The following is a 57,671-nucleotide window of genomic DNA, read 5'->3' on the forward strand; positions in this document are numbered from 1 at the left end:
CCCGCTCCCACAGTTTGATTGCGGGGTGTCAGGTAGATTGGCATCGGCTGGCAGGCCGTCATCGCAGGCAAGCCAGCTCCCACATTTGGATCGCGGTGCGTCAGCTAGATCAGCGTCGGCTGTCAGGTCGTCATCGCAGGCAAGCCAGCTCCCACATTTGGATCGCGGTGCGTCAGCTAGATCAGCGTCGGCTGTCAGGCCGTCACGGGAGCAAGCTCCCTCGCCACAGATTTAGCCTCGTGCCGAAGTTGTGTAGATACCTATGCTTTTAAGGCTCACACCTGAGACTGAGCCCCTTCGAACCATTTGAGCTTCTCGCGCAGTACCACCACCTCACCCACGATCACCAGCGTCGGCGCATGCACTTCATGCTCCGCCACCATACGTGGCAGGTCAGCCAGGGTGCCGGTGAATACGCGCTGGTTGGAAGTGGTGCCCTGCTGGATCAAAGCGGCCGGCGTGTCCGCCGAGCGCCCGTGCTTGATCAACTGCTCGCAAATGATTGGCAAGCCAATCAAGCCCATATAGAACACCAGGGTCTGCGACGGCCCCACCAGGTCCTGCCAGGGCAGATCCGACGTACCGTTCTTAAGGTGTCCCGTGATAAAACGCACCGACTGTGCATAGTCGCGGTGCGTCAGCGGAATCCCGGCATACGCCGCACAACCACTGGCCGCCGTGATCCCCGGCACCACCTGGAACGGAATGCCATGGGCCGCCAGCTCCTCGATCTCTTCACCACCCCGGCCAAAGATGAACGGATCGCCACCTTTGAGGCGCAGCACGCGCTTGCCTTGCTTGGCCAGGTCCACCAGTTGCTGGTTGATCTGGGCTTGCGGTACGGCGTGGTCAGCGCGGCGCTTGCCGACGTACACACGTTCGGCGTCGCGACGGCACAGCTCGAGAATCGCCGGCGCCACCAGACGGTCGTAGAGCACCACATCGGCTTGCTGCATCAGGCGCAGGGCGCGGAACGTCAGCAGGTCCGGATCGCCCGGGCCAGCGCCCACCAGGTAAACCTCACCGGGCGCATGCGGCGGTGCGCCGTTGACCTTGTCGATCAACAGGCGCTCGGCCTCGTCGCCCTGCCCGGCCAATTGACGGTCGGCAATCGGCCCCTGGAATACCTCTTCCCAGAACGCCCGGCGTTGCTGCACATCCGGGTACAAACCTTTGACCTGGGCTCGAAAACGCGCCGCCAACCCGGCCAACTGACCGTAGGTCGAGGGAATCCAGGTTTCCAGCTTGGCCCGGATCAAGCGCGCCAGTACCGGCGCATCGCCGCCACTGGAGACCGCAATCACCAAGGGCGAACGGTCGACAATCGCCGGGAAGATCACGCTGCACAAGGCCGGCGCATCCACCACGTTGACCGGTACGCAGCGACGCTTGGCGTCACTGGACACCTGCGCGTTCAGTGGTTCATCGTCGGTCGCCGCGATGATCAGGGTGCAACCGTCAAGGTCGGCCTCCTGATAACCGCGCAAAATCAGTTCCCCGCCACTGCCCAGCACCAGCTCGCGCAGCTGGTCTTCGATCTGGGGAGCAACCACCCGCAGCAATGCACCGGCGTCAGCCAGCAGCCGGGATTTGCGCAAGGCAATCTCCCCGCCACCGACGACCAGCACACGACTGCCGCGCAGGTTATGAAACAGCGGCAGAAATTCCATTTAGCCGATGACCTCAACGCCGCCCATGTACGGCTTGAGCACCTCAGGTACACGGATCGAGCCGTCAGCCTGCTGGTAGTTTTCCAGCACGGCCACCAGGGTACGGCCTACGGCCAGGCCCGAACCGTTAAGGGTGTGCACCAGCTCCGGCTTGCCGGTTTCCGGGTTACGGAAACGCGCCTGCATGCGACGGGCCTGGAAATCACCGCAGTTGGAGCACGACGAGATTTCGCGGTACTTGTCCTGGCTCGGCACCCACACTTCGAGGTCGTAGGTCTTCACGGCGCTGAAGCCCATGTCGCCGGTGCACAGGGCCAGGACGCGGTATGGCAGCTCCAGCAGTTGCAGCACGCGTTCGGCATTGGCGGTCAGGCCTTCCAGGGCTTCCATGGAAGTCGACGGCTCGACCACCTGCACCATCTCGACCTTGTCGAACTGGTGCTGGCGAATCATGCCGCGCGTATCGCGACCCGACGCGCCGGCTTCACTGCGAAAGCATGGGCTGTGGGCAACCAGCTTCAATGGCAATTGCTTGGCATCGAGGATCTCGCCGGCGACGATGTTAGTCAGCGACACTTCGGCAGTCGGGATCAAGTACAGGTCAGCTTCACCGTCGCGAGTGATCTTGAACAGGTCTTCCTCGAATTTCGGCAACTGACTGGTGCCCATCAGCGCCGGCGCCTGGACCAGATACGGGGTGTAGGCCTCTTCGTAACCGTGCTCGCCGGTGTGCAGGTTGATCATGAACTGCGCCAGGGCACGGTGCATGCGCGCAATCGGGCCGCGCAGCAGGGCAAAGCGTGCGCCGGACATTTTTGCCGCGGTCTCGAAATCCAGGCCACCGGTCAATTCGCCCAGGGCGACATGGTCCTTGATCTCGAAATCGAAGGCTTTGGGCGTGCCCCAGCGACGTACTTCTACGTTGCCGTCTTCGTCTTCGCCCACCGGCACGGATTCGTGGGGCAGGTTCGGAATGCCCAGCAGGATCGAATCCAGCTCGGTCTGAATGCCTTCCAGCTCGATCTTGCCCTCGGACAGCTCAGTGCCCATGCGCTCGACATCTGCCATCAACGGCGCGATGTCTTCGCCGCGCTGCTTGGCCTGGCCGATGAATTTGGAACGCGCATTACGCTCAGCCTGCAGTGCTTCGGTGCGGGTCTGGACGGTCTTGCGCTGTTCTTCCAGCGCTTCGATGCGCGCAACATCCAGGGCAAAGCCACGGGATGCCAGGCGGTCCGCTACGTCCTGAAGGTTGCTACGTAACAGTTTGGAATCGAGCATGTCGGTCTCTCGTTATCAAAGTTTGGTCAAGGACAGGCCGGCCCAGGTGGCGAGCAGCCCGCCGAATACGCTGATGCCCAGGTACCCGAAGGCGACCAGGGCCTGCCCGCTTTCCAGCAAGCGCAGCGTATCCAGTGAAAAGGATGAAAAGGTCGTCAGACCGCCTACAAAGCCGACAATCAAGCCGGCGCGAATTTCAATCGGCACTTCCGGGCGCAACAGGAACCAGCCGTACAACAGCCCGATAATCAAACAGCCCACCAGGTTGACCGCCAAGGTCGCCGCATAAAAATGCTTTGGCCACTGGGCGCTGACCCAGGTGCTGGTGGCGAAACGCAATAATGTACCAGCGATGCCGGCTATGGACACGGCAAGAATCGTCTTGAGCACTACTTTCTCCGCTGACGGGGGCTGAGACGGTCGAGTTGGGCCAGATGGTTGAGTTTTTCACCGATCTTCAGCTCCAGGCCACGGGGCACCGGCTGGTAGAACGGCTGCGGCGCCAGCTCATCCGGGAAGTAGTCTTCGCCGGCCGCGTAGGCGTCCGGCTCATCATGGGCATACCGGTACTCATCGCCATAGCCCAGCTGCTTCATCAGCTTGGTCGGCGCATTGCGCAGGTGCAGCGGTACCTCGAGGGAGCCATGTTCGGCCGCCGCACGCAGGGCCGATTTGAAGCCCATGTACACCGCGTTGCTTTTCGGCGCGCAGGCCAGGTAAGTGATGGCCTGAGCCACCGCCAATTCGCCTTCCGGGCTGCCAAGACGCTCCTGCACCTCCCAAGCGGCCAGGCACAGGCTCAGGGCGCGCGGGTCGGCATTGCCGATGTCTTCGCTGGCCATGCGCACTACGCGGCGTGCCAGGTACAGTGGGTCGCAACCGCCGTCGATCATGCGCGCAAACCAGTACAGCGCGCCGTCCGGGTTGGAGCCGCGTACGGATTTGTGCAGCGCGGAAATCTGGTCGTAGAAGGCCTCACCGCCTTTGTCGAAGCGCCGGCGCGTATCGCCGAGCAGACTTTGCAGCAGGTCGACGCCAATCTCACCACCGTCTTCGGCCAGGTCGGAGGCGTTCTCCAGCAGGTTGAGAAAGCGCCGGCCATCGCCATCGGCAGCGCTCAGTAAAATCTTGAAGCCTTCATCGCTGAGGCTCAGCTGACGCTGGCCCAGCCCCTTGTCTTCGCTCAAAGCGCGCTGCAGCAACTTTCGCATCGCGGTTTCGTCGAGACTCTTGAGCACATAGACCCGTGCCCGTGACAACAGCGCGTTATTCAATTCAAACGAAGGGTTTTCGGTCGTGGCGCCGATAAAGATCAGCGTGCCGTCCTCGACATAAGGCAGGAACGCATCCTGCTGCGACTTGTTGAAGCGATGCACTTCGTCGACGAACAGGATGGTGCGCTTGCCGTATTGCCCAGCCTGCTGCTTGGCGACTTCCACCGCCTGGCGGATCTCCTTGACCCCGGCCAGCACCGCCGAGACTGTTTCAAAGTGTGCGTCCGAGACTTTCGCCAGCAGCCGCGCCAGGGTGGTCTTGCCCACGCCTGGCGGGCCCCAGAAAATCATCGAGTGCAGCGCGCCCTGCTCCAGGGCTTCGCGCAAAGGCTTGCCGCGAGCGAGCAGGTGTTCCTGACCGACGTACTCATCCAGGTTGGTCGAACGCAAGCGCGCGGCCAACGGCTGGGCAATCGGGTCACTTCGAAACAGATCCATGGGCAGCGTTTGAAACCTCTGGGCAGTTTATTCCTGGATCACGTCGGCACCCTTTGGGATGTCGAACTTGAACTTGGACGCGGGCACCGGCTGGTTGGCCTTGACCCCGGAAAACAGGATATCGGTGCGCTGGCCGACGCTGTCGACCAGGCGCATGTTGTTGATCACGCCGTTGCCGAACGACAGGGACAGCGTGTCAAACAGCGTGTCCTTGGATTTGGGCTTGAGGGTGAACTCGATGACGTTGCTGGTCTGCTTGGAAGTGATGTCGAAACTGTCGTTGATTTTCGACACGTCACCCGAGAGCAGCAGCGCCGGGGTCTGATTCAGGCGCGGGTCGAGCTTCTTGATGGTCGCCTGTTGCAGGTCCGGGTCCCACAGGGTGACTTTCTGGCCATCGGAAACGATGGTCTGCTCGGCCTTGCCTTCGGTATGCCAGTAGAACAAACCAGGACGCTGCACCGCCATTTCACCGGCAGTTTCCTGCAGTTGGGTGCCACCGGCATCCAGGGTCAGCTGCGAGAAACGCGCGGTCAGGGTCTGGGATTTGTCCAACAGGTTCTTCAGGCTGGCGACGGAAGCCGGGTCAGCATGGGCCGAGACAGCGGTCAGGGCCAGGGCCGGCAACAACAGCATGCGAATAACGCGCATGGGAGTCCTCATTGAATGGTCAGGGCGTGGCGCGTGTTGCCACGCGCCACGGGGTCAGTCGCGCATCTGCCCGGGGGCGATGATTTCACGCGAGCCGTTGGTGTTCATGGCCGTCACGACGCCGGCGTGTTCCATGGCTTCGATCATGCGGGCGGCGCGGTTGTAGCCGATCTTCAGCTTGCGTTGTACAGCAGAGATCGAGGCACGACGGCTTTCCAGCACGAAGGCCACCGCTTCGTCGTACAGCGCGTCGGTTTCGGCATCATCGTCGCCACCGCCACTGCCACCGTCGAAGCCGCTGCCGGCCTCTTCGACGCCAGCGAGGATGTCATCGTTGTATTCCGGCGCACCGCGCAGTTTCCAGGCTTCGACCACGCGGTGGACCTCGTCATCGGACACGAAGGCCCCGTGCACGCGGATCGGCAGGCTGGTGCCGGGCGGCATGTAGAGCATGTCACCGTGGCCCAGCAGTTGCTCGGCGCCACCCTGGTCGATGATGGTGCGCGAGTCGATCTTGCTGGACACCTGGAACGCCATGCGCGTCGGAATGTTGGCCTTGATCAGGCCGGTGATCACATCCACCGACGGGCGCTGGGTCGCGAGGATCAAGTGAATCCCGGCGGCACGGGCTTTCTGGGCGATACGGGCGATCAGTTCTTCAACCTTCTTGCCGACGATCATCATCATATCGGCGAATTCATCGACCACCACCACGATGGTCGGCAGCTTGGTCAGCAGCGGCGCTTCATCATGGATGCTCTCGCGCTTGTACAGCGGGTCGGTCAGCGGCGTGCCGGCATCCTGGGCTTCCTTGACCTTGGCGTTGAAGCCCGACAGGTTACGTACGCCCATCTTCGCCATCAGCTTGTAGCGGCGCTCCATCTCGGCCACGCTCCAGCGCAGGGCGTTGGCGGCGTCCTTCATGTCGGTGACTACCGGGCACAGCAGGTGCGGAATGCCTTCGTAGATCGACAGTTCCAACATTTTCGGGTCGATCATGATCAGCTTGGCGTCATCCGGCCCGGACTTGAACAGGATCGACAGAATCATTGCGTTCACACCCACCGACTTACCGGAACCGGTGGTACCGGCCACCAGCAGGTGCGGCATCTTCGCCAGGTCGGTGATCACCGGCTTACCGCCGATGTCATGGCCGAGGGCCAGGGTAACCGGTGACTTGAAGTTGTCGTATTCCGGAGTCGACAGCACCTCGGAAAAACGCACGATCTGGCGGTCTTCGTTGGGAATCTCGATACCCACGGTGGTCTTGCCCGGGATCACTTCCACCACCCGCACGCTGGTCACGGCCAGGGAGCGCGCCAAGTCTTTGGCCAGGTTGGAAATACGGCTGACCTTCACCCCCGCGGCCGGCTGGATTTCGTAACGGGTAATCACCGGGCCTGGGTGGATCGAATCCACCGAGACTTCGACACCGAACTCCTTGAGTTTGATTTCCAGCAGGTGGCCGACGGCCGCCAGGGATTCCGGTGAATAGTTGAGTTGTTTCTTTTCTGCCGGGTCGAGAATCGAGATCGGCGGCAAGGTGCCTTCCACGGCGCTGTCGATGAACAACGGCGCCTGTTTCTCTTTCTGCACGCGATGGCTGGGTTCCGGCGCCTTGGGCGGTGCCGGCGCGATCACCGGCGGCACCTGCTTCTCGCGGTCCGACATGTGCTTGCTCAGGGCTTGCTCACGCTCGATCAGGCGCTCCTTGACCTTGGCCTGCTCGCGCCGGTCCGGGGTGCTTGGAGCCACTATTTCGTTGACACGGGTGTCCACCTCGCGAAGCTGCGCAACCATCTGCTTGCGCTCCACACGGGCGGCCCACCAGCGATTGGCGGCCCCTTGGAACAATTCGAACAGATCAAGGGTGATCTTGCCGGTCACGTCCATCACCTTGAACCATGACAGGTCGGTGAAGACCGTGAGGCCGAACAGGAACAGCGCGATGAACATCAGCGTGCTGCCCTGGATGTTAAGGGTTCTGCGGGCCAGGTCGCCAAGGCTTTCGCCCAGGGCCCCGCCCGCGCCCGCGGGCAGGCCGGTCGGCGCATGGAAGTGAATATGCGCCAGCGCCGCACCCGACAGCACCAGGAACACCAGGCCGATCAGGCGCCAGGAGAACAGCCAACCACTCCACTGCCACGGTTCATGGCGCTGGCGGAAGATCTGCCAGGTCTTGATCGCCAGCAGCAGCGGGAAAATGTAGGCGAAGTAACCCAGGATCATGAACAGGATATCGGCACTGTAGGAACCCACGGGGCCACCGAAATTCTGCACATCATCGATCTTGCTGTTATGACTCCAGCCCGGGTCGTCCTTGCCGTAGGTGAGCAAGGCCATCATCAGGAACAGGCACAGGGCACCGATGGCAATCAGTGCGCCTTCCTTGAGTCGATAATGCAGGTGCTGGCGCCAGGCCGGTACGACTGCTGCTTTAGGTGCTGCGGCGGATTTCTTCAAAACGGGTCTTTTCCTGCGCCTTTAGCGCGTCCATCTGTTGAATGACTGCACATGACTGCTCTATCCCGAGCAGCTGAAAAATGAACGAATGTTGCTGAATCTACTTTTAACACCGGGTGATGGATAGGTGAAATGGCGATAACGCCACAATGGCCGCATTGTACGGGTTTGCGTGCGCGATGCCACACACTTGCCCTTCACCCGGCCGACTGGACAATTGCCGTGTCACAGCCTGTTCAATTTGAGCATGCATTGTCTTTGCTGACAAAGGCTTATGAGCTGTATTTAGCAATCCAGGCAAGCTTGGCAGATGGCCGGCATGCCTCAGCCCCGATTACGACCACGCCTGATGCACGGAGTTGCAGAAACACCCGCTCATGCTAATCCTGGCCGATACCCTATTCGGGCTGGCCCCCTGGCGCCGGGTCGACAATAATCAACACTTGCGGGGCAGGCGTTGCCTGCCACTCCCCTCCCCTGCCATAAGCCTGGATGCCATGCTGACCTGGTTACAACGCGACACCCTGACTTTCCCACCCTTGGCCAAGGCCATGCGCGAACCCAATGGCCTGCTCGCCGCCGGTGGTGACCTGTCGGCCGAACGTCTGATCCAAGCCTATCGCCATGGCTGCTTTCCGTGGTTCTCCGAAGGCCAGCCGATCCTCTGGTGGTCACCCGACCCGCGTACGGTGATCTTCCCCGACGAACTGCATGTATCACGAAGCCTGGCCAAACTCTTGCGCCAGCAGCGCTATACGGTGACGTTCGATCAGGACTTCGCAGCAGTCATCCAGGCCTGCGCCGCGCCCCGCGCCTACGCGGACGGCACCTGGATCACCGAGGGAATCCAGAGCGCCTATCTGGAGCTGCACAAGCGTGGCTACGCCCATTCCGTCGAGGTGTGGGACCAGGGCGAACTGGTGGGTGGCCTGTATGGCCTGGCGATGGGCCAACTGTTCTTTGGCGAGTCCATGTTCAGCCGCGCCGACAACGCGTCAAAATTTGGTTTCGCCACGCTCACCCGCCAATTGCAGGCCTGGGGCTTTGTGCTCATCGACTGCCAGATGCCCAACGATCATCTGCATAGCCTGGGTGCCCGCGCCATACCGCGCAGCGACTTTGCAGACTTCCTGCGTAAACATTTGGACCAGCCCAGCGCTGGACCGTGGGTTTCCTAGGCGACATTCGCCCACCTGGCTTACACTTATTTCAAAGCTTTAACCCGAGGGTTGATCATGACCGAGCTGGCGCGCTTGAAGTTTTATGCCACTCAAGCCCACTCTTGCAGCTACCTGCCCGACGAGCAGGCCACCACGCTGTTCCTCGACCCCAGCCAGCCGATGGACGTGCATGTGTACGCCGACCTGTCCGAGATGGGGTTTCGGCGCAGCGGCGATCACCTGTACCGACCTCATTGCCAGAATTGCAATGCCTGCGTGCCGGCGCGCATCCCTGTCACGCAATTTCTGCCGGATCGAAACCAGAAACGCATCCTCAAGCGCAACGCCGACCTGACGGTAACGGCCACCAAGGCGCAGTACAGTGAAGAATATTTCGATCTTTACCAGCGCTACATCGAACAACGCCACGCCGATGGCGATATGTTCCCGCCCAGCCGCGATCAATTTTCTACCTTCCTGGTACGCGACCTGCCGTTCTCGCGGTTCTACGAGTTCCGCCTCGATGGCCGCCTGCTGGCGGTAGCGGTGACCGACCTGCTGCCCAACGGCCTGTCGGCGGTGTACACCTTCTACGAACCGGCCGAAGAGCGCCGCAGCCTCGGGCGCTTCGCCATCCTCTGGCAAATAGGCGAAGCACTGCGCCAGGAATTGGACGCGGTATACCTCGGATACTGGATCAAGAACTGCAAAAAGATGAATTACAAGACCCAATATCGGCCCATTGAGCTGCTGATTAATCAAAGATGGGTCACGCTTAACTAGAACCCCTTGGCTTGAACACCCTTTTTCGGGCACAATGCACGCCGCTTTTGCCTGGCGCAGTTGCACCGGGCCATTCACTGGATACCGAGGGCTTTACTGCATGTCGAAAGAAGACAGCTTCGAAATGGAAGGCACTGTCGTCGACACCCTGCCCAACACCATGTTTCGTGTGGAGTTGGAAAATGGGCACGTCGTAACCGCGCATATCTCCGGCAAGATGCGCAAGAACTACATTCGTATTCTTACCGGTGACAAAGTGCGCGTCGAGCTGACGCCCTATGACTTGAGCAAAGGGCGCATCACTTACCGCGCTCGTTAAGCAAGTCAATACAAGACGCCCGGTTATGCCGGGCGTTTTTGTGTGCACAGGATTTAACAGTCACTACTTGCCCCTGTGGGAGCTGGCTTGCCTGCGATAGCGGTGGCTCAGGAAAGAATCCCTTGCCTGACACACCGCTATCGCAGGCAAGCTAGCTCCCACATGTTGATCTTCATTGTCTTAGCGATTGCATTTCAAGTCAGCAAAAAGGCGCCTTTCGGCGCCTTTTGCTTTGTTGCAGTCAACGATCAGGCCATTTCCGCCGTGGTCTCGAACTCGAAGGTCAGCTCGCCGTCCTTCAGGTCGATATGCACCACGCCGCCATGGTCGGAGAGTTCGCCGAACAGGATCTCTTCGGCCAATGGCCGCTTGATCTTGTCCTGGATCAGACGCGCCATTGGGCGAGCACCCATTGCCGCATCGTAGCCACCCTCTGCGATCCAGCTGCGCGCCGCTTCCGTCACATCCAGCTGCACGCGCTTGTCTTCCAGCTGCGCTTGAAGCTCGGTGAGGAACTTGTCCACCACACTTTTGATGACCTCATGGCTGAGGCGACCAAACTGGATAATGGTGTCCAGACGGTTGCGGAACTCCGGCGTGAAGCTCTTCTTGATCACTTCCATCGCATCGGAGGAGTGATCCTGATGCGTGAAGCCAATAGAGGCCCGCGCAGCAGTTTCAGCACCGGCGTTGGTGGTCATGATCACGATTACGTTGCGAAAGTCCGCCTTGCGCCCGTTGTTGTCGGTCAGGGTCCCGTGATCCATGACCTGCAGCAACAGGTTGAAGACTTCCGGGTGAGCCTTTTCGATTTCATCGAGCAGCAATACGCAATGCGGCTGCTTGGTGATCGCCTCGGTCAACAGGCCGCCCTGGTCGAAGCCGACATAGCCCGGAGGCGCACCGATCAGGCGCGACACGGTGTGGCGCTCCATGTACTCGGACATGTCGAAACGTACCAGCTCGATTCCCATGGCCTTGGCCAATTGCCGCGCCGCTTCGGTTTTGCCGACGCCGGTAGGGCCTGCGAACAGGAACGACCCGACCGGCTTGTCCGGCGACTTGAGGCCCGCACGGGACAACTTGATCGCGGTGGACAGCGAATCGATCGCCGCGTCCTGACCAAATACGGTGAGCTTGAGGTCGCGCTCCAGGTTACGCAGCAGCTCCTTGTCGGAACTGGTGACGTGTTTTGGTGGAATCCGCGCGATCTTCGCCACGATGTCCTCGACCTGCGGCACATCGATACGCTTCACACGCTTCTCGACCGGCTGCAGACGCTGATAGGCGCCCGCCTCGTCAATCACGTCGATGGCCTTGTCCGGCATGTGCCGGTCATTGATGTAGCGCGACGCCAGCTCAGCCGCCGCACGCAGGGCCTCATCGGTGTATTCGATGCCATGGTGCGCCTCAAAGCGCCCCTTGAGCCCGCGCAGGATGCCGATGGTGTCTTCAACCGAAGGCTCGGACACGTCGACTTTCTGGAAGCGGCGCGCCAGGGCACGGTCTTTCTCGAAGATGCCACGGAATTCCTGGAACGTGGTCGAACCGATGCAGCGGATATCGCCCGACGACAGCAACGGCTTGAGCAGGTTGGAGGCGTCCATCACCCCACCGGATGCTGCACCGGCCCCGATAATGGTGTGGATCTCGTCGATAAACAGGATCGCCTGCGGGCGCTTTTTCAGCTCGCCGAGCAGCGCCTTGAAGCGCTTCTCGAAATCGCCCCGGTACTTGGTCCCGGCGAGCAAGGCGCCCAGATCAAGGGAGTAGACGACGCTGTTGGCCAACAGGTCTGGGACCTGATTGTCGACAATGCGCTTGGCCAGGCCCTCGGCGATCGCGGTTTTACCCACGCCCGCCTCCCCAACCAGCAACGGATTGTTCTTGCGCCGACGAGCAAGGATCTGCGCTACACGCTCAACCTCAAGCTCACGCCCCACCAGCGGATCGATCCGCCCCTGACGCGCCAATTCGTTGAGATTGCTGGCATAGGCATCCAGCGGATTGCCCGAAGAAGAAGACTCACCGCCCTCGTCATCCTGCATTTCCTGCTCACCCTCGGAATGATCGCCGTGCCCGGGCACTTTGGAGATACCGTGGGCGATGTAATTGACTACATCAATACGGGCAACGCTCTGCTGCTTGAGCAGAAACACGGCCTGGCTTTCCTGTTCGCTGAAAATTGCCACAAGCACGTTCGCGCCCGTGACCTCACGCTTACCGGAGCTCTGTACGTGGAAAACAGCACGCTGCAATACCCGTTGAAAGCCCAGGGTTGGCTGGGTTTCACGGTCCTCGTCATGCACGGGGATCAGTGGCGTGGTGGAGTCGATGAACTCCTGCAGGTCATGCTTGAGCTTGTCGAGGTTGGCGCCGCACGCACGCAGAACGGTGGCGGCAGCTTCGTTATCCAAAAGTGCCAGCAGCAGGTGTTCGACGGTCATGAATTCATGACGCTTCGAACGAGCCTCCTTGAAGGCAAGATTAAGGGTGACTTCGAGCTCGCGGTTTAACATAGCTTCACCTCATACCCAAGTGGTCGGCGTTAACCGTCCTTCTCGATTTCACAGAGTAGCGGATGCTGGCTTTCCCTGGCGTACTGGTTGACCTGCATGGCCTTTGTCTCGGCGATGTCGCGGGTAAACACTCCACATACTGCCCGTCCTTCTGTGTGAACGGCCAGCATTACCTTGGTCGCCAACTCGCGGTTCAGGTTAAAAAACACCTCGAGCACTTCGACGACGAAATCCATCGGTGTGTAGTCATCATTGAACAAAACCACCTTGTACATCGGCGGCGCCTGTAAAGCAGGCTTGGCCTCCTGGACAGCAATGCCTGCAGAACCGTCGTCATCATGTTCCTGATCCGGGCGATCCTGATTGAATGTTAGTCGAATCTGGCTGTTTGCATGCATGGAAAGAAAGGTTCGTCAGTGGTTCAATTACAGTGGTGGGGGCGACCTGTCAGAATTTCAACTCTGACCGGCCGGTCGCCTTGACTATCGGCGAATCGGTGTTACAACCAATAGAACCCACAGTGGGTAAAAAAGGTCCGCGCAGTCAACCTTATTTATTCGGGTTAGGACGGATAGACAGGATGATACTCCAGTGATGGAGTCTGGTGCAGAGGGATATGGGAATGGCTAGCGGTAAGGTCAAGTGGTTCAACAATGCCAAGGGTTACGGCTTCATTATCGAGGACGGCAAGGATGAAGACCTTTTTGCGCATTACTCAACGATCAAGATGGATGGGTACAAGACACTGAAAGCGGGCCAGCCTGTCTGCTTTGAAATTATTCAAGGCCCCAAGGGCATGCACGCGGTGAATATCAGTACGACCAACGACCCTAAAGACACTGTAAAAACGGAAGCGCCCGCGCAAAAAATCAAAAAAGCGACTGGCCTGATCAGCCACTGAGCAAAGCCTTGAATGCCAAACCGGCCATTCTGAGCCATCAGAACGGCCGGTTTTTTGCCTGCTTACATGTGCTTGATCAACGCATCACCAAACCCCGACGACGACACCAGCGTAGCGCCCTCCATCAGGCGCTCGAAGTCATAGGTCACGGTCTTGGCCGAAATCGCGCCGTTGGTGCCCTTGATAATCAGGTCAGCCGCCTCGGTCCAGCCCATATGGCGCAGCATCATTTCTGCCGACAAGATCAATGAGCCCGGGTTGACCTGGTCCTTGCCCGCATATTTAGGCGCGGTACCGTGGGTCGCTTCGAACATCGCCACGGTGTCGGACAAGTTGGCCCCCGGCGCGATGCCGATGCCGCCCACTTCCGCCGCCAAGGCGTCAGACAGGTAGTCGCCGTTCAGGTTAAGCGTCGCGATGACGTCATATTCAGCTGGACGCAGCAGGATCTGCTGAAGCATGGCGTCGGCGATGGCATCCTTGACCACTACGTTCTTGCCGGTCCTGGGGTTCTTGAATTGCATCCACGGGCCGCCGTCCAGCAGGGTCGCACCGAACTCTTCGGCCGCCACTTCGTAGGCCCATTCCTTGAAGGCACCTTCGGTGAACTTCATGATGTTGCCTTTGTGCACGATGGTCAGCGAGTCACGGTCGTTATCCACCACATATTGCAGGGCCTTGCGCGCCAGGCGCTTGGTGCCCTCCTTCGACACCGGCTTGACGCCGATCCCGCAGTCCTGGTCGAAACGGATCTTGGTAACGCCCATTTCCTCCTTGAGAAACTTGATTACCTTGATCGCCTCAGGCGAACCGGCTTTCCACTCGATGCCGGCGTAAATATCTTCGGAGTTCTCGCGGAAGATGGTCATGTCCACGTCGCCAGGTTTCTTGACCGGGCTGGGCACGCCTTCGAACCAGCGCACCGGGCGCAGGCACACATACAGGTCGAGCTGCTGGCGCAGCGCCACGTTCAGCGAGCGAATCCCACCACCGACCGGCGTGGTCAGCGGCCCCTTGATGGACACCACGTAATCCTTGACCGCATCCAGGGTTTCCTGAGGCAGCCAGGTATCCTGGTCGTAGACCTGTGTAGCCTTTTCGCCGGCGTAAACCTCCATCCACGAGATCTTGCGCTTGCCGCCGTAAGCCTTTTCAACAGCTGCGTCGACCACCTTGATCATCACCGGGCTGATGTCGACACCGATACCGTCACCTTCGATGTAGGGAATGATCGGTTGGTCAGGAACATTGAGAGAATGGTCTGCATTGACGGTGATTTTGTCGCCGACTGCCGGAACCTGAATCTTCTTGTATCCCATGCTGAACTCCATCTATGGATTGAACATCTGGCTGCGTTCGAGCCTACTCCAGATAAATGGCGACTGAAACCTCGCGCCATGCTCATTTGCATCGAAAACAGCATAAATTGTCGCCTACAAGCCTGAAACCAAAGGGAAAAGTGCCAATCCTGAGCACAACGTGCGACTTTAGGCGTAGCCCGGCACCTGCGACCTTTAGACCAATGGACGACCCGCCTTTTGTATGAAGGCTCGGCGTAAGCATAGCGACCTATGTATAATGCCGCCGCTGACCAAAGAGTCACGACGGCGGACCGCTCTAGAACATGGCCTTCCGCTGCAAAGCAGGACTAATACAATAGTCCACCCGCTTGACGCTCGACTGATGCAACCCAACATCACCGCGAAGAAACCTCGACCTTTCGCTCATGGATGACTTGAACGAACGCGCTCCACCCGGCGCATCTCGAGTTTCTGCGCACGCTTTCAGCAAAGAAGAGAGTTAATCCGAATATGCCCACCCGCTCGAAGATCATCTACACCTTCACCGACGAAGCCCCAGCCCTCGCCACCTATTCACTGCTGCCTATCGTAGAGGCCTTCACCGCTTCCGCTGATATTGCCGTGGAAACCCGCGACATTTCCCTCGCAGGGCGCATCCTCGCAAGCTTCCCCGAGCAACTGGGCGACAAGGCTATCCCGGACCACCTCGCCGAACTGGGCGACCTGGCCGTTACACCTGAAGCCAACATCATCAAGCTGCCGAACATCAGCGCCTCGACCCCGCAGCTGCAAGCCGCGATCAAGGAACTGCAGGCCCAGGGCTATGCCCTGCCGGACTACCCTGAAACCGTAACCACCGACGCGGAAAAAGAAACCCGTGCACGTTACGACAAGATCAAGGGCAGCGCCGTGAATCCGGTCCTGCGCGAAGGCAACTCCGACCGCCGCGCACCGCTGTCGGTCAAGAACTACGCACGCAAGCACCCGCACAAGATGGGCGCCTGGGCTGCCGACTCCAAGTCGCACATTGCCCACATGAGCAATGGCGACTTCTACGGCAGCGAAAAAGCCGTACAGATCGAAGCCGCTGATGCTGTCAAAATTGCGCTGATTGCCCAGGACGGCACCACCACCGTGCTGAAGGAAAAGACCAGCGTCCAGGCCGGCGAAATCATCGACACCGCCGTGCTGAGCAAGAAAGCCCTGCGCAGCTTTATCGCCGCTGAAATCGAAGACGCCAAGCAACAAGGCGTGCTGCTGTCGGTTCACTTGAAAGCCACCATGATGAAGGTCTCCGACCCGATCATGTTCGGCCAGATCGTTGCCGAGTTCTACAAAGACGCCTTGAGCAAGCACGCTGCGGTGCTGGAGCAGATCGGCTTCAACCTGAACAACGGCATCGGCGACCTGTACGCCCGCATCAAGGCGCTGCCGGCCGACCAGCAAGCGCAGATCGAAGCCGACATCCAGGCGGTGTACGCTGCTCGCCCTGCCCTCGCGATGGTCAACTCCGACAAAGGCATCACCAACCTGCACGTGCCGAGCGACGTCATCGTCGACGCCTCGATGCCCGCCATGATCCGTGACTCCGGCAAGATGTGGGGCACTGACGGCCAGCTGCACGATACCAAGGCGGTGATTCCGGATCGCTGCTACGCCACTATCTACCAGGCGGTCATCGAAGACTGCAAGGCCAATGGCGCCTTCGACCCGACCACCATGGGCAGCGTGCCAAACGTTGGCCTGATGGCCAAGAAAGCCGAAGAGTACGGTTCCCACGACAAGACCTTCCAGATCAAGGCTGACGGCGTCGTCCGCGTCACCGACAGCCAGGGCAACCTGCTGATGGAACAGAAAGTCGAAGCCGGCGACATCTTTCGCATGTGCCAGACCAAGGACGCGCCGATCCAGGACTGGGTCAAGCTCGCCGTCAACCGTGCCCGCGCCAGCAATACCCCGGCTATCTTCTGGCTGGACCCACAGCGTGCCCACGATGGCGTGGTGGTCGAGAAAGTCCAGGCGTACCTGAAAGATCACAACACCGAAGGCCTGGACATCCGCATCATGGCCCCGGTCGACGCGATGAAGTTCACCCTGGAGCGCACTCGCAAGGGTCTGGACACCATTTCGGTGACCGGTAACGTACTGCGCGACTACCTGACCGACCTGTTCCCAATCATGGAACTGGGCACCAGCGCCAAGATGCTGTCGATCGTGCCGCTGATGAACGGCGGCGGCCTGTTCGAAACCGGCGCTGGCGGTTCGGCGCCGAAACACGTGCAGCAACTGCTGGAAGAAAACTTCCTGCGCTGGGATTCCCTGGGCGAGTTCCTGGCCCTGGCCGCATCCCTTGAGCACCTGGGTGTGACGTACAACAACCCGAAAGCGCTGGTACTGTCCAAGACCCTGGACCAGGCCACCGGCCAGTTCCTCGACAACAACAAGTCGCCATCGCGCAAAGTCGGCAACATCGACAATCGCGGCAGCCACTTCTACCTGGCGCTGTACTGGGCCCAGGCCCTGGCCGCCCAGACCGAAGACACTGCACTGCAAGCGCAGTTCGGCGAACTGGCCCAGACTCTGGCCGCGAACGAGGCAACCATCGTTACCGAGCTCAACGCCGTACAAGGCAAGCCAGTGGACATCGGCGGCTACTACGCGCCGAACCCGGAGTTGACCAGCAAGGCCATGCGCCCAAGCAACACCCTCAATGCGGCGATTGCCAAGTTGAAGTAAGGGTGTAAGGCAACACCACAAACCCCGGCCATGTGCCGGGGTTTGTGTTTTCAGAACTTATGTAACGCCGTATTCCTTGCGCCACGCAGCCTCGATAATCGCCAGAAACTGCGGCTTGTACCAAGGCTCCCAACCCGGCCTTTGCTTGAGCTCAACACCAAACCCCGGCAGCGCAGGCAAATGCGCGAGCGCTTCAAGGTTTTTCAAGCCCGGCACTTGAGCAAACCAGGGCAAAAGCGTCACGCCGACTCCAGCCTGGACCGCTGAACGCAACGACATCAAGTCTTCAGACTCATACACACAGCGCCACCTGATCCCACTCTCTTCCAAGCGCCGAATCGCCAGGCTCCTGAACACGCAGGGCGCCTTGAACAGGGCCAGCGAAACTTCCTGCCCTTCCACGGGGGCTGCCGCACACTCGCCACCCAGCCACATCAAGGAAAGAGCATGCAAAGGCACGCCAGTGACTTTTGGCAACTCATCAATCATCAGGCCGATATCGATTCGCCCCTCACTGAACGCCTCCGCGAGCACTATGGAGCGCGCTACTTTGACCACAATTCGCACTGAAGGTAATTCAAGCGCCACAGTGGGAATAACACGCTGCAGGATTTCCTCGCTGAAATATTCGGGGATGCCCAGCGTCACGGAATCTTGCGTGCGGCTGACATCAAACAGACTTCCCACCTTGTCGTTGACGCTGACCATCTGCTGGGCATAGCCGGTCAGGCGCTCCCCTTCAAGGGTGAGCAACACCTGACGGTTATCCCGAACAAACAACTCGACACCCAGCAAATCCTCAAGCCGTCGAATTTGCTGGCTGATTGCCGGCTGGGTCAGGCTCAGCGCTTGCGCGGCCCGGGTGAAGCTGCCCAGCTCTGCGACCTTGAGGAAACTGCGCAGCGACTGAATATCAAGATTGACTCTCATGGAACCGTCCAAGTGAATAAACGCGCTACCGCATTAGTGCAAGGCAACGCCCCTGACTGTCAAGACGGCCTAGCTGGACCTCGAGTGGTTCATCAAATAAACCCCGAGCGCCGAAACAACAAACCCTAGTATTGCCACCGTACCGGGCACCTCCCCCAGCACCAGGGACGCCATGATCTGCGTGACCGCTGGAATGACATGGAACAAGTTGGTTGCCTTGCTCGCCTCAGCCCGTCGAATCATCATGTACAGCAGCGTCAGCGCGCCGACTGAGTTCATTAACGTGATCCAGGCCACCGAAGCGGCGAAGGGCACCCACTGCGTCACCTGCATGGTCTCGGTGGTATAGGCCAGCAGCAACATGACCAGCGACGCGGTGACCATCTGGATGAAACAGCCCACCCACAGGTTGACGCCGCCAAGGAAACGCTTCTGATAAAGCGTGCCGAGGGTGATACCCAGCAGCGCCAGCCCTACCGCGCCGTAACCGCCGATTGACGCCTCTGCACCAAAAAAACTGCTGCCAACCACAATGGCCACGCCGCCCACGCCCAGAACCGAGCCTGGCAAGTCGCGCCAGCTCAATTGCTCGCCTAAACAGAAGTAGGCGCCGATCACAACGAATACGGGCATCAGCCCAACAATCAGCGCAGCTTGCCCAGCCGGGACGCCCTGACTTATCCCGGTGTATAGGCCGCCAAATTGCAGAGCCTGCAAGAGCAAGCCCACGGCTGCCGCATGAAGGTAAGGTGTAAGCCGCCTGGGCCACTCGGCCTTGATGGCGAGCGCCACGCCCAAGAACACTAGGGCCGCCAGGGCGAACCGGTAGAACGTCATGGTGAAGGGCTCGCCATAACGCACACCGAACGCACCGCCGATGTAGCCGGAGCTCCACAACAGGATGAAGGCAATGGGCAATGGCGACGTAAGGCGTACTTCGTAGCGTTTGGGGGCAATAGGGTTCATCACGCTCTCCGGATTGAGGTTCTGGAGAGATAAGCTGCGCCTCGGGCTGAAATCGGTAAAATCATAAAATGTCAGGCGCACCATGCAGATTGCTTATGCAGCCTCACTGAAGAAACCCAATCAAAATGCGGGTGGCTTGCTCGCGAAAGCGGAGTGTCAATCAGCAGGCATATTGACTGAACGATCGCATTCGCGAGCAAGCCCGCTCCCACACTGACCGCGTCACACCCTGAATCGAGGTTTTTCAATGACCTGGCTCCCCCACATCACCGTCGCCACCATCGTTGAAGACAACGGCCGTTTCCTGATGGTCGAAGAACTCAAGGGCGGCCGCGCCGTGCTCAATCAGCCCGCCGGCCACCTGGACCCGAACGAAACCCTCACCGAAGCCGCCGTGCGCGAAACCCTCGAGGAAACCGGCTGGGACGTCGAAGCCACCGGCATCGTCGGCATCTACCTCTACACCGCCCCCAGCAACGGCGTGACCTATCAACGGGTCTGCTTCATCGCCAAAGCGCTGAAACACCACCCGGGCTATCAACTCGACGAAGGCATCCTGCGCGCCCGCTGGCTGACCCGTGACGAGCTGATGGCCGTGCGCGACGACTGGCGCAGCGAGCTGATCATCCGCTGCATCGATGATTATCTGGCCGGCCAGCGCCACAGTCTCGAATTGATCCGCCCTTCTCTTTAGCCTTAGCGGCCCGGGCCTGATAGAATCGCGTCCTTTTTCAAGACACCCGTTGAAACCCTATGCGTGATCCAGCCCCTTCTGACACACAAAAGAAGCGCGTCATCGTCGGCATGTCCGGCGGCGTGGATTCTTCCGTTTCCGCCGTTCTGCTCATGGAGCAGGGTTATGAGGTGGAAGGCCTGTTCATGAAGAACTGGGAAGAAGACGATGGAACGGAATATTGCACCGCCATGGACGACCTGGCGGACGCCCAGGCCGTGTGCGACAAGATCGGCATCAAGCTGCACACCGCCAACTTCGCCGCCGAGTACTGGGACAACGTGTTCGAACACTTCCTGGCCGAATACAAGGCCGGGCGCACACCGAACCCGGACATCCTGTGCAACCGCGAGATCAAGTTCAAGGCGTTCCTCGACTACGCCATGATGCTCGGCGCCGACCTGATTGCCACTGGCCACTACGTGCGCCGTCGCGATATCGATGGCCGCACCGAACTGCTCAAGGGCCTGGACCCGAACAAGGACCAGAGCTACTTCCTGCACGCCGTCGGCGGTGAACAGATCGCCAAGACCCTGTTCCCGGTGGGCGAGTTGGAAAAGCCTGAGGTGCGCAAGATTGCCGAGAAACACGGCCTGGCCACTGCCAAGAAGAAAGACTCCACCGGGATCTGCTTTATCGGCGAGCGCCGCTTCAGCGATTTCCTCAAGCAGTACCTGCCGGCGCAGCCGGGTGAAATCAAGACCACCGAAGGCGAAGTGATCGGCCGCCACCACGGCCTGATGTACCACACCATCGGCCAGCGCCAGGGCCTGGGCATCGGCGGCTTGAAAGATGCAGGCGAAGAGCCGTGGTACGTGCTGGTCAAGGACCTGGAAAACAATGTGCTGATCGTCGGCCAGGGCAACGAGCACCCACTGCTGTTCTCCGGCGCCCTGCTCGCTTCCGAGATCTACTGGGTCAACCCGATCGACTTGAGCACGCCGCGTCGCCTGACCGCCAAGGTGCGCTATCGCCAGAGCGACCAGCCTTGCACCCTGGAGAAAACCGCCACGGGCTACCGTGCCACCTTCGATGACCCGCAACGCGCGGTCACTCCTGGCCAGTCCGTGGTGTTCTATGACGGCGAAATCTGCCTGGGCGGCGGCGTGATTGAAGTCGCGCAAGCCTGGAGCAACCCGGCATGAGCCCGACCCAGGAGCAATTGACCGCACTCGGCGGGGTATTTCTCGCCGCCGTGCTGGTGGACAAGATCGCCAAGACCGGCCAGGTTACTGAAGCCGGCCTGGCCTGCATGCTCGGCAGCCTGCTGATTCGCGACCCCAAGGACACCCTGGAGGTCTATGGCGGTGACGACCTGGCCCTGCGCGAAGGTTATCGTGCACTGATCGGCGCCCTGGAGCGCGACCCCAGCACCTTGCAGCGCGAGCCATTGCGCTATGCCTTGTCGATGCTCGGCCTTGAGCGCCAATTGGCCAAGCGTGACGACATGCTGGAAACCATCGGCAAGCGCCTGCCGCAGATCCAGTCCCAGGTGGAACACTTCGGCCCGGCCCACGAAAACGTGATCGCTGCCTGTGGCGCGTTGTACCAGGACACCTTAAGCACCTTGCGCCAACGTATCCAGGTGCACGGCGACATGCGCAACCTGCAACAACCCAACAACGCCTCGAAAATCCGCGCGCTGCTCCTGGCCGGTATTCGCTCGGCGCGGTTGTGGCGGCAGTTGGGCGGTCATCGCTGGCAGCTGGTGATCAGCCGGCGCAAATTGCTCAAAGAGCTTTACCCGTTGATGCGCAACGAATAAGTCGCAGCGACAGACCCATTTCAAGCCGTTACGCGTAATACGCCGGTCAGTTGGCAACGGACCGGCGGATTTTTTCATGTATGATACGCGCCCCATTTCGTTGCCCGACTGTCCGAGAACACCCCATGCAGCTCTCTTCGCTCACTGCGGTTTCCCCTGTTGACGGCCGCTACGCCGGCAAAACCCAGGCCCTGCGCCCTATTTTCAGCGAATACGGCCTGATCCGTGCCCGCGTTCTGGTTGAAGTGCGCTGGCTCCAGCGCCTGGCCGCTCACCCCGCCATCAGCGAAGTGCCGGCATTTTCGGCCGAGGCCAACGCTGTATTGAACACCCTGGCGGAAAACTTCTCCCTGGAGCACGCCGAGCGTGTGAAAGAGATCGAGCGCACCACCAACCACGACGTCAAAGCCATCGAATACCTGCTCAAGGAGCAAGCGGCCAAACTGCCGGAACTGGCCCAGGTCAGCGAGTTCATCCACTTTGCCTGCACCAGCGAGGACATCAACAACCTGTCCCACGCCCTGATGCTGCGTGAAGGCCGCGATGACGTCATGCTGCCCCTGATGCGCCAGACTGCCGAAGCCATCCGTGAGCTGGCGATCCGTTTCGCCGCCGTGCCAATGTTGTCGCGCACCCATGGCCAGCCGGCGTCGCCGACCACCCTGGGCAAGGAACTGGCCAACGTGGTGTACCGCCTGGAGCGCCAGATTGCCCAGGTCGCCGCCGTGCCTTTGCTGGGCAAGATCAACGGCGCCGTGGGCAACTACAACGCCCACCTGTCGGCCTACCCTGAGATCGACTGGGAAGCCAACGCCCGCGCCTTCATCGAAGACGAGCTGGGCCTGGGCTTCAACCCGTACACCACGCAGATCGAACCCCACGACTACATCGCCGAGCTGTTCGACGCCATTGCGCGCTTCAACACCATCCTGATCGACTTCGATCGCGATATCTGGGGCTACATTTCCCTGGGCTATTTCAAGCAGCGCACCATTGCCGGTGAAATCGGTTCGTCGACCATGCCGCACAAGGTCAACCCGATCGACTTCGAAAACTCCGAAGGCAACCTGGGTATCGCCAACGCCCTGTTCCAGCACCTGGCCAGCAAGTTGCCGATCTCCCGCTGGCAGCGCGACCTGACCGACTCCACCGTATTGCGCAACCTCGGTGTCGGCTTTGCCCACAGCGTGATCGCGTATGAAGCCAGCCTCAAAGGCATCAGCAAGCTGGAGCTCAACGAGCAGAAGATCGCCGCTGACCTGGACGCCTGCTGGGAAGTATTGGCCGAGCCGATCCAGACCGTGATGCGCCGCTACAACATCGAAAACCCCTACGAGAAGCTCAAGGAGTTGACGCGCGGCAAGGGCATCAGCCCCGAAGCACTGCAAACTTTCATTGACGGCCTGGACATGCCAGCCGCCGCCAAGGCCGAGCTGAAACTGCTCACCCCGGCCAACTACATCGGTAACGCTGTAGAGCAAGCCAAGCGCATCTGATTCAAGCAAGCCCCTTTGAGACGCCCGGCCGCGCCGGGCGTTTTTATTCCTGTCTTAAAAGTGCTTTTTTTCAATAGGTTACACATGAATCCTGACATTCCTCTTCAACTTCTGGGCGGCATCACGGCACGGGAATTCCTGCGCGACTACTGGCAGAAAAAGCCGCTGCTGATCCGCCAGGCCATCCCTGATTTCGAAAGCCCGATTGACGCCGACGAACTCGCCGGCCTGGCCCTGGAAGAAGAAGTCGAGTCGCGCCTGGTGATCGAACACGGCGAACGCCCGTGGGAGCTGCGTCGCGGCCCGTTCGCCGAAGACGCCTTCAGCACCCTGCCTGAGCGTGAGTGGACCTTGCTGGTGCAAGCGGTCGACCAGTTCGTGCCGGAAGTAGCGGAACTGCTGGAGCACTTCCGCTTCCTGCCGAGCTGGCGCATCGACGATGTGATGATCAGCTTCGCCGCGCCGGGCGGCAGCGTCGGCCCGCACTTCGACAACTACGACGTGTTCCTGCTGCAAGCCCAAGGCAAGCGCAACTGGAAGATCGGCCAGATGTGCAGCTCCGAAAGCCCGCTGCTGCAACACGCCGACCTGCGCATTCTGGCCGAATTCGAAGAGACCGCCGAATGGGTGCTGGAACCGGGCGACATGCTCTACCTGCCGCCGCGCCTCGCTCATTTCGGCATTGCCGAAGATGACTGCATGACTTACTCGGTGGGCTTCCGCGCCCCAAGCGCCGCTGAAGTGCTGACCCACTTCACCGACTTCCTCAGCCAGTACCTGACGGATGAAGAACGCTACACCGACGCCGACGCCCAGCCAGTCAGCGACCCGCACCAGATCCAGGGCGACGCCCTCGACCGACTCAAGGGCCTTTTGGCCGAACACATGAGCGACGAGCGCATGCTGTTGACCTGGTTCGGCCAGTTCATGACCGAACCGCGCTACCCCGAACTGGTAGCCGGCGAAGAGCTGGGCGAAGAGGATTTCATCAGCAGCCTGCAAGACGGCGCGATCCTGGTGCGCAACCCAAGCGCTCGCCTGGCGTGGTCCGAAGTCGATGACGATGTACTGCTATTTGCCAGTGGCCAGAGCCGTTACCTGCCAGGCAAGCTGCGTGAGCTGCTGAAGCTGGTGTGCTCGGCCGATGCGTTGCACAGCGAGAACCTCGGCGACTGGTTGGCGGACGAAGACGGCCGCGACCTGCTGTGCGAATTGGTCAAGCAAGGCAGCCTGGGGTTTGCGGATGAATAAGATTCACGTAAGTGTCGCGGACTGGCAAAAGGATATCGCCGAGATTCGGCGCATTCGTGAAGCGGTATTTATCGCTGAACAATCGGTTCCGCCTGAACTGGAGTGGGACGCGGACGACGCTGGCGCCATGCATTTCCTCGCATTTGAAGGCGACTTTCCCATTGGTACCGCGCGCCTGCTGCCCAGCGGCGAAATTGGTCGCGTGTCGGTGCTCAAGGATTGGCGCGGCTTGAAGGTGGGCGACAAGCTGATGGAAGCGGTGATTGACGTGGCTGAAAAGCGTGGTCAGACCAAGCAGTTTCTCAGTGCGCAGGTGTATGCGGCGCCGTTTTATGAGCGGTTGGGTTTCAAGATCGTCAGCGATGAGTTTCTTGAAGTCGGGATTCCGCATGTGGACATGGTGCGCGAGGGCTGAAGACCGCGTCGCCTTTATCGCAGGCAAGCCAGCTCCCACATTTGACTGCATTCCAAGGGATGTATTCGGTCAAGGGTGGGAGCTGGCTTGCCTGCGATAGCTATTTCAGCAACACCCTAAATGCCCTGCCATGTCAGGGCATTTTGCCGTCTACGATTCAACTTGCGCCCCGCCAGGCCGACAAACTGGCACTATCAAGCAAATGACTCGCAGAGATAACGGACATGTCCCTACGCACCCTGCTCACCGCCCTCCTCCTGACCGCCAGCGTTTCGGCCATGGCCGACACCCAAGTCGTCAACCTGAGCAACCGCACCAGCGCCGACCTGCTGCCTGTAGCCCAGAACTTCATCGGCAAGGACGGCACTGTCAGCGCCTACGGCAACCAGTTGATCGTCAATGCACAGCCCGACAAGATCGAGGGCTTGCGCACCTTGCTCTCACAATTGGACTCACCGGCCAAGCGCCTGCTGATCACCGTCGACACCAACGAAAATAACCAGCAGAACAGCGGTGACAGCCAAACGCGCATCATCAGTTACGGCACCACCAGCCGTGATGGCGGTATTCAGCAGATCCAGGCCAGCGAAGGCGTGCCAGCGTTGATCCAAGTGGGCCAGAGCGTGCCGCTGACGACTACACAGCAGGACAGCTACGGGCGCCTGCAGAACCAGACCCAGTATCGCAACGTTACCCAGGGTTTCTACGTGACCGCCAGCGTCACCGGTGAGACCGTACACCTGGCCATCAGTACCAACCGTGACCGCATGAGCCAGGAACGTCCCGATGTAGTGAACGTGCAGAGTACCGACACAACCGTCAGCGGGCGCCTGGGCGAATGGATCACGCTGGCGGGCATCAATCGTGAAACCCAGGCCGATAAATCCTCTACAACCCGCAGCTATTCTACTCAGGGCCGCGATGACCTGACTTTGCGGGTCAAGGTCGACACCCTGAACTGAAGCACCGAAAACTGACTGATGAGTCGTATGAGACTAAAGATGTAGTGCCTGAAAAAAAGCACTACAAACCATTTGACGATCCAAAAAAGCATGGGCATGATGGCCTCGCTCCCGCTAATCAGGGGCCCTGGCAAGGGCCTTCGGATCGCCGCTCCAAGCTACCCACCCGAGCCGATTCGTGTCTGTACCGCCCACAAGGCGTGTTTGACGAGGTTGCGACTGGAACGAAGTTGTCCCGAGGGACGGAAGCTAACCAGGTAACCCGGCTACACACTGATGGATCGTACAAAGGCCCACGACGCCCGAAGACCGTTCGCAGTTTGCCTTTACCTGCTCAACTCCGCCTTGAGCCACTCGTTCATCCCGTCGCCTTCCCCGCCAAGTCCGGCTTGACCACCTGAGCTTCTGGTCAGCGAGCAGCCATCACCACGCATTCAATCCGTGGCTGGCAAATGGAATTTTCCACCTAGACCTATGCGACGAGGTTTTTCCCCATGGCACTGACACGCGAACAGCAAATTGCAGCCCTTGAAAAAGATTGGGCTGAAAACCCACGCTGGAAAGGCGTGACCCGCGCTTATTCCGCTGCTGACGTCGTCCGCCTGCGTGGCTCGGTTCAACCTGAGCACACCTTTGCAAAACTCGGCGCCGAGAAGCTGTGGAACCTGGTCACCCAAGGCGCCAAGCCGTCCTTCCGTCCCGACAAAGATTTCGTCAACTGCATGGGTGCCCTCACTGGCGGCCAGGCAGTACAACAGGTAAAAGCCGGTATCCAGGCGATCTACCTGTCCGGCTGGCAAGTGGCAGCGGACAACAACTCCGCTGAATCCATGTACCCCGACCAATCGCTGTACCCGGTGGACTCGGTTCCAACCGTGGTCAAGCGCATCAACAACTCGTTCCGTCGTGCCGACCAGATCCAGTGGAAAGCCGGCAAGAACCCGGGCGATGAAGGCTACATCGACTACTTCGCCCCCATCGTGGCTGACGCCGAAGCCGGTTTCGGCGGCGTACTGAACGCCTACGAGCTGATGAAGAGCATGATCGAGGCTGGCGCTGCCGGCGTGCACTTCGAAGACCAGCTTGCGTCGGTGAAGAAATGCGGCCACATGGGCGGCAAGGTACTGGTACCGACCCAGGAAGCCGTACAAAAGCTGACCGCTGCCCGTTTGGCCGCTGACGTTGCCGGTACACCGACCATCATCCTGGCCCGTACCGATGCCAACGCCGCAGACCTGCTGACGTCGGACTGCGACCCGTACGACAAGCCGTTCGTCACCGGCGAACGTACCCAGGAAGGCTTCTATAAAGTCCGCGCCGGCCTCGACCAAGCCATTGCCCGTGGCCTGGCCTACGCGCCTTACGCTGACCTGATCTGGTGCGAAACCGCCAAGCCGGACCTGGACGAAGCCCGCCGCTTCGCCGAAGCGATCAAGAAGGAATACCCGGACCAACTGCTGTCCTACAACTGCTCGCCTTCCTTCAACTGGAAGAAGAACCTGGACGACGCGACCATTGCCAAGTTCCAGCGCGAGCTGTCGGCCATGGGCTACAAGCACCAGTTCATTACCCTGGCAGGCATTCACAACATGTGGCACAGCATGTTCAACCTGGCGCACGACTACGCCCGTAACGACATGACTGCCTACGTGAAGCTGCAAGAGCAGGAATTCGCTGACGCCGCCAAAGGCTACACCTTCGTGGCGCACCAGCAGGAAGTGGGCACTGGCTACTTCGACGACATGACCACCGTGATCCAGGGCGGTACTTCGTCGGTGACCGCGCTGACCGGTTCGACCGAAGAAGATCAGTTCCACTAAGCACCGCGTACACGGCCACTGCAGCCCCAAGGAAGACCTAACCGCAGTGCCGCACAACAATCACGCCCCGACTGGTTCGGGGCGTTTTTTTTGCCTCGGGATCACCGAAAATCAAAGGTGGGAGCTGGCTTGCCTGCGATGGCGACGGGTCAGTGGCAGGTGTATCAGCTGATCCACCGCCATCGCAGGCAAGCCAGCTCCCACATTGACCGCGCCCTACCCATAGGTTTTGCGCAAAACATTGATCCAGAGCGGTATCCGCGCACATCAAATCGGTTAAAAGAACCGTTGCGGCAACTAAGCGGCACTCAACCAAGTAACGGCAACTTCCCCCGCCACATGAGAAACCATCGCTTAAACCCCACGCAAACAATATTCATTATCATTTAGCGCTTAAAAACTTCGTTACAGCTTAAACAAAACATAATTGATGAAAAGCCCGCTAATGCCCACACTACAAGGGCTACAGCTCCATAAAGGTGCACTATGTGCTTATTCCACCGAATAATTTCACCCCAGGAATTTTACTTGCCCGGTGTTTAGCCATAAAATCACCGCGATTGATTGCAGTGCGACATATCGTCACTGCATCGTTACTTTTTCGAGCTCAGAGACCTTTGCTCTCTGTTAAGGATTTCCAGCATGACCGAAGCGACAGGACTCATGGCCCACAACTGGGGCTTTGCCATTTTCCTTCTCGGTGTTGTAGGCCTCTGCGCCTTCATGCTCGGCGTGTCCAGCCTCCTCGGGTCAAAAGCCTGGGGCCGCAGCAAAAACGAACCGTTCGAGTCCGGCATGCTGCCTACAGGTGGCGCCCGCTTGCGGCTCTCAGCCAAATTCTATCTGGTCGCGATGTTGTTCGTGATCTTCGATATCGAAGCCCTCTTTCTCTTTGCATGGTCTGTGTCCGTCCGCGAAAGCGGCTGGACCGGGTTCGTCGAAGCTCTCGTTTTCATAGCAATTCTGTTGGCAGGTCTTGTCTACCTGTTCCGAGTGGGCGCCCTTGACTGGGCTCCGGAAGCTCGTCGCAAGCGGCAGGCGAAGCTGAAACAATGAGGCTTTGGCAATGCAATACAATCTCACCAGGATCGACCCGGATGCTCCTAACGAGCAGTACCCCATCGGCGAACGGGAAACCGTTTCCGACCCGTTAGAAGACCAAGTCCACAAAAACATCTACATGGGCAAGCTGGAAGACGTGCTGAGTGGCGCGGTCAACTGGGGGCGTAAAAACTCCCTGTGGCCGTACAACTTCGGCCTTTCGTGCTGCTACGTGGAAATGACCACCGCCTTCACGGCGCCCCACGACATCGCGCGCTTTGGCGCCGAAGTGATCCGGGCATCACCGCGCCAGGCGGATTTCATGGTTATCGCCGGTACCTGCTTCATCAAGATGGCGCCGATCATCCAGCGTCTCTATGAGCAAATGCTCGAGCCGAAATGGGTTATTTCCATGGGTTCGTGCGCCAACTCCGGTGGCATGTACGACATCTACTCCGTCGTTCAAGGGGTGGACAAGTTCCTGCCCGTGGACGTCTACGTGCCTGGCTGCCCGCCCCGCCCCGAAGCATTCCTGCAAGGCTTGATGCTGTTGCAGGAATCAATTGGCAAGGAGCGTCGCCCGCTGTCCTGGGTCGTCGGCGATCAAGGCGTGTACCGCGCCGAGATGCCGTCCCAAAAGGAACAGCGCCGCGAACAGCGAATCGCAGTCACCAACCTGCGCAGCCCCGACGAAGTCTGATCCAGACCCGCTTCTTTTATAGAACGAAAACCTGGCTTCATTCTTTACGTTGACCGAAAGCGATAAAAAACCATGACTACAGGCAGTGCTCTGTACATCCCGCCTTATAAGGCAGACGACCAGGACGTGGTTGTCGAACTCAATAACCGTTTTGGCCCTGACGCCTTCACCGCCCAGGCCACACGCACCGGTATGCCGGTGCTGTGGGTGGCGCGTGCCAGGCTCGTCGAAGTCCTGACCTTCCTGCGCAACCTGCCCAAGCCGTACGTCATGCTCTATGACCTGCATGGCGTGGATGAGCGTCTGCGCACCAAGCGCCAGGGGCTGCCGAGCGGCGCCGATTTCACCGTGTTCTACCACCTGATGTCGCTGGAACGTAACAGCGACGTGATGATCAAGGTTGCCCTGAGCGAGAGCGACCTGAGCGTCCCGACCGTCACCGGTATCTGGCCCAACGCCAGCTGGTACGAGCGCGAAGTCTGGGACATGTTCGGCATCGACTTCCCGGGCCACCCGCACCTGACGCGCATCATGATGCCGCCGACCTGGGAAGGCCACCCGCTGCGCAAGGACTACCCTGCCCGCGCCACCGAATTCGACCCGTTCAGCCTGACCCTGGCCAAGCAGCAGCTTGAAGAAGAGGCTGCGCGCTTCCGTCCAGAAGACTGGGGCATGAAGCGTTCCGGCACCAACGAGGACTACATGTTCCTCAATCTGGGCCCGAACCACCCTTCGGCCCACGGTGCCTTCCGTATCATCCTGCAACTGGACGGCGAGGAAATCGTCGACTGCGTGCCGGACATCGGCTACCACCACCGTGGTGCCGAGAAGATGGCCGAGCGTCAGTCGTGGCACAGCTTCATCCCCTACACCGATCGTATCGACTACCTCGGCGGCGTGATGAACAACCTGCCGTACGTGCTCTCGGTCGAGAAACTGGCCGGCATCAAGGTGCCGGACCGCGTCGACACCATCCGCATCATGATGGCCGAGTTCTTCCGCATCACCAGCCACCTGCTGTTTCTGGGTACCTATATCCAGGACGTCGGCGCCATGACCCCGGTGTTCTTCACGTTCACCGACCGTCAGCGCGCCTACAAGGTCATCGAAGCCATCACCGGTTTCCGCCTGCACCCGGCCTGGTACCGCATCGGCGGCGTGGCCCACGACCTGCCGAACGGCTGGGAGCGCCTGGTCAAGGAATTCATCGACTGGATGCCCAAGCGTCTGGACGAGTACCAGAAAGCCGCCCTGGACAACAGCATCCTCAAAGGCCGCACCATCGGCGTCGCGCAGTACAACACTAAAGAGGCCCTGGAATGGGGCGTCACCGGTGCCGGCCTGCGCTCCACCGGTTGCGACTTCGACCTGCGCAAGGCGCGCCCGTACTCCGGCTATGAGAACTTCGAGTTCGAAGTACCGCTGGCGGCCAATGGCGATGCCTACGACCGTTGCATCGTGCGCGTCGAAGAAATGCGCCAGAGCCTGAAGATCATCGAGCAGTGCATGCGCAACATGCCGGCAGGCCCGTACAAGGCGGATCACCCGCTGACCACACCGCCGCCAAAAGAACGCACGCTGCAACACATCGAAACCCTGATCACGCACTTCCTGCAGGTTTCGTGGGGCCCGGTCATGCCGGCCAACGAGTCCTTCCAGATGATTGAAGCGACCAAGGGTATCAACAGTTATTACCTGACGAGCGATGGCGGCACCATGAGCTACCGCACCCGGATTCGCACCCCAAGCTTCCCGCACTTGCAGCAGATCCCTTCGGTGATCAAAGGCGAGATGGTCGCGGACTTGATTGCGTACCTGGGTAGTATCGATTTCGTTATGGCCGACGTGGACCGCTAAGCATGAATAGCACGCTTATCCAGACAGACCGTTTCACCTTGAGTGAAACCGAGCGCTCGGCCATTGAGCACGAGCTGCATCACTACGAAGACCCGCGCGCGGCGTCGATCGAAGCCTTGAAGATCGTCCAGAAGGAACGTGGCTGGGTGCCGGACGGCGCCCTCTACGCCATCGGCGAGATCCTCGGCATCCCGGCCAGCGATGTTGAAGGTGTGGCCACGTTCTACAGCCAGATCTTCCGCCAGCCGGTGGGCCGTCACATCATTCGCGTGTGCGACAGCATGGTCTGCTACATCGGCGGCCATGAGTCCGTGGTCAGCGAGATCCAGGCCAAGCTGGGCATCGGTCTCGGCCAGACCACCGCGGACGGCCGCTTCACGCTGCTGCCGGTGTGCTGCCTGGGCAACTGTGACAAAGCGCCGGCGTTGATGATCGACGACGACACATTCGGTGACGTACAGCCTGCTGGCGTGACCCAATTGCTCGAGGGCTACCCATGACCCTGACTTCCTTCGGCCCGGCCAACCTGATCAAGCGTTCGGCCGAGACTCACCCGCTGACCTGGCGCCTGCGTGACGACGGCGAGCCGGTATGGCTCGACGAATACCAGGCCAAGAACGGTTACGCCGCAGCGCGCAAAGCCTTCGCCGACATGGCCCAGGACGACATCGTCCAGACCGTGAAAGACGCGGGCCTCAAAGGCCGCGGCGGTGCGGGCTTCCCCACCGGCGTGAAGTGGGGCCTGATGCCCAAAGACGAATCCATCAACATCCGTTACCTGCTGTGCAACGCGGATGAAATGGAGCCCAACACCTGGAAAGACCGCATGCTGATGGAGCAACTGCCCCATCTGCTGATCGAAGGCATGCTGATCAGTGCCCGTGCGCTGAAAACCTACCGGGGCTACATCTTCCTGCGTGGCGAATACACCACCGCCGCCAAGCACCTCAACCGCGCCGTGGCAGAAGCCAAGGCCGCAGGGCTGTTGGGCAAGAACATCCTCGGTTCCGGTTTTGACTTCGAACTGTTCGTGCACACCGGCGCCGGGCGTTATATCTGCGGTGAAGAAACCGCACTGATCAACTCACTCGAAGGCCGCCGTGCCAACCCGCGCTCCAAGCCGCCCTTCCCAGCCGCCGTCGGCGTGTGGGGCAAGCCGACCTGCGTGAACAACGTCGAGACCCTGTGCAACGTGCCGGCGATCATCGCCGACGGCGTGGACTGGTACAAATCCCTGGCCCGTGAAGGCAGCGAAGACATGGGCACCAAGCTCATGGGCTTCTCCGGCAAGGTCAAGAACCCGGGCCTGTGGGAACTGCCGTTCGGCGTGACCGCCCGCGAGCTGTTCGAGGACTACGCCGGCGGCATGCGCGACGGCTACACCTTGAAAGCCTGGCAACCTGGCGGTGCCGGCACCGGCTTCCTGTTGCCCGAACACCTGGACGCCCAGATGTATGCCGGCGGCATCGGCAAGGTGGGCACCCGCATGGGTACCGGCCTGGCGATGGCGGTGGACAACACGGTGAACATGGTGTCGTTGCTGCGCAACATGGAGCAGTTCTTTGCCCGTGAATCCTGCGGCTTCTGCACCCCATGCCGTGACGGCCTGCCGTGGAGCGTCAAGCTGCTGATGGCCCTGGAAAACGGTGAAGGTCGTGAGGGTGATATCGAAACCCTGCTGGGCCTGGTCGGTTTCCTCGGCCCGGGCAAGACCTTCTGTGCTCACGCACCGGGCGCCGTGGAGCCATTGGGCAGCGCAATCAAATACTTCCGCTCGGAGTTCGAAGCCGGCATCGCGCCCACCAGCGCCGCCGTCCCGCCTCTGGCGAGGCCGATCGTAGTCGGCGCGTAACGCTTAAAACAGGCGAAGGGTTCGTGCCCGTAGCCTGTCATGTGCTGACGCCGTAAAGGCTGTGTAGATGCACATGAATAACAAGATTCCATTAGCCACGCCCGCTGACAACGGGCCAACGAAGAACTTTGAACCATGGCCACTATCCACGTAGACGGCAAAGCGCTCGAAGTCGATGGGGCAGACAACCTGTTACAGGCATGTCTGTCACTCGGCCTCGATATCCCGTATTTCTGCTGGCACCCCGCGCTCGGTAGCGTCGGTGCCTGTCGCCAGTGCGCGGTCAAGCAATACACCGACGAGAACGACACCCGTGGTCGTATCGTCATGTCCTGCATGACCCCAGCCACCGACAACACCTGGATCTCCATCGACGATGAAGAATCCAAGGCGTTCCGCGCCAGCGTTGTCGAATGGCTGATGACCAACCACCCCCACGACTGCCCGGTGTGTGAGGAAGGCGGTCACTGCCACCTGCAAGACATGACGGTGATGACCGGCCACAACGAGCGCCGTTATCGCTTCACCAAGCGTACCCACCAGAACCAGGACCTCGGCCCGTTCATTTCCCACGAAATGAACCGCTGCATCGCCTGCTACCGCTGCGTGCGCTTCTATAAAGACTACGCCGGCGGCACCGACCTGGGCGTCTTCGGCGCCCACGACAACGTGTACTTCGGTCGCGTTGAAGATGGCGTGCTTGAGAGCGAGTTCTCCGGCAACCTCACCGAGGTCTGCCCGACCGGTGTGTTCACCGACAAGACCCACTCCGAGCGCTATAACCGTAAGTGGGACATGCAGTTCGCACCGAGCATCTGCCATGGCTGCTCCAGCGGTTGCAACATCTCCCCGGGCGAGCGCTACGGCGAGTTGCGCCGTATCGAAAACCGCTTCAACGGTTCGGTCAACCAGTACTTCCTGTGCGACCGTGGCCGTTTCGGCTATGGCTACGTCAACCGCGAAGACCGCCCACGCCAGCCACTGCTGGCCGATGGCGCCAAGCTGAGCCTGGACGCCGCGCTGGATAAAGCCGCCGACCTGTTGCGCGGCCGCAATATTGTCGGTATCGGTTCGCCGCGTGCCAGCCTCGAAAGCAACTTCGCGTTGCGCGAGTTGGTGGGCGCCGAGCACTTCTATTGCGGTATCGAAGCCGGCGAGCTGGAGCGCATTCGCCTGGTCCTGCAAGTGCTGAACGACAGCCCGCTGCCAGTACCGAACATGCGCGACATCGAAGACCACGACGCCATCTTCGTGCTCGGTGAAGACCTGACCCAGACCGCCGCCCGCATCGCCCTGTCCCTGCGCCAGTCGGTCAAAGGCAAGGCCGAAGAGATGGCCGACGCCATGCGCGTCCAGCCTTGGCTCGACGCCGCGGTGAAAAACATCGGCCAGCACGCGCTGAACCCGCTGTTTATCGCTTCCCTGGCTGAAACCAAGCTCGACGACATCGCCGAAGAATGCGTGCACGCCGCGCCGGACGACCTGGCCCGCCTCGGTTTCGCCGTGGCCCACGCCCTCGACGCCAGTGCACCTGCCGTTGAAGGCCTGGACACTGAAGCCGTCGAACTGGCCCAGCGCATTGCCGACGCCCTGCTGGCCGCCAAGCGCCCGCTGATCATTGCCGGTACCTCGTTGGGTTCCAAGGCGCTGATCGAAGCCGCTGCCAACATCGCCAAGGCCCTGAAGCTGCGCGACAAGAACGGTTCCATCAGCCTGGTCGTGCCGGAAGCCAACAGCCTTGGCCTGGCCATGCTCGGTGGCGAGTCCCTGGATGCCGCCCTGCAAGCGGTGACCGGCGGCAACGCCGACGCCATCGTGGTGCTGGAAAACGACCTGTACACCCGCGCCGACGCCGCCAAGGTTGACGCTGCACTCAACGCCGCCAAGGTGCTGATCGTCGCCGACCACCAGAAGACCGCCACCAGCGAACGTGCCGACCTGGTCCTGCCAGCCGCTACCTTTGCCGAGGGCGACGGTACCCTGGTCAGCCAGGAAGGCCGCGCCCAGCGTTTCTTCCAGGTGTTCGATCCGAAGTACATGGATGCCAGCATCCTGGTGCACGAAGGCTGGCGCTGGCTGCATGCCCTGCGCGCGACCCTGCTGAACCAGCCGATCGACTGGACCCAGCTCGACCATGTGACCGCAGCCACCGCCGCCAGCGCGCCGCAACTGGCGCGCATCGTCGATGCCGCACCGTCTGCCGCGTTCCGCATCAAGGGCCTGAAACTGGCGCGTGAGCCGCTGCGTTACTCCGGCCGTACCGCCATGCGCGCCGACATCAGCGTGCACGAGCCGCGTACCCCGCAAGACAACGACACCGCGTTTGCCTTCTCCATGGAAGGTTACTCGGGGTCGGCCGAACCGCGTCAGCAGGTGCCGTTTGCCTGGTCGCCGGGCTGGAACTCGCCGCAGGCCTGGAACAAGTTCCAGGACGAAGTCGGTGGTCACATCCGTGCTGGCGACCCGGGCACCCGCCTGATCGAAACCAGCGGTGACTCGTTGAACTGGTTCGCTGCGGTACCGCGTCCGTTCAACCCGGCGCCGGGCACCTGGCAGGTCGTGCCGTTCTTCCACCTGTTCGGCAGCGAAGAGACCTCTTCCAAGGCCGCGCCGGTTCAAGAGCGCATTCCTGCCGCTTACGTGTCCGTCGCCAAGTCCGAAGCCGATCGCCTGGGCGTCAACGACGGTGCCCTGCTCAGCCTGAACGTAGCGGGCCAGACCCTGCGCCTGCCGCTACGTATCAACGAAGAGTTGGGCGCGGGTCTGGTTGCACTGCCTAAAGGCCTCGCCGGCATTCCGCCCGCTATCTTTGGCCAAACCGTTGACGGTCTGCAGGAGGCAGCGCAATGACCTGGTTCACCCCTGAAGTGATCGACGTGATCATCTCGGTCGTCAAGGCCATCGTGATCCTGTTGGCCGTGGTTGTCGCGGGCGCCCTGCTCAGCTTCGTCGAACGTCGCCTGCTGGGCTGGTGGCAGGACCGTTACGGTCCGAACCGCGTTGGCCCGTTCGGCATGTTCCAGATCGCGGCCGACATGCTGAAAATGTTCTTCAAGGAAGACTGGACCCCGCCGTTTGCCGACAAGGTGATCTTCACCCTGGCACCGGTGGTGGCCATGAGCGCCTTGCTGATCGCCTTCGCGATCATCCCGATCACCCCGACCTGGGGCGTGGCGGACCTGAACATCGGCTTGCTGTTCTTCTTCGCCATGGCCGGCTTGTCGGTGTACGCGGTGCTGTTTGCCGGTTGGTCGAGCAACAACAAGTTCGCCCTGCTGGGCAGCTTGCGTGCCTCGGCGCAAACCGTATCCTATGAAGTGTTCATGGGGTTGGCACTGATGGGCATCGTGGTGCAGGTTGGCTCGTTCAACATGCGCGACATCGTCGAGTACCAGGCGCAGAACCTGTGGTTCATCATTCCGCAGTTCTTTGGCTTCTGTACCTTCTTCATCGCTGGCGTGGCCGTGACTCACCGTCACCCCTTCGACCAGCCGGAAGCGGAACAGGAACTGGCCGACGGTTACCACATTGAATATGCCGGCATGAAGTGGGGCATGTTCTTCGTCGGTGAGTACATCGGCATCATCTTGATCTCGGCCCTGCTGGTCACGCTGTTCTTCGGCGGCTGGCACGGTCCGTTCGGCATCCTGCCGCAGTTGGCTTTCTTCTGGTTCTTCTTGAAGACCGCGTTCTTCATCATGCTGTTCATCCTGCTGCGCGCCTCGATTCCGCGCCCACGCTATGACCAGGTGATGGATTTCAGCTGGAGATTCTGCCTGCCGCTGACCCTGATCAATTTGCTGGTGACGGCTGCCGTCGTGTTGTTGAACACGCCAGCTGCCGCGGTTCAGTGAGGATTTGACCCATGTTCAAATATATTGGCGACATCGTTAAGGGTACCGGTACCCAGTTGCGAAGCCTGGTGATGGTGTTCGGTCACGGCTTTCGCAAGCGCGACACCCTGCAATACCCCGAAGAAGCGGTGTACCTGCCGCCGCGCTATCGCGGCCGCATCGTACTGACCCGCGACCCCGATGGCGAAGAGCGTTGCGTAGCCTGCAACCTTTGCGCCGTGGCGTGCCCGGTGGGTTGCATCTCCCTGCAGAAAGCTGAAACCGAAGACGGTCGCTGGTACCCGGACTTCTTCCGTATCAACTTCTCGCGCTGCATTTTCTGCGGCCTCTGCGAGGAAGCTTGCCCGACCACCGCGATCCAGCTCACACCGGATTTCGAGATGGCCGAGTTCAAACGTCAGGACCTGGTGTACGAGAAAGAAGATCTGCTGATCTCTGGTCCCGGTAAAAACCCTGATTACAACTTCTATCGTGTTGCAGGTATGGCCGTTGCCGGTAAGCCGAAGGGCGCCGCACAAAACGAAGCCGAGCCGATCAACGTGAAGAGCTTGCTGCCTTAAGGAAGAAAGATGGAATTCGCTTTCTATTTCGCATCGGGTATCGCGGTTGTGTCCACGCTTCGCGTGATCACCAACACCAACCCCGTGCATGCCCTGCTCTACCTGATCATTTCGCTGATCGCTGTGGCCATGACCTTTTTCAGCCTCGGCGCACCGTTCGCCGGTGTACTGGAAGTGATTGCCTACGCCGGCGCCATCATGGTGCTGTTCGTGTTTGTGGTGATGATGCTCAACCTGGGGCCGGCTTCGGTGGCCCAGGAGCGCGTCTGGCTCAAGCCCGGCATCTGGCTCGGCCCGGTTGTCCTCGCAGCCTTGCTGCTGGGTGAACTACTGTATGTGCTGTTCGCTCACCAGAGCGGCCAGGCCATCGGCCACACCACCGTAGACGCGAAAGCCGTGGGCATCAGCCTGTTCGGCCCGTACCTGCTGGTGGTCGAACTGGCGTCGATGCTGCTGCTCGCCGCAGCCATCACTGCCTTCCACTTGGGCCGCAACGAAGCCAAGGAGCAATGACGATGCCTGCTATCCCTTTGGAGCATGGTCTGGCGGTCGCCGGCATCCTGTTCTGCCTTGGCCTGGTCGGCCTGATGGTTCGCCGCAACATTTTGTTCGTGTTGATGAGCCTGGAAATCATGATGAACGCCGCGGCACTGGCATTCATCGTGGCGGGCGCACGTTGGGGCCAGCCGGATGGACAAGTCATGTTCATCCTGGTGATCAGCCTGGCAGCCGCCGAGGCCAGTATCGGCCTGGCGATCCTGCTGCAACTGTATCGTCGCTTCCACACGCTTGATATCGACGCTGCCAGTGAGATGCGCGGATGAACATGATCTTTCTGACTTTCGTATTTCCCCTGATCGGTTTCCTGCTGCTGTCGTTCTCCCGTGGACGCTGGTCGGAAAACCTCTCGGCCCTGGTCGGCGTGGGTTCCATTGGCCTGTCGGCCATCGTGGCCGCCTACGTCATCTGGCAATTCAACGTGGCACCGCCCGAAGGCGGTCACTACACCCTGGTGCTGTGGCAGTGGATGTCGGTGGAAGGCTTCAAGCCCAACTTCGCCCTCTACGTCGACGGCCTGTCGATCACCATGCTCGGCGTGGTGGTGGGTGTGGGCTTCCTGATCCACCTGTTCGCGTCCTGGTACATGCGCGGTGAAGCGGGCTACTCGCGCTTCTTCTCGTACACCAACCTGTTTATCGCCAGCATGCTGTTCCTGGTGCTGGGCGATAACCTGTTGTTCCTGTACTTCGGCTGGGAAGGCGTGGGCCTGTGCTCGTACCTGTTGATCGGTTTCTACTACAGCAACCGCAACAACGGTAACGCGGCGCTCAAGGCCTTCATCGTCACCCGCATCGGCGACGTGTTCATGGCCATCGGCCTGTTTATCCTGTTCCAACAGGTGGGCACGCTGAACATCCAGGAACTGCTGGTGCTGGCACCGCAGAAATTCCAGGTCGGCGACTTCTGGATCACCCTGGCGACCCTGATGCTGCTGGGCGGCGCCGTGGGTAAATCCGCGCAACTGCCGCTGCAAACCTGGCTGGCCGATGCGATGGCCGGCCCGACCCCGGTGTCGGCACTGATCCACGCCGCAACCATGGTGACCGCCGGTGTCTACCTGATCGCCCGTACCCACGGCCTGTTCACCCTGGCGCCGGATATCCTGCATCTTGTCGGCATCGTCGGCGGCGTGACCCTGGTACTGGCCGGCTTCGCCGCGCTGGTGCAGACCGACATCAAGCGTATCCTCGCCTACTCGACCATGAGCCAGATCGGCTACATGTTCCTGGCCCTGGGCGTTGGCGCCTGGGACGCGGCGATCTTCCACCTGATGACCCACGCGTTCTTCAAGGCCCTGCTGTTCCTCGCTTCCGGTGCGGTGATCGTTGCCTGCCACCACGAGCAGAACATCTTCAAGATGGGCGGCCTGTGGAAGAAATTGCCATTGGCCTACGCCAGCTTCATCGTCGGTGGTGCCGCCCTGGCCGCCCTGCCGCTGGTGACCGCCGGTTTCTACTCCAAGGACGAAATCCTCTGGGAAGCCTTCGCCAGCGGTAACCAGAACCTGCTGTACGCAGGCCTGGTGGGTGCATTCATGACCTCGCTGTACACCTTCCGCCTGATCTTCATCACCTTCCACGGTGAAGCCAAGACCGAAGCGCACGCAGGCCACGGCATCTCCCACTGGCTGCCACTGTCGGTGCTGATCATCCTGTCGACCTTCATCGGCGCCATGATCACTCCACCACTGGCCGGCGTATTGCCAGAAAGCGTCGGCCATGCCGGCGGCGCAGACAAGCACAGCCTGGAAATCGCCTCAGGCGCCATTGCCATCGCCGGTATCCTGCTGGCAGCCCTGCTGTTCCTCGGCAAGCGTCGCTTCGTGACCGCCGTGGCCAACAGTGGCATCGGGCGCTTCCTGTCGGCCTGGTGGTTTGCTGCCTGGGGCTTCGATTGGATCTACGACAAACTGTTCGTCAAGCCATACCTCGCCATCAGCCATGTACTGCGCAAAGACCCGCTCGACCAGACCATCGGTTTGATCCCGCGCGCCGCCAAGGCTGGTCACACAGCCCTGAGCCGCAGCGAGACTGGCCAACTGCGTTGGTATGCAGCTTCCATGGCGGCCGGTGCCGTGCTGGTGATCGGCGCCATCGTCGTGGTAGCGGTCTGACTATGTTTAAGTGCACTGCGTACTTTGCGAACTTGCGAAAGGAAACGAGCCCGTCATGATTCTGCCCTGGCTAATCCTGATCCCCTTTATCGGCGGCCTGCTCTGCTGGATGGGTGAACGCTTCGGCGCCACCCTCCCCCGCTGGATTGCGTTGCTGACCATGTCCCTGGAACTCGCACTCGGCCTCTGGCTGTGGGCCCATGGCGACTATTCATTTGCTCCGGCACCGGGTGTCGATCCGACCTTCGCGCTTGAATTCAAGCACGTGTGGATCCAGCGCTTCGGCATCAACGTGCACCTGGCCCTCGACGGCCTGTCGCTGTTGATGATCCTGCTGACCGGCCTGCTGGGTATCCTCTCGGTACTCTGCTCCTGGAAAGAGATCCAGCGTCACGTGGGCTTCTTCCACCTGAACCTGATGTGGATTTTGGGCGGCGTTGTCGGCGTGTTCCTGGCGCTGGACCTGTTCATGTTCTTCTTCTTCTGGGAAATGATGCTGGTGCCGATGTACTTCCTCATCGCGCTCTGGGGTCACAGTTCTTCGGACGGCAAGAAAACCCGGATCTACGCAGCGACCAAGTTCTTCATCTTCACCCAGGCGTCCGGCCTGATCATGTTGGTGGCGATCCTGGGCCTGGTGCTGGTCAACTTCAACAACACCGGCGTGATTACCTTCAACTACGCCGATCTGTTGAAGACCAAGATGTCGCTGACCACCGAGTACGTACTGATGCTCGGCTTCTTCATCGCTTTCGCGGTGAAGCTGCCGGTGGTGCCGTTCCACTCCTGGCTGCCTGACGCCCACGCCCAGGCGCCGACTGCCGGCTCCGTGGACCTGGCCGGTATCCTGCTGAAGACGGCGGCCTACGGCCTGTTGCGTTTCGCCCTGCCGCTGTTCCCGAATGCCTCGGCCGAGTTTGCGCCGATCGCCATGACCCTGGGTCTGATCGGGATCTTCTACGGTGCGTTCCTGGCTTTCGCACAAACCGACATCAAGCGCCTGATTGCCTTCTCGTCCGTTTCCCACATGGGCTTCGTACTGATCGGCATCTACTCCGGTAGCCAGCTGGCGCTGCAAGGCGCGGTGATCCAGATGTTGGCCCACGGTGTTTCGGCTGCGGCGCTGTTTATCCTCAGTGGTCAGCTGTACGAGCGCCTGCACACCCGTGACATGCGTGAGATGGGCGGCGTGTGGTCGCGCATTGCGTACCTGCCGGCGATCAGCCTGTTCTTCGCCGCAGCGTCCCTGGGCTTGCCGGGTACCGGTAACTTCATCGGCGAGTTCCTGATCCTGATGGGTGCCTTCGTGCAGACACCTTGGATCAGCGCCATCGCCACCTCCGGCCTGGTGTTCGGTTCGGTCTACTCGCTGATCATGATCCACCGCGCGTATTTCGGCCCGGCCAAGTCGGACACCGTCTTGCACGGTATGGATGCCCGCGAACTGATCATGGTGCTCGGTCTTGCGGTATTGCTGATCTTTATCGGCGTATACCCGCAACCGTTCCTGGACACTTCTGCCGCAACGATGCATGGCGTGCAGCAGTGGTTCGGCACCGCCTTCTCCCAACTCGCTTCGGCCCGGTAAGAGCGCTATGGAATTCACGATCCAACACTTTATCGCGCTTGCGCCGCTGCTGATCACCAGCCTCACCATCGTGGTGGTGATGCTGGCGATCGCCTGGCGCCGCAATCACTCGCAAACGTTCCTGCTGTCCTGCGCCGGTCTGAACCTGGCCCTGCTGTCGATCATTCCGGCCCTCAAGGTCGCGCCATTGGCGGTGACCCCGCTGATGATGGTCGATGACTTCGCGCTGCTGTACATCGCCCTGATCCTGGTGGCGACCCTGGCGTGCGTGACCCTCGCCCACGCCTACCTCGGCGAAGGCGGCACCGGTTACCCGGGTAACAAGGAAGAGCTGTACCTGCTGATCCTGCTGGCTGCGGCCGGCGGTATCGTGCTGGTCAGCGCGCAGCACCTGGCCGGCTTGTTCATCGGCCTGGAACTGCTGTCGATCCCGACCTACGGCCTGGTGGCCTACGCCTTCTTCAACAAGCGCTCCCTGGAAGCCGGCATCAAGTACATGGTGCTGTCGGCCGCCGGTTCCGCGTTCCTGTTGTTCGGTATGGCCCTGCTCTACGCCGAAGCCGGCAGCCTGAGCTTCACCGGTATCGGCCACGCCCTGGCCGCCACCAACAGCCCGGCGCCGATTGCCCAGTTGGGCCTGGCGATGATGCTGATCGGCCTGGCGTTCAAGCTCTCCTTGGTACCCTTCCACCTGTGGACCCCGGACGTGTACGAAGGCGCCCCGGCGCCAGTGGCTGCGTTCCTGGCGACTGCGTCGAAGGTCGCGGTATTCGCGGTAATGGTGCGTCTGTTCCAGATCTCGCCTGCCGCCAACACCGGCGTGCTGAGCAACGTGCTGACCGTGATCGCCATTGCGTCGATCCTGTTCGGTAACCTGCTGGCCCTGACCCAGAACAACCTCAAGCGCCTGCTGGGTTATTCGTCCATCGCCCACTTCGGCTACCTGCTGATCGCCCTGGTGGCGAGCAAAGGCCTGGCCGTGGAAGCCATCGGCGTGTATCTGGTCACCTACGTGATCACCAGCCTCGGCGCGTTCGGTGTGATCACGCTGATGTCCTCGCCTTACAAAGGCCGTGACGCCGACGCCCTGTACGAATACCGCGGCCTGTTCTGGCGCCGTCCGTACCTGACCGCCGTGCTGACCGTAATGATGCTGTCCCTGGCCGGTATCCCGCTGACTGCGGGTTTTATCGGCAAGTTCTACATTGTCGCCACGGGTGTCGAAGCCCACGAATGGTGGTTGGTAGCGTCCCTGGTATTGGGCAGCGCCATCGGCGTGTTCTACTACCTGCGCGTGATGGTCACCCTCTACCTGATCGAGCCCAACCTGCGCCGTGTGGATGCCGAGCTGCATTGGGAACAGAAAGCAGGCGGCGTGATGCTACTGGCCATCGCCGTACTCGCGTTCTTCCTGGGTGTGTACCCACAACCGTTGCTCACTCTGGTGCAGCATGCGGTATTGGGGGTTTGATCGCTTAGGTTGATGCAGTCAACAGAACGGCGCCTTTGGGCGCCGTTTTGCGTTCCCGGGATCTGTTTTCTCCCTCCCCTGCTCGCTGAATTTTCCTCCTCGATCTGCCTCTTCATCTGGCATCCACCCGCAAAAGCCCGCCGTATGGTGTTTGCGTTTTAAGAAAGTTCCCACAGCAAGGTCACTTGACCCATGGCGAGTGGACAACCAAACTCTACGCAGGCTACGTACAGAACATGGATGCTCTATTTATCGAACTGCCGGCATTCGAGCGGCATCGCAAGGATTATCTGAGTGACGAGCTTTTCCAGGGGTTTCAACAGGAATTGATGAAAAACCCCGAAGCAGGAGACGTGATCGAAGGAACGGGGGGGTTGAGAAAGGTTCGCTTCGTTGATGAACGGCGAAACAAAGGCAAGCGCGGTGGCCTGCGAGTCATTTACTACTGGTGGTCAGGCGGCACGCAATTCTGGTTATTCACCTTGTACGGCAAACACGAACAGAGCGACCTGACACCCCACCACAAGAAAGCTCTTAAACACATGCTGGACAGGGAAATCAAAGCGAGAACACATCATGAAACGTGACATCTTTTCCGAACTGGTCGAAGGCTTCGACGCCCTGGCCGATGAGCGCCAAGGTAAAATCACCCTGCGCACCCACAAAGTCCACCTCAACAAGCTGGCGCCGCTCACCGCCGATGAAGTGGTCGCCGTGCGTCAGCAACTTAACCTTTCCCGATCAGTATTCGCCATGTACCTGCGTACCAACACCCGCACCCTGGAGAACTGGGAACAAGGCCGGGCCAAGCCCAACGCCCAGGCCGTCACCTTGATCCGCCTGGTGGCGCGCTTTCCGGAAACCGTGGCGCAACTGGCCGCATTGGGCTGAAAGGTAATAGCCGCAAAAAAACGCCCCGGGCATTCGGGGCGTTTTTACATCGCAAACAGCGTCAGAACGCGATACCCACCTTGAAACCATACTCATCGCGCTTGAGCTTGGTGTTATCGGCCACATAGGAGTCGTCGTCGAGCTTGTACTCTGTACGGGTGTAGTACAGGCCCGCCATCACTGGCAGGTCGCCCTTCTGGTTCATCAGCAGGCTGACTTCGGCGTAAGGGTTGGTGCGGTCCTTGAGGTCCACGCTGTCGCTGCCGACGCCGTCCACCTTGAGCTTGGCGCGACCGTCGATGGTGTGACGGGCGCCGGCTTCAACGCGCAGAGTCATGTCATCGAACTGGTGGTTGTAGCCCAAGGCGGCCTTGGCAAACGGCGACTTGTTGGTGAGCTTCATGTCGTAGCCATTGGTGTCCGGCTCATAGCGGGTCCAGGTGTAGCCACCGCCTACGATCACGTCGACGAAGTTGCGCGCATCCAGCGCGGCACGCCAGCCGAGGTCGAGGTCGGCCTGGCCTTCCTTGAGCTTGTTATCGCTCTTTTCGCCGTACTTGGCTTCGATACCGGCCTGGTAGATGAAACCGGACTCGGCAGTGAGCTTGTTGCCGAAGTTATAGAACAGGCCGGCTTCAGGCATGTGGTCTTTGTCGCTTTGGCTACCGCCTTCGAGTTTAAAGTCGTTGTAGCTGCCGAGGATCCCGAAGGTGGAAATCGGGTCGGTGGACGGTGCCGCAAATACCACGCCGGGCGCAGCTACCAGGGCCAGCAGCGAGGAATGCTTGAGGATTTTTCCGAATAGTTTGGACATCGTCTTACATCTCCATTTTAAGGTGGGCAAAGTATTCAGGAATCGGTTCGAACCCTGGCGTTTGCAAAAAGTTCGAACTGATTTGCACCAAAAAGGAGAAAAAACGGTTCAGCGAAGGCTCTATTTCAATGTTCTTCAGGATTCATACAGATAAGGCGTTCCACGGCTTCGCGAAGTTGAGGCTGATCAGGCAGCCGAATGCCGAAGGTATCGCGCAATAGCCCCAGCAATTCATCGGCAGTCTGAATCATGCGCTTTTCACTGGGTCGATCCAGGTAATGGAGCGCATAGTGGGCGTTGGCCAAGGTATGACGTTTACCGGGAGCCAGCAGCGCGGCTTTCAACTGCCCCACGAAGGGCGACCCAGGGTGCGTGGAGACGTACCAGTTGCCGATTTCGTAGTCGATGTCTGCCTGGATTTGCAGGTCGAACACATACAGGCCGCGCCACTCTTCGCCGACCTGGGCCCAGAGCGTGTAGCTGCCCTGATTGAAGGTCAGGCGATAGGGCTCGTGGGCAGTGGCCTGGGGCGCGTCGGTGTCCAGTTGCAACGGACTGCTGGGCACCATGCCACCGAAGCCGACGTCGGTGATGTAGCGCACCCCTTCAAGCGTCACCAGGCTCAGGCGGTGGGTGCGCCCGGTGTGGGCGTCTGCCGGCCCACCGATCACCACGCGTCCTGTGATGCCCCGGGCTTCGAAGCCCAGTTCCTGCAGCAGGGCCAGGAACAACTGGTTCAACTCGTAGCAATAACCGCCGCGCCCCTGGTGCAGCACCTTGTGCTCGACACTGGGCAGGTCGATCGGCACCGGCGCGTGCATCAGCGTCGACAGGTTTTCAAAGGCAAAGGTGCACACATGGCTCAGTTGCAAGTTATGCAGGGTTTGCAGGGTGGGCGGCGGCGGCGAATCGTAGCCCAGACGTTTCAAATAGAGGGCACGGTGAGTGAGTTCAGGCATGGCGCGGTCCTTGGCACGAGGCGGAGCGTCACTATGCCGCGCCCCCGCGCACGTTGTCATTTTGAATGAACCTTTTTGAACACTGGCCTATCCATCTATAACAAGACAGGGAGGCAACATGAGTACCGCAAAAATCTACACCATCCACTATCAGCTACACGGTCAACCCAAGTCTTTCGTGGTGCGCGCCGAAGTGATGAACAACGTCGAGGCATGGCATTGGGCGGCCGTTGATGCCGACATTGCCCATGTCAGCCGCATCGGCCGCGTGGGTCACGAGCAGGTGAAAAAAACCACCCGGCCCTGGGCGGAAAAGTATGGCATCACTGACGTCAGTTGGACCCCGCCCAAATAAACAAAGCCCCGCACAACGGCGGGGCTCGGTTCACTTTTTCAAGTCGCCCAACGGATCGTAGGGCGGCTTTTTTTTCGCCTCTTCCTTATCCTTTTTGTCTTTGTCCAACGGCGCGATGGCAGGGCCTATCGGGTCGACCTGGGGGTCTGCCAAATCCGGCGAGTCCGGGTCAAAGCCCAGCTCATCCTTGCCGCTGGCATGTTCATTGGAATGGGGGCCATCGGTACGCTTGTTCATCAGGTTCTCCTGTTAAAGCGGGCGCGCTTTGTCGTGGAGGTTTTCCAGGTCTTCTTCGACGCGCTCGACATCGTCGTCCGGGCCACGCTCTTTCGGGTCATTGGGGCGCAATGCATCGTTGTCGCGCTCTTCTTCGCCGGGCGTGCGGTTCGGGTCGGGTGTACCAGGTGGTGGCTGTTTGTGTTCGGACATGATGGTTCACCTCACAAGGGTTGGTGGCATGCCCTGATTTAGAGAAGGCCCCGCGAGCCATCGTTCAACTTGATTGCCCGGCGGCGGTCTGCCCGTGAGAAGATGCCGGCCGTGCCTATCCCCCTACAGACACCAAGGAGATTCCCCCCGAATGTTCGAGCTCAGACCCTGCGACCCCGTCATCTACCGTCAACAGACCCGCCGCAGTACGCTGATCGTCGCCGTGCTGTTCCTGGCCCTGGCCATGTTGCTGTCGAGCCTGGCGGTGATGCTGTTCGGTGAGCCCGGTGGCGACAACTTTCGCTTCAATGTCGGCGGCGTATTTGCCGGGGTGTTGATCACTGTCGCGCTGGTGCGTGGCCCGTTCTGGACCCAGCCCTGGCTGGCGCCGGCTGTATACGGTTGGCAGCTCAAACGCAGCCTGATGAGTGTGACCAATGTGATGCACAAGGTCAGCGAGCGGGTGCAGGCCAGCGACCCGGCGGCCATCAAGCTGTTGCGCTTCTATCACCTGGGGCTGACGCAGATGCACGAGCTGGACGCCAACTCCAGCGCCCAGGCGCAACTGGTGGGCGAGATCAAAGCCCACAAGGCAAAGATGCAGGCGCTGGGCATGGATATCGCACAAACCCGGCTGGACCCGGCCTGGCTGGACAGCCTGAAAAACGCATAAGGCCGGGCGGCGTCTAGGCTAAAAATAATTAACCTACTGAAAAATAAGAAACTTCTTACATCATTTCAAGGTGATCATTCCCACTCTAGGCACCTCCCTCTCTAACCCGCCAGAGAACCTTGCCTATGTGCGATGGCCACCCCCCGATGAAAGACCGTCGAAACTTCCTGCAGCTGGCTGCCGTCAGTGCAGGCGCAACCCTGCTTGCCGGCGCAATGCCCTCCCTGGCGCACGCAGCCCCGACGCCGGCGAGTCTGCCCAAGCCCGCCAACGACCTTAGTCCACAGCTTGCCCTGCAACGGCTGATGGAGGGCAACCAGCGTTACGCCGACGGCGTGACCAAGCGTCATGATTTTATGAGCGAACGCGAAGTGTTGGTGGGCGGGCAAAATCCGTTTGTCGCGGTGTTGAGTTGCGCCGATTCGCGCATCGCTCCCGAGTACGCCTTCGACACCGCCCGTGGCGACCTCTTTGCGGTTCGGGTCGCGGGCAATTTCGTCACCGATGATGGGCTTGCCAGCCTCGAATATGCCGTGGCCGTATTGGGCACGCCCTTGATCATGGTATTGGGGCACGACCAGTGCGGCGCCGTCGCGGCGGGGGTCAAGGTGGTCAAGGATAACGCCCGGTTCCCCGGCAAGATCCAGGGCTTGGCCGACACCTTCAAACCCTCGGTGAACAGGGTATTGAAAGCGCCCGGCGATCTGCTGGAAAACGCCATTGCACAAAATGTCACCGACACCATGGTGCGGCTCACGGCGGAGTCAAGCCTGCTGGCCGATGCGGTCACGGCGGGAAAACTGCTGATCGTCGGCGGCGTGTACAAGCTGCACAGCGGCAAGGTGAAAATGCTCGGTTAGGTGCGAAGCGGCCGCTGTCGCATCATGTAGGAGGCAATGACCGTTCAAGGCACCCCCCCCCGCATTTTCAGCGCTGCGGCGCTTGAAAAACCAAGCCCAGGTCCAGACGTCCGTCCTTCAGCGGCGGGCACCAGTAATAGCCCCCCGTCAACGGCGTACTGATGCGATAAAGACCATCGACAATCCCATCCTCCAACCCACTCATGCGCCGCAGCTGCGCTTCGAACGCATCGAAAGAGTGACCGAACGCGAGGAACATCAGCCCCGCCTGGCCGTTCTCGGCCCAGGGCATGGAGCGGCGCACAACGAAGGCTTCCGGTACGAAGCTTTCCTGGGCGGTACGCTTGGTATGGGCCGACGCGGGGGCATCGTCGAGCTCTTCGTTATCGCCATGGCGGCGGCCAATGATGTGGTCACGCTCCTGGGCCGGCAATGCGGCAAAACCGTCGAGGTCGTGCTGCCATTGCTGGATCGCTGCGAAGCTGGCGCCGCTGTCGGTCAAGGCGGCTTCCACGGCGGCATCGTCGTGGGGGTTTTCGGTGCCGTCTTCGTAGTCGGTCAGGTCAAAACCGGTCTTGTAGCGAAAGCCTTCGGTCGATTGCACCAGGCGAAAAGCCGGGGCCAGGGCTTTTTCAAGTGTGCGGCTGCGCAGCAGCAACTCGCCGCGATCCACCCCGTGCAACCATACCCACAACGCCTGTTGGGTCGACGGGTTGTGCGCACCGGGGCCGTTGGTCACGGGGAATGTACGCAAGCCTTCAATCTCAGCACCCAGGGCCTTTATCAGCGGCTCACCGAAACCGACCACGGCCGCCGCATCCGTCAACTGCACCAGTGCGTCCAGGGCAGCAGGCACGGCTTGCAGGGAATCGAGGGCAAAAAACAGATGACGGGCCTGCAAAGGCACCGGGGCGGCAAGAATGCCCGGCTGGTACTGACTCATGTGAACTCCTTCCAGAAAGCCGCGCAGTTTACCCGGCGCGCGCAGCGCTGCGAACAAGAATGCGCGCAAGCCTTGCCTTGGAGCCGCAAGTTGAGTGACTCTCTAGTCATGTTTTGCAACTATTCCAGGGGTAGCGACATGACCACCAGCAATCTGCTCGCCCAGCTGTTTCCTTCTTCTGCCGCCGACATTCCTGAGCAATTTCGCCTGGCCGCGCCCATTGAACAGCGTGAGTACCTGGTCGATGGCCAACTGCAGGAATGGCAGGGGCCGCTGGCCCGGGTGCAAAGCCCGGTGCAATTGGGCAATGAGCGTGTGCATATCGGCAGCACGCCGCTGCTGGATGCCGACACCGCCCTCACCGCCCTGGATGCCGCCGTGCGCGCCTATGACCGTGGCCAGGGCGAATGGCCGACGATGCGCGTGGTCGAACGTATCCAGCATGTCGAAGCATTTTTGCGGCGAATGCGCGAACAGCGCGACGCGGTGGTCAAGCTGCTGATGTGGGAAATCGGCAAGAACCTCAAGGACTCGCAGAAAGAATTCGACCGCACCTGCGACTACATCACCGACACCATCAACGCCCTCAAGGAGCTCGACCGCCGAAGCAGCCGTTTCGAGCTGGAGCAGGACACCCTCGGCCAGATCCGCCGCGTGCCCCTGGGCGTGGCGCTGTGCATGGGGCCTTACAACTACCCGTTGAACGAAACCTTCACCACGCTGATCCCGGCGTTAATCATGGGCAATACCGTGGTGTTCAAGCCCGCCAAGCTGGGTGTGCTGTTGATCCGCCCCTTGCTGGAAGCCTTCCGTGACAGTTTCCCGGCCGGGGTGATCAATGTGATCTACGGCAGCGGCCGCGAGACCGTAAGCGCGCTGATGGCCAGCGGCAAGATCGACATCTTCGCGTTTATCGGCACCAACAAGGCCGCCAGTGATTTGAAAAAGCTGCACCCCAAGCCGCACCGTTTGCGCGCAGCGCTGGGGTTGGATGCCAAAAATCCTGGCATCGTGCTGCCCGAGGTAGACCTGGACAACGCGGTGAGTGAAGCAGTCACCGGCTCGCTGTCGTTCAACGGCCAGCGTTGCACTGCGCTGAAAATCCTGTTCGTGCATGAGGATGTGGTCGACAGCTTTATCGAGAAGTTCAACACCAAGCTGGCCGCCCTCAAGCCTGGTATGCCCTGGGAAGACGGCGTAGCGCTGACGCCGCTGCCGGAAGTGGGCAAGGTGGATTACCTCAACGAACTGGTGGCCGATGCGGCCCGGCACGGCGCCAAGGTCGTCAATGCCGAAGGTGGAAGCAGCCGTGGTTCGTTTTTCTACCCGGCGGTGCTGTACCCGGTGAACCCGCAGATGCGCGTCTACCATGAAGAGCAATTCGGCCCGGTGGTGCCGATCGTGCCCTACCGCGACCTGGAAACCGTGATCGACTACGTGCTGGACTCGGATTTCGGCCAGCAGTTGAGCCTCTTCGGCACCAATCCGGTGCAAGTCGGTCGCCTGGTGGACACCTTCGCCAACCAGGTCGGTCGCATCAATATCAACGCCCAATGCCAACGCGGGCCGGACACCTTCCCGTTCAACGGGCGCAAGAACTCGGCCGAGGGCACGCTGTCGGTGCATGACGCCCTGCGCGTGTTCTCGATCCGCACCCTGGTGGCGACCAAGTTCCAGGAGAGCAACAAGGCGTTGGTCAGCGAGATCCTGCGCAACCGTGACTCAAGCTTCCTGACTACCGACTATATCTTCTGAAGCCAACCCCGCTCCAATGTGCAGACAGGTCAGTGTGGGAGCTGGCTTGCCTGCGATGCCGGCACCTCGGTCTTTCAGTCAGTCGCGGTGATGCTATCGCAGGCAAGCCAGCTCCCACATTTGATCGAGCACATTCATACATTTGAGGCCACTTTAAGATTGATGAACCTGCCCTTCTTTGCCCGGCGCCTGCTGCGTCCCTTGCTCGACCCCTACCGCCGCTTTCGCCATGCCAAGCTGATCCACGCCGCGCGTGTATCGGTGGGTTTGCTGGCAACCATCCTGCTGACCACCGGCCTCAACCTGCCCCACGGTGAATGGGCGTCGGTGACCATGCTGATCGTGATCGGCGGGTTGCAGCACCACGGCAATATCGGCAAGAAAGCCGTCGAGCGCGCCTACGGCACCTTGATCGGCGCCAGCGTCGGCTTGCTGCTGGTGGTGCAACAGGCGTACTTCGGCCTGCCGTTGCTCACTTACCTGTTGATGTCGGTGGTGTGCGGGTTCTTTTCTTATCACGCCATTGGCAAGGGCGGTTATATCGCGCTGCTGTCGGCGATCACGGTGTTTATCGTCGCCGGCCACGGCGATAACCCGATCTCCGACGGCCTGTGGCGCACTGTGGACATCCTCATCGGCATCGCCTTGGCCCTGGCGTTTTCCTTCGCCCTGCCGCTGTACGCGGTGTACTCATGGCGCTATAACCTGGCCAGCGCGTTGCGTGATTGCGCGCAGATTTATAGCCGGATCATCAATGGCCAATCGGTGACTGACGATGAACACCTCAAGCTGCTCAACCGCTTGAACGGGGCGATGGTGCAACTGCGTTCTTTAATGCCGTCGGTGTCCAAGGAAGTGCGGATTTCCATGACTGAACTGGATGCGATCCAGCGCCACCTGCGCATGTGCATCAGCACTTTGGAGATTCTGGGTAATACCCGTCCGGACCCGCGGGACGAACAGGCCACGACGCGGATGCAGGTGATGTTGAAGGCCGAGCATCGGCAGATTCGCGTGCAGTTGGTGGGCATGGCGCGGGCGTTGAAGTCGGGGGTGACGGAGCGGTTGGAGCGCAGCAGTCGCGCCACGGGCAGTAAGCCTGCGCTGGATGTGCCGGTCTACAGTGCGCTGGATGGGTATCGGTTGCTGACCGTGCAATTGGCGGCGAATGTGGATGCGATGCGTCAAAAGCTGGCTGATAGTGCAAGTCACTGGAAAATCTAAACCTCCCCACTCAACCAACTGAAGTTGAAAAGGCCGGTTTCTCTATACGATCCACCGGCCAGCGCTTCACTATTGCATTATCTCAACCCGACACCATTTAGGTGGCCACCGAGCAACTTGTCAGCTTCCGTTCCTGTGCCCCCACTAGGGATATCCAGAAAGTAGTAATAGTTGGTAAAGAGAAATGAATGGGAGAAGGTCCCCGACCAGTACCAGCCCAGCCCACCCGGAAACCTCGACCCATAGGCGTTGTTGATTGCTCGTAGGTCATCAAGACTGGGCATACGTAGCCCAGCATTCGCCACTGCCGCGCTGATATTTCTGAACGTGTTCCTGCCCACGCCATGCACTTGCACAACGTTGCTGACATAAACGGTGTAACTGCGGCTCTGCACCGGTACCGACGAATCCCTGACGGTAATGCTCGCGGAACCATTACCACGCACGGTCACCAGCCCACTGCCATCTACTACGGCCACCGATGTGTTGTTTGAAGAGTAGTGGTAGGGCGCTGTGCCTCCCGAAGCCTGGCGTCTGATCGAATTTCCTGCGCCGAAGGCAGGCAATACATTGGAAGCTCCGGCAATCAGGTAAGTCCGAGCATTCAAGGTGACCGCAGACTGATCGAAATTCAGCGGCGACGTCACGCGAATGGTGTACTGCGTGGACGGGAACGGTATCGCATCACTGCGCTCGGCCCCCACCTTGTAGCCGACCGCCAACGTGATCGTGACCACACTGTTATTCGGCCGGCCCAATAACCAGGCGCGCGAGATCAACTTGTCGCGCAGGCCATTGGCGGCCTCCGCATCGTTGATCGGATAACCCGTCAAAATGTTCTGCGTAACAGCACCAGGGCTGGAAACCGACATCCACACTGTCTGTCCTGGAGCGCTCAAACGCCATTTGGCGACAGCAATCCGCCCGTCACTGGTGAATGTGGGCGGGTTAAGGCTCCCGCCATGGCCCACTCCATTAATGAAAGCACGCGGCAGGTTGGCAGACGCAATAGTCCCAAACGTGACTTTCTGCTCATCGGATGTGCCCTTGCCACCTCTGGCCAACTCGGCGATGTATTGCAAATGAACGGTGCTGTTCACACTCCTGGCCACCAGGTCATTGGGAATGTTGAAGGTAACCGTCCCACCATCCAGTCCATCCAGTGGCCCTAAATCAATCGTCAATCCATCTTCCAAGACCCAGTGGAGCGTGACCTCGTCAGTCCCGCCCACGTTCATGTTGGGATAGCTCACCAGCACCTGGCATTTGTTTTCGACTGTCAGCGGGTTGACTGATACTTCCGGCCCGGCGGCAGGCGTCGAGTCCTTGATCTCGGGATGAGGGAATACGTTAGCCAGGTCCTGGACCACGTGATGACGAACGCCGAACAGCACCGCATTGTCCCGCAGCGAACTGTGATCGAACGTCACCCAAAAGCTGATCGTCAGCTCGGACCAGTCTTGAAGGCGGCGCAAACGACCTACCGGCGCGAATGCCGAAGGGCCAAAGTCGACGTCCACGTCAACGACCTCACGAGCAACAAAAGTCGACTCCTCATAGGCACCTCCTGTGTCGAGCCTGCCCGAATAGTGCAACCACATGCGTTGACCCACCGCAGCGTATATATAGGGCGGCACCCGAGTCATGTCCAGATCGTCCAGCAACGTCTTCTGCAACACGCTGTCATCGCCGATGCTGTCGATCAATGGGCCAGGCAAATGATGCAGAGACAACAAATGCACTACCAGTGTCGGTGACGGCGTAGCAAACCCATTGCGGATCACCTTGAAGGACACTTCGATATCACGGCCATCAGGATGGATGTTGTAGCCGATGGCTTCGACCGGGATCGTGAAGTCGATATAGTCGCCAGTCTGCCCCTCCTTGATTTGCGAATGGCTGCCTATTCCTGGGAGCCCCTTCCAATCAACCTCGATTTTGTCGGCAAGCTTGATGAACTCATAACGCACCCGCACCGTGGCACCCTCCGGCCATGTCTGCATCGGGTCGAGTTCATGGGTGTCGGGGTTGGCTTGCAGCACTTCGGGCATGAACAGTTCGCCCAGTGCGGTACCGATGGTCACTATCGCGTCCTCGGAGTACTGGAAGACGCCAAAGCGGTCAATCAGAAAGCTGGCAGTGAGCGTGCCGTCCAGGTTGTCAGCGAAGAGTTGTTTTGGAATATCTACCAACAATGGGTTACCCGCCAAAAACAGCGGGTATTCGTATTGCACATCTCCACTGACGGAGCCCGTGTATTTGATGACGACCACGTCGCCTGCCTTAAAATCCGCACGCAACTCCAACGTACCCACGCTGCCGACCAGCGCCGGGTCAATGTTGCCATTGATGGCATCCTGAAACACAGGGGCTTGCAGCGTGCGTGCAGGGCGTCCTATTTGAACCCAACGTCGCTCCGACTCCCGTACTCCCAGCGCACCGGTGACGATGTAATGCACATTAGTGTCGCGCAAGCCTTCGAATCGCATGTACTCGGCATTGAGAAAATCCCGCGTGCGTACATGCGAACCGGCCAGGCGCGAAGACGAAACCAGTTCCGAGGTATTGTCCAGGTGATAGCCCTGAATTCGAACCGTCAGATCGTCCCCCGGGCTGCCCGGCGGTTGGTAGTCCGGCATCTCCGCCGTAATGAGCGGCAAGTCCGGTTCAATGAATGGCCCGTGGGCCTGGCGTACCAGTGGCCTGGGCAACTCAAAACGCTGGCCGGCAACGGTAACCGTGGTATTCCTGGAGGGCAGGTCCTCTGCACCGTCTCTTTGTCGCACATAGGAAGCCGTCAGGGTGCTTTGGATAAGTGAGCGGACCAACTCGTTGCGGATAGGGAATTCGTAATATTGGGGAATCCTGATTACCTCTTGCCGCAAGGACTCGGTCACATACTCACCCGTTGGGGTCGTGCCGTGTACGGTGAGCAAGATAAAGTCACCCACCCGAAAATGAGGACTGTTACGCGGTACGTCTACTTCAGCATGTGCAGGCGACTGGCCGAGAGCATCGGCGTCCAGAACCATGGTGACTTCGTTTGCTTCGACGATAAACGGCTCCGGCAGCAGCGATGTCTCCAAATTGACCTCTACCGGTACAGGCTTGCACCACGGCTGCAACTCGCCCGAGCGATTACGCACCTCGTCATACAAATAAAACTGCACGACAAAATGACCGGATTCGGCCGCGGTAATGAACTCAGGCGTGATCAAAAACGTCAGGTCAGCGTCCACTTGGTCGGCGGTGATGGGAGGTAGATCAAAACGATGCCCGCCCCAGTAGAACATCACCAGATCGTTGACTCGCATGAACTCCCATGCCCGAATCGTTGCAGTAACGCCCCTGGCCGCGACGACAGCGTCAATGAACGTATCCGAAAGGGTCAGCACCAATTTGGAGTGCCAGTTTTCATGCGGTCGGTCGTCGGCCCCTCCGGGCCGGGTGTCCTTGATAAACACAACCTGGCGCGGTGAGGTACTGAGTCGACCGCTCCTCGCACGCTCGACCTCGCCGTAGACATCGCCCACAAAGCCCAGCGGTACTTTGCTGCGAGGAATGTTCAGGAAGAATCGCGCGTGAGTAATTTCCTCAATCTTGACGGTGTCTTCTGCCAGCACCAGGTCTCCCGTCTTGTACCGATAGGCGTCGCCCGCTGAAACAACGTCCCAGCGCTCAAAGACGATGTCCAGCCCCTCTTCGACATGACGAATGCCCAAACCATAGGAGGCCCCTTCTACCGGTATGACCTGTGGAGGAGAGGAATAGGGGGAATCCAAATCCTCAACAACGGTAAATCCGGGGCGGGTGCCCGATGGTTTTACCACGGCAGGTGGCTTTTTTACTGGGGTAGGTCTGGCGGGGGCTGACTGGGCTTCGGGGTTCGCAGTTGCTGATTCAGACGCTGGAGGTTTGGCAGGCATTATCTTTCTCCTGATTAAAGCCCGTGCAGGCCCGCACGAGACAGGGAGAATCACACGCCCGATCTCCTATCACGTCTAGCTGTCAGAATTGACAGTGGCGACGAGTGGCGGTGCATCACTCAAAAGCGCCGTTAATACAATGTCCGCACATTCACACTTCTTCTTACATATTTTTCACGATTTATTCACAAGCCGGAACGTAGTGTGAAGCCTCATCCGTTACAAACGCTTCACATCAAGCCCGCCGCCCCAGCGGGCTTTTTTTTGCCTGCTTTTTGGCGCTAAAAAACGACCAGCGCCTACAAGGGCCATATTCACCGTGTCGCTTGCTCGCGAATGGCGCGTTGGGTGTCCAGCACCCTAGCCAACGCCGTTTCAGCCTCCGGACTTTGCTGCGGCACACGAATCGCCGCCGACACCAAGGTGATCAACTTGGCCATCACCTCCGCATCCGTCGCTGGGCGGCCCAGGCTCATGGAGTTCATCAGCAGGCGCAGTTCGGTGCCGGCCATGACTCCGGAAATGGCCTTGAGGGCAAATTGCAGGCGCACCCCCAGTTCATTGCGCGGCAAATCCGGCAGGGCGAGGGCGAAGGCTTCGAAGAAACGCTGGAACACCGGCTGGTAATGCACCTTGAGGTATTCCTGGATAAACGGCGAGGTGTCGCTGTAGACCCGGCCCAGGAAGCGGATGAACGAACGCCCTTCCCCACTTGCAGGGTCGCTACGTTCCAGGCCCATGGCCGGGGCAAACAGCACGCCCAGCAGCGTGTCGCAGTCCAGCGGGCCATCGGATTCGGCTTCACAACGCGCCAGCAGTTCCAGGCGCTGCTCATTGAGCGGCTCCAGGCGCTGCATCAGCAAGGTTTTCATCAAGGAGTCCTTGTCCCCGAAGTGATAGTTCACCGCGGCCAGGTTGACCTGGGCGCGTTCGGTTATCTGCCGTAGCAACACGGCGTCATAACCGTACTTGATGAAAAGAGCCTCTGTCGCATCCAGCAGTCGAGTCTTGGTAACGTTTGGAGCGCTGAGTTTCTTCGCGACCATATGGGTTCCACAGCGGAAATATTGTTTTAAAAAATAATTTGATTTTTTATACCGGGGCAGCCCGTCGAAAGCAAGTAGTGACACTCCGCCATATCTTGCAAAGCCTGTATAACCGGGCTTTTGAGGCAAGCCGAAGGATGTTTTCCCGCCCCTGTCACCCAACGAGAAAATCGTTTCAACCGGTAAAACCGCTCTACCTCCATGGCTGGCGAAGCGCCAGGAAGGCAGTTACTATTCAAACAATATTTTAAAAACAAGAAATAAAACCAGTCCGTAACGCGTCCAGGCAGCTTCCGAACTTGTTACAAGGGTTTTCCGGAAGCAGAGCGGCATCGTCGAGACTGCAGGCGTAGTCATGATGACAC

52 protein-coding genes (1 of these 52 running past the window's edge) are annotated in these 57,671 nt (G+C 60.0%); 34 read left to right on the forward strand and 18 right to left on the reverse strand.

From position 1 onward, the window contains the following. Window positions 1-275: 275 nt before the first annotated feature. From cysG to ftsK, 6 genes are read right to left on the reverse strand one after another with little or no spacing between them, the layout of a single operon-like run. Window positions 276-1,670 carry a siroheme synthase CysG gene (gene cysG / locus TU73_RS26245; protein WP_056846554.1) on the reverse strand — a complete coding sequence of 465 codons (1,395 nt, stop codon included), beginning with the start codon at window positions 1,668-1,670 and terminating at the stop codon, window positions 276-278. Beyond that, window positions 1,671-2,951, reverse strand: coding sequence for a serine--tRNA ligase (gene serS, locus TU73_RS26250; RefSeq protein ID WP_057014605.1), 1,281 nt, complete (start codon window positions 2,949-2,951; stop codon window positions 1,671-1,673). Between the two features lie 15 nt (window positions 2,952-2,966). Beyond that, on the reverse strand, window positions 2,967-3,341 hold the full coding sequence (gene crcB / locus TU73_RS26255) for a fluoride efflux transporter CrcB (protein ID WP_043046609.1): 375 nt from the start codon (window positions 3,339-3,341) through the stop codon (window positions 2,967-2,969). Beyond that, window positions 3,341-4,663 carry a replication-associated recombination protein A gene (locus TU73_RS26260; RefSeq protein WP_057014606.1) on the reverse strand — a complete coding sequence of 441 codons (1,323 nt, stop codon included), beginning with the start codon at window positions 4,661-4,663 and terminating at the stop codon, window positions 3,341-3,343. Before TU73_RS26260 ends, crcB begins: the two co-directional genes overlap by 1 nt. Window positions 4,664-4,690: 27 nt before the next feature. Further along, window positions 4,691-5,314, reverse strand: coding sequence for an outer membrane lipoprotein periplasmic chaperone LolA (gene lolA, locus TU73_RS26265; RefSeq protein WP_057014607.1), 624 nt, complete (start codon window positions 5,312-5,314; stop codon window positions 4,691-4,693). A gap of 54 nt (window positions 5,315-5,368) precedes the next feature. Beyond that, the gene (ftsK, locus tag TU73_RS26270) at window positions 5,369-7,777 is read right to left on the reverse strand and encodes a DNA translocase FtsK (protein ID WP_043046607.1); all 2,409 of its coding nucleotides are present in this window, start codon (window positions 7,775-7,777) and stop codon (window positions 5,369-5,371) included. Between the two features lie 497 nt (window positions 7,778-8,274). On the opposite strand from ftsK, the gene aat reads away from it, so the two are divergent. The 3 genes from aat to infA all read left to right on the forward strand — a co-directional run bounded on the left by aat (window position 8,275) and on the right by infA (window position 10,039). Continuing rightward, window positions 8,275-8,955, forward strand: a complete 681-nt coding sequence (gene aat / locus TU73_RS26275; protein ID WP_057014608.1) for a leucyl/phenylalanyl-tRNA--protein transferase — start codon at window positions 8,275-8,277, stop codon at window positions 8,953-8,955. A gap of 57 nt (window positions 8,956-9,012) precedes the next feature. Further along, a complete protein-coding gene (locus TU73_RS26280) occupies window positions 9,013-9,720 on the forward strand; it encodes an arginyltransferase (protein WP_057014609.1) in 708 nt (235 codons plus the stop codon). 100 nt (window positions 9,721-9,820) lie between these two features. Next, the gene (gene infA, locus TU73_RS26285) at window positions 9,821-10,039 is read left to right on the forward strand and encodes a translation initiation factor IF-1 (protein WP_002553999.1); all 219 of its coding nucleotides are present in this window, start codon (window positions 9,821-9,823) and stop codon (window positions 10,037-10,039) included. 248 nt (window positions 10,040-10,287) lie between these two features. Here infA and clpA read toward each other — a convergent pair whose 3' ends face one another. Together clpA and clpS are read right to left on the reverse strand one after the other, a co-directional pair. Beyond that, a complete protein-coding gene (gene clpA / locus TU73_RS26290; RefSeq protein WP_043046605.1) occupies window positions 10,288-12,558 on the reverse strand; it encodes an ATP-dependent Clp protease ATP-binding subunit ClpA in 2,271 nt (756 codons plus the stop codon). Window positions 12,559-12,587: 29 nt separating this feature from the next. Continuing rightward, window positions 12,588-12,956 carry an ATP-dependent Clp protease adapter ClpS gene (clpS, locus tag TU73_RS26295; RefSeq protein WP_005789091.1) on the reverse strand — a complete coding sequence of 123 codons (369 nt, stop codon included), beginning with the start codon at window positions 12,954-12,956 and terminating at the stop codon, window positions 12,588-12,590. 224 nt (window positions 12,957-13,180) lie between these two features. On the opposite strand from clpS, the gene cspD reads away from it, so the two are divergent. Next, window positions 13,181-13,459: a cold shock domain-containing protein CspD gene (gene cspD, locus TU73_RS26300; protein WP_057014610.1), complete on the forward strand. Its 279-nt coding sequence runs from the start codon at window positions 13,181-13,183 to the stop codon at window positions 13,457-13,459. Between the two features lie 62 nt (window positions 13,460-13,521). Here cspD and icd read toward each other — a convergent pair whose 3' ends face one another. Then, on the reverse strand, window positions 13,522-14,778 hold the full coding sequence (gene icd, locus TU73_RS26305) for an NADP-dependent isocitrate dehydrogenase (RefSeq protein ID WP_057014646.1): 1,257 nt from the start codon (window positions 14,776-14,778) through the stop codon (window positions 13,522-13,524). 492 nt (window positions 14,779-15,270) lie between these two features. On the opposite strand from icd, the gene TU73_RS26310 reads away from it, so the two are divergent. After that, window positions 15,271-17,496 carry an NADP-dependent isocitrate dehydrogenase gene (locus tag TU73_RS26310; protein WP_057014611.1) on the forward strand — a complete coding sequence of 742 codons (2,226 nt, stop codon included), beginning with the start codon at window positions 15,271-15,273 and terminating at the stop codon, window positions 17,494-17,496. A 57-nt stretch (window positions 17,497-17,553) separates the two neighbouring features. Here the strand turns inward: TU73_RS26310 and TU73_RS26315 are convergent, their stop codons facing one another. Together TU73_RS26315 and TU73_RS26320 are read right to left on the reverse strand one after the other, a co-directional pair. Next, window positions 17,554-18,438 (reverse strand): LysR family transcriptional regulator, encoded by an 885-nt coding sequence (locus tag TU73_RS26315; protein ID WP_156421259.1) that lies wholly within the window; start codon window positions 18,436-18,438, stop codon window positions 17,554-17,556. A gap of 57 nt (window positions 18,439-18,495) precedes the next feature. Beyond that, the gene (locus TU73_RS26320) at window positions 18,496-19,476 is read right to left on the reverse strand and encodes a DMT family transporter (protein ID WP_082642673.1); all 981 of its coding nucleotides are present in this window, start codon (window positions 19,474-19,476) and stop codon (window positions 18,496-18,498) included. A gap of 163 nt (window positions 19,477-19,639) precedes the next feature. Between TU73_RS26320 and TU73_RS26325 the strand changes: the two genes are divergently transcribed. The 23 genes from TU73_RS26325 to TU73_RS26435 all read left to right on the forward strand — a co-directional run bounded on the left by TU73_RS26325 (window position 19,640) and on the right by TU73_RS26435 (window position 44,322). Next, window positions 19,640-20,086, forward strand: a complete 447-nt coding sequence (locus TU73_RS26325; RefSeq protein ID WP_057014614.1) for an NUDIX hydrolase — start codon at window positions 19,640-19,642, stop codon at window positions 20,084-20,086. 59 nt (window positions 20,087-20,145) lie between these two features. Beyond that, the gene (mnmA, locus tag TU73_RS26330; RefSeq protein ID WP_057014615.1) at window positions 20,146-21,270 is read left to right on the forward strand and encodes a tRNA 2-thiouridine(34) synthase MnmA; all 1,125 of its coding nucleotides are present in this window, start codon (window positions 20,146-20,148) and stop codon (window positions 21,268-21,270) included. After that, the gene (gene hflD / locus TU73_RS26335) at window positions 21,267-21,890 is read left to right on the forward strand and encodes a high frequency lysogenization protein HflD (RefSeq protein WP_057014616.1); all 624 of its coding nucleotides are present in this window, start codon (window positions 21,267-21,269) and stop codon (window positions 21,888-21,890) included. Before mnmA ends, hflD begins: the two co-directional genes overlap by 4 nt. Before the next feature lie 125 nt (window positions 21,891-22,015). Continuing rightward, a complete protein-coding gene (gene purB / locus TU73_RS26340; RefSeq protein WP_034120246.1) occupies window positions 22,016-23,386 on the forward strand; it encodes an adenylosuccinate lyase in 1,371 nt (456 codons plus the stop codon). Between the two features lie 84 nt (window positions 23,387-23,470). After that, window positions 23,471-24,637: a ribosomal protein uL16 3-hydroxylase gene (locus tag TU73_RS26345; RefSeq protein ID WP_057014617.1), complete on the forward strand. Its 1,167-nt coding sequence runs from the start codon at window positions 23,471-23,473 to the stop codon at window positions 24,635-24,637. Further along, window positions 24,630-25,052 carry a GNAT family N-acetyltransferase gene (locus tag TU73_RS26350; protein ID WP_057014618.1) on the forward strand — a complete coding sequence of 141 codons (423 nt, stop codon included), beginning with the start codon at window positions 24,630-24,632 and terminating at the stop codon, window positions 25,050-25,052. The genes TU73_RS26345 and TU73_RS26350 overlap by 8 nt, the downstream gene beginning before the upstream one ends. A 224-nt stretch (window positions 25,053-25,276) precedes the next feature. Beyond that, complete coding sequence (locus tag TU73_RS26355; protein ID WP_057014619.1) at window positions 25,277-26,014, forward strand: secretin N-terminal domain-containing protein; 738 nt, start codon at window positions 25,277-25,279, stop codon at window positions 26,012-26,014. A 494-nt stretch (window positions 26,015-26,508) separates the two neighbouring features. Then, window positions 26,509-27,834, forward strand: coding sequence for an isocitrate lyase (aceA, locus tag TU73_RS26360; protein WP_057014620.1), 1,326 nt, complete (start codon window positions 26,509-26,511; stop codon window positions 27,832-27,834). A gap of 642 nt (window positions 27,835-28,476) precedes the next feature. Continuing rightward, complete coding sequence (locus TU73_RS26365) at window positions 28,477-28,890, forward strand: NADH-quinone oxidoreductase subunit A (protein WP_003219575.1); 414 nt, start codon at window positions 28,477-28,479, stop codon at window positions 28,888-28,890. A 10-nt stretch (window positions 28,891-28,900) separates the two neighbouring features. After that, window positions 28,901-29,575 (forward strand): NuoB/complex I 20 kDa subunit family protein, encoded by a 675-nt coding sequence (locus TU73_RS26370; protein WP_003174719.1) that lies wholly within the window; start codon window positions 28,901-28,903, stop codon window positions 29,573-29,575. Between the two features lie 72 nt (window positions 29,576-29,647). Beyond that, window positions 29,648-31,432: an NADH-quinone oxidoreductase subunit C/D gene (gene nuoC, locus TU73_RS26375; RefSeq protein ID WP_057014621.1), complete on the forward strand. Its 1,785-nt coding sequence runs from the start codon at window positions 29,648-29,650 to the stop codon at window positions 31,430-31,432. A 2-nt stretch (window positions 31,433-31,434) separates the two neighbouring features. Then, the gene (gene nuoE / locus TU73_RS26380; RefSeq protein WP_003232080.1) at window positions 31,435-31,932 is read left to right on the forward strand and encodes an NADH-quinone oxidoreductase subunit NuoE; all 498 of its coding nucleotides are present in this window, start codon (window positions 31,435-31,437) and stop codon (window positions 31,930-31,932) included. Further along, window positions 31,929-33,284: an NADH-quinone oxidoreductase subunit NuoF gene (gene nuoF, locus TU73_RS26385; RefSeq protein WP_027606325.1), complete on the forward strand. Its 1,356-nt coding sequence runs from the start codon at window positions 31,929-31,931 to the stop codon at window positions 33,282-33,284. Before nuoE ends, nuoF begins: the two co-directional genes overlap by 4 nt. Window positions 33,285-33,419: 135 nt before the next feature. Next, window positions 33,420-36,134, forward strand: coding sequence for an NADH-quinone oxidoreductase subunit NuoG (nuoG, locus tag TU73_RS26390; RefSeq protein WP_057014622.1), 2,715 nt, complete (start codon window positions 33,420-33,422; stop codon window positions 36,132-36,134). Then, on the forward strand, window positions 36,131-37,138 hold the full coding sequence (gene nuoH / locus TU73_RS26395) for an NADH-quinone oxidoreductase subunit NuoH (RefSeq protein WP_003174724.1): 1,008 nt from the start codon (window positions 36,131-36,133) through the stop codon (window positions 37,136-37,138). Before nuoG ends, nuoH begins: the two co-directional genes overlap by 4 nt. A gap of 11 nt (window positions 37,139-37,149) precedes the next feature. After that, complete coding sequence (gene nuoI, locus TU73_RS26400) at window positions 37,150-37,698, forward strand: NADH-quinone oxidoreductase subunit NuoI (protein WP_003174725.1); 549 nt, start codon at window positions 37,150-37,152, stop codon at window positions 37,696-37,698. A gap of 9 nt (window positions 37,699-37,707) precedes the next feature. Then, complete coding sequence (nuoJ, locus tag TU73_RS26405) at window positions 37,708-38,211, forward strand: NADH-quinone oxidoreductase subunit J (protein ID WP_003174726.1); 504 nt, start codon at window positions 37,708-37,710, stop codon at window positions 38,209-38,211. A gap of 2 nt (window positions 38,212-38,213) precedes the next feature. Next, complete coding sequence (gene nuoK, locus TU73_RS26410; RefSeq protein ID WP_003174727.1) at window positions 38,214-38,522, forward strand: NADH-quinone oxidoreductase subunit NuoK; 309 nt, start codon at window positions 38,214-38,216, stop codon at window positions 38,520-38,522. Further along, complete coding sequence (nuoL, locus tag TU73_RS26415; protein ID WP_057014623.1) at window positions 38,519-40,372, forward strand: NADH-quinone oxidoreductase subunit L; 1,854 nt, start codon at window positions 38,519-38,521, stop codon at window positions 40,370-40,372. Before nuoK ends, nuoL begins: the two co-directional genes overlap by 4 nt. Window positions 40,373-40,427: 55 nt before the next feature. After that, a complete protein-coding gene (gene nuoM / locus TU73_RS26420; RefSeq protein WP_043046580.1) occupies window positions 40,428-41,960 on the forward strand; it encodes an NADH-quinone oxidoreductase subunit M in 1,533 nt (510 codons plus the stop codon). A 7-nt stretch (window positions 41,961-41,967) separates the two neighbouring features. Beyond that, window positions 41,968-43,431: an NADH-quinone oxidoreductase subunit NuoN gene (gene nuoN / locus TU73_RS26425; protein ID WP_057014624.1), complete on the forward strand. Its 1,464-nt coding sequence runs from the start codon at window positions 41,968-41,970 to the stop codon at window positions 43,429-43,431. Between the two features lie 236 nt (window positions 43,432-43,667). Then, window positions 43,668-44,018, forward strand: coding sequence for a type II toxin-antitoxin system RelE/ParE family toxin (locus TU73_RS26430; protein ID WP_057014625.1), 351 nt, complete (start codon window positions 43,668-43,670; stop codon window positions 44,016-44,018). After that, window positions 44,008-44,322, forward strand: coding sequence for a helix-turn-helix domain-containing protein (locus tag TU73_RS26435; RefSeq protein ID WP_057014626.1), 315 nt, complete (start codon window positions 44,008-44,010; stop codon window positions 44,320-44,322). The genes TU73_RS26430 and TU73_RS26435 overlap by 11 nt, the downstream gene beginning before the upstream one ends. Before the next feature lie 61 nt (window positions 44,323-44,383). Here the strand turns inward: TU73_RS26435 and TU73_RS26440 are convergent, their stop codons facing one another. After that, window positions 44,384-45,136 (reverse strand): outer membrane beta-barrel protein, encoded by a 753-nt coding sequence (locus tag TU73_RS26440; RefSeq protein ID WP_057014627.1) that lies wholly within the window; start codon window positions 45,134-45,136, stop codon window positions 44,384-44,386. Between the two features lie 125 nt (window positions 45,137-45,261). Continuing rightward, the gene (locus TU73_RS26445) at window positions 45,262-46,095 is read right to left on the reverse strand and encodes an arylamine N-acetyltransferase family protein (protein WP_057014628.1); all 834 of its coding nucleotides are present in this window, start codon (window positions 46,093-46,095) and stop codon (window positions 45,262-45,264) included. Between the two features lie 118 nt (window positions 46,096-46,213). Between TU73_RS26445 and TU73_RS26450 the strand changes: the two genes are divergently transcribed. Next, window positions 46,214-46,450 (forward strand): DUF6555 family protein, encoded by a 237-nt coding sequence (locus TU73_RS26450; protein ID WP_057014629.1) that lies wholly within the window; start codon window positions 46,214-46,216, stop codon window positions 46,448-46,450. Window positions 46,451-46,480: 30 nt separating this feature from the next. Here TU73_RS26450 and TU73_RS26455 read toward each other — a convergent pair whose 3' ends face one another. Beyond that, the gene (locus TU73_RS26455; RefSeq protein ID WP_057014630.1) at window positions 46,481-46,687 is read right to left on the reverse strand and encodes a DUF6021 family protein; all 207 of its coding nucleotides are present in this window, start codon (window positions 46,685-46,687) and stop codon (window positions 46,481-46,483) included. 12 nt (window positions 46,688-46,699) lie between these two features. Next, entirely contained in the window at window positions 46,700-46,879 is a 180-nt protein-coding gene (locus TU73_RS26460; RefSeq protein ID WP_046068648.1) for a hypothetical protein, read from the reverse strand. Window positions 46,880-47,030: 151 nt separating this feature from the next. Between TU73_RS26460 and TU73_RS26465 the strand changes: the two genes are divergently transcribed. Together TU73_RS26465 and TU73_RS26470 are read left to right on the forward strand one after the other, a co-directional pair. Then, a complete protein-coding gene (locus TU73_RS26465) occupies window positions 47,031-47,552 on the forward strand; it encodes a DUF3087 family protein (RefSeq protein ID WP_057014631.1) in 522 nt (173 codons plus the stop codon). A gap of 146 nt (window positions 47,553-47,698) precedes the next feature. Beyond that, window positions 47,699-48,412, forward strand: a complete 714-nt coding sequence (locus TU73_RS26470; RefSeq protein ID WP_231984784.1) for a carbonic anhydrase — start codon at window positions 47,699-47,701, stop codon at window positions 48,410-48,412. A 67-nt stretch (window positions 48,413-48,479) separates the two neighbouring features. Here TU73_RS26470 and TU73_RS26475 read toward each other — a convergent pair whose 3' ends face one another. After that, on the reverse strand, window positions 48,480-49,355 hold the full coding sequence (locus TU73_RS26475) for a Dyp-type peroxidase (protein ID WP_057014633.1): 876 nt from the start codon (window positions 49,353-49,355) through the stop codon (window positions 48,480-48,482). Between the two features lie 138 nt (window positions 49,356-49,493). On the opposite strand from TU73_RS26475, the gene TU73_RS26480 reads away from it, so the two are divergent. Beyond that, entirely contained in the window at window positions 49,494-51,110 is a 1,617-nt protein-coding gene (locus tag TU73_RS26480) for an NADP-dependent glyceraldehyde-3-phosphate dehydrogenase (RefSeq protein ID WP_057014634.1), read from the forward strand. Between the two features lie 162 nt (window positions 51,111-51,272). Continuing rightward, complete coding sequence (locus TU73_RS26485; RefSeq protein WP_057014635.1) at window positions 51,273-52,334, forward strand: FUSC family protein; 1,062 nt, start codon at window positions 51,273-51,275, stop codon at window positions 52,332-52,334. 77 nt (window positions 52,335-52,411) lie between these two features. Here the strand turns inward: TU73_RS26485 and TU73_RS26490 are convergent, their stop codons facing one another. Beyond that, the gene (locus tag TU73_RS26490; protein ID WP_231984783.1) at window positions 52,412-56,260 is read right to left on the reverse strand and encodes an Ig-like domain-containing protein; all 3,849 of its coding nucleotides are present in this window, start codon (window positions 56,258-56,260) and stop codon (window positions 52,412-52,414) included. A 314-nt stretch (window positions 56,261-56,574) separates the two neighbouring features. Further along, on the reverse strand, window positions 56,575-57,306 hold the full coding sequence (locus TU73_RS26495; protein ID WP_034120280.1) for a TetR/AcrR family transcriptional regulator: 732 nt from the start codon (window positions 57,304-57,306) through the stop codon (window positions 56,575-56,577). A gap of 355 nt (window positions 57,307-57,661) precedes the next feature. Between TU73_RS26495 and TU73_RS26500 the strand changes: the two genes are divergently transcribed. After that, a protein-coding gene (locus tag TU73_RS26500; RefSeq protein ID WP_057014636.1) for an ABC transporter ATP-binding protein crosses the window boundary here: on the forward strand, window positions 57,662-57,671 show its 5' end (the start). Its footprint extends 698 nt past the window's final position; only the first 10 of its 708 coding nucleotides appear in the window; it begins with the start codon at window positions 57,662-57,664; its stop codon lies beyond the right edge, outside the window.

The sequence above is a fragment of the Pseudomonas libanensis genome (genome assembly GCF_001439685.1).
Taxonomy (GTDB): Bacteria; Pseudomonadota; Gammaproteobacteria; order Pseudomonadales; family Pseudomonadaceae; genus Aquipseudomonas; species Aquipseudomonas libanensis.

Coding starts and splice junctions, on each gene's coding strand:
- nuoE (WP_003232080.1), top strand. CDS start 31,435: ATGAATAGCACGCTTATCCAGACAGACCGTTTCACCTTGAGTGAAACC.
- TU73_RS26280 (WP_057014609.1), top strand. CDS start 9,013: ATGACCGAGCTGGCGCGCTTGAAGTTTTATGCCACTCAAGCCCACTCT.
- clpS (WP_005789091.1), bottom strand. CDS start 12,956: ATGCATGCAAACAGCCAGATTCGACTAACATTCAATCAGGATCGCCCG.
- mnmA (WP_057014615.1), top strand. CDS start 20,146: ATGCGTGATCCAGCCCCTTCTGACACACAAAAGAAGCGCGTCATCGTC.
- TU73_RS26490 (WP_231984783.1), bottom strand. CDS start 56,260: ATGCCTGCCAAACCTCCAGCGTCTGAATCAGCAACTGCGAACCCCGAA.
- TU73_RS26310 (WP_057014611.1), top strand. CDS start 15,271: ATGCCCACCCGCTCGAAGATCATCTACACCTTCACCGACGAAGCCCCA.
- TU73_RS26260 (WP_057014606.1), bottom strand. CDS start 4,663: ATGGATCTGTTTCGAAGTGACCCGATTGCCCAGCCGTTGGCCGCGCGC.
- nuoM (WP_043046580.1), top strand. CDS start 40,428: ATGATTCTGCCCTGGCTAATCCTGATCCCCTTTATCGGCGGCCTGCTC.
- aceA (WP_057014620.1), top strand. CDS start 26,509: ATGGCACTGACACGCGAACAGCAAATTGCAGCCCTTGAAAAAGATTGG.
- nuoI (WP_003174725.1), top strand. CDS start 37,150: ATGTTCAAATATATTGGCGACATCGTTAAGGGTACCGGTACCCAGTTG.
- infA (WP_002553999.1), top strand. CDS start 9,821: ATGTCGAAAGAAGACAGCTTCGAAATGGAAGGCACTGTCGTCGACACC.
- purB (WP_034120246.1), top strand. CDS start 22,016: ATGCAGCTCTCTTCGCTCACTGCGGTTTCCCCTGTTGACGGCCGCTAC.
- TU73_RS26440 (WP_057014627.1), bottom strand. CDS start 45,136: ATGTCCAAACTATTCGGAAAAATCCTCAAGCATTCCTCGCTGCTGGCC.
- TU73_RS26470 (WP_231984784.1), top strand. CDS start 47,699: ATGAAAGACCGTCGAAACTTCCTGCAGCTGGCTGCCGTCAGTGCAGGC.
- nuoN (WP_057014624.1), top strand. CDS start 41,968: ATGGAATTCACGATCCAACACTTTATCGCGCTTGCGCCGCTGCTGATC.
- TU73_RS26355 (WP_057014619.1), top strand. CDS start 25,277: ATGTCCCTACGCACCCTGCTCACCGCCCTCCTCCTGACCGCCAGCGTT.
- TU73_RS26455 (WP_057014630.1), bottom strand. CDS start 46,687: ATGAACAAGCGTACCGATGGCCCCCATTCCAATGAACATGCCAGCGGC.
- nuoC (WP_057014621.1), top strand. CDS start 29,648: ATGACTACAGGCAGTGCTCTGTACATCCCGCCTTATAAGGCAGACGAC.
- TU73_RS26325 (WP_057014614.1), top strand. CDS start 19,640: ATGACCTGGCTCCCCCACATCACCGTCGCCACCATCGTTGAAGACAAC.
- nuoF (WP_027606325.1), top strand. CDS start 31,929: ATGACCCTGACTTCCTTCGGCCCGGCCAACCTGATCAAGCGTTCGGCC.
- TU73_RS26445 (WP_057014628.1), bottom strand. CDS start 46,095: ATGCCTGAACTCACTCACCGTGCCCTCTATTTGAAACGTCTGGGCTAC.
- TU73_RS26450 (WP_057014629.1), top strand. CDS start 46,214: ATGAGTACCGCAAAAATCTACACCATCCACTATCAGCTACACGGTCAA.
- TU73_RS26370 (WP_003174719.1), top strand. CDS start 28,901: ATGCAATACAATCTCACCAGGATCGACCCGGATGCTCCTAACGAGCAG.
- hflD (WP_057014616.1), top strand. CDS start 21,267: ATGAGCCCGACCCAGGAGCAATTGACCGCACTCGGCGGGGTATTTCTC.
- nuoH (WP_003174724.1), top strand. CDS start 36,131: ATGACCTGGTTCACCCCTGAAGTGATCGACGTGATCATCTCGGTCGTC.
- TU73_RS26350 (WP_057014618.1), top strand. CDS start 24,630: ATGAATAAGATTCACGTAAGTGTCGCGGACTGGCAAAAGGATATCGCC.
- TU73_RS26430 (WP_057014625.1), top strand. CDS start 43,668: ATGGATGCTCTATTTATCGAACTGCCGGCATTCGAGCGGCATCGCAAG.
- lolA (WP_057014607.1), bottom strand. CDS start 5,314: ATGCGCGTTATTCGCATGCTGTTGTTGCCGGCCCTGGCCCTGACCGCT.
- clpA (WP_043046605.1), bottom strand. CDS start 12,558: ATGTTAAACCGCGAGCTCGAAGTCACCCTTAATCTTGCCTTCAAGGAG.
- TU73_RS26480 (WP_057014634.1), top strand. CDS start 49,494: ATGACCACCAGCAATCTGCTCGCCCAGCTGTTTCCTTCTTCTGCCGCC.
- nuoL (WP_057014623.1), top strand. CDS start 38,519: ATGAACATGATCTTTCTGACTTTCGTATTTCCCCTGATCGGTTTCCTG.
- nuoJ (WP_003174726.1), top strand. CDS start 37,708: ATGGAATTCGCTTTCTATTTCGCATCGGGTATCGCGGTTGTGTCCACG.
- cspD (WP_057014610.1), top strand. CDS start 13,181: ATGGCTAGCGGTAAGGTCAAGTGGTTCAACAATGCCAAGGGTTACGGC.
- nuoG (WP_057014622.1), top strand. CDS start 33,420: ATGGCCACTATCCACGTAGACGGCAAAGCGCTCGAAGTCGATGGGGCA.
- TU73_RS26345 (WP_057014617.1), top strand. CDS start 23,471: ATGAATCCTGACATTCCTCTTCAACTTCTGGGCGGCATCACGGCACGG.
- TU73_RS26465 (WP_057014631.1), top strand. CDS start 47,031: ATGTTCGAGCTCAGACCCTGCGACCCCGTCATCTACCGTCAACAGACC.
- TU73_RS26495 (WP_034120280.1), bottom strand. CDS start 57,306: ATGGTCGCGAAGAAACTCAGCGCTCCAAACGTTACCAAGACTCGACTG.
- nuoK (WP_003174727.1), top strand. CDS start 38,214: ATGCCTGCTATCCCTTTGGAGCATGGTCTGGCGGTCGCCGGCATCCTG.
- icd (WP_057014646.1), bottom strand. CDS start 14,778: ATGGGATACAAGAAGATTCAGGTTCCGGCAGTCGGCGACAAAATCACC.
- TU73_RS26320 (WP_082642673.1), bottom strand. CDS start 19,476: ATGGTGCGCCTGACATTTTATGATTTTACCGATTTCAGCCCGAGGCGC.
- TU73_RS26435 (WP_057014626.1), top strand. CDS start 44,008: ATGAAACGTGACATCTTTTCCGAACTGGTCGAAGGCTTCGACGCCCTG.
- aat (WP_057014608.1), top strand. CDS start 8,275: ATGCTGACCTGGTTACAACGCGACACCCTGACTTTCCCACCCTTGGCC.
- TU73_RS26475 (WP_057014633.1), bottom strand. CDS start 49,355: ATGAGTCAGTACCAGCCGGGCATTCTTGCCGCCCCGGTGCCTTTGCAG.
- TU73_RS26365 (WP_003219575.1), top strand. CDS start 28,477: ATGACCGAAGCGACAGGACTCATGGCCCACAACTGGGGCTTTGCCATT.
- TU73_RS26460 (WP_046068648.1), bottom strand. CDS start 46,879: ATGTCCGAACACAAACAGCCACCACCTGGTACACCCGACCCGAACCGC.
- serS (WP_057014605.1), bottom strand. CDS start 2,951: ATGCTCGATTCCAAACTGTTACGTAGCAACCTTCAGGACGTAGCGGAC.
- cysG (WP_056846554.1), bottom strand. CDS start 1,670: ATGGAATTTCTGCCGCTGTTTCATAACCTGCGCGGCAGTCGTGTGCTG.
- TU73_RS26485 (WP_057014635.1), top strand. CDS start 51,273: ATGAACCTGCCCTTCTTTGCCCGGCGCCTGCTGCGTCCCTTGCTCGAC.